General features: G+C 59.2%; 52 protein-coding genes and 2 pseudogenes (1 of these 54 only partly in view). 33 read left to right on the top strand and 21 right to left on the bottom strand.

What is annotated here, in order from left to right; translation table 11 throughout:
* Positions 1-450, bottom strand: the 5' portion of a protein-coding gene (locus tag CTATCC11996_RS23890) for a Bug family tripartite tricarboxylate transporter substrate binding protein (RefSeq protein ID WP_003081496.1). The gene continues 525 nt to the left of window position 1, outside the view; 450 of the gene's 975 nt are visible here — the first part of the coding sequence; the start codon lies at positions 448-450; its stop codon lies off the left edge, out of view.
* A 285-nt stretch (positions 451-735) separates the two neighbouring features.
* On the opposite strand from CTATCC11996_RS23890, the gene CTATCC11996_RS23885 reads away from it, so the two are divergent.
* Positions 736-1218, top strand: coding sequence for a GreA/GreB family elongation factor (locus CTATCC11996_RS23885; protein ID WP_003081493.1), 483 nt, complete (start codon positions 736-738; stop codon positions 1216-1218).
* 430 nt (positions 1219-1648) lie between these two features.
* Here CTATCC11996_RS23885 and CTATCC11996_RS23880 read toward each other — a convergent pair whose 3' ends face one another.
* Complete coding sequence (locus CTATCC11996_RS23880) at positions 1649-2629, bottom strand: helix-turn-helix domain-containing protein (protein ID WP_080569937.1); 981 nt, start codon at positions 2627-2629, stop codon at positions 1649-1651.
* Positions 2630-3220: 591 nt separating this feature from the next.
* Here CTATCC11996_RS23880 and CTATCC11996_RS23875 point away from each other — a divergent pair.
* From CTATCC11996_RS23875 to CTATCC11996_RS23845, 7 genes are all read left to right on the top strand, one after another.
* Positions 3221-3481, top strand: a complete 261-nt coding sequence (locus CTATCC11996_RS23875; RefSeq protein WP_034350286.1) for a TIGR04438 family Trp-rich protein — start codon at positions 3221-3223, stop codon at positions 3479-3481.
* Between the two features lie 229 nt (positions 3482-3710).
* Positions 3711-4127, top strand: coding sequence for a type IV pilin protein (locus CTATCC11996_RS26485; RefSeq protein WP_003081488.1), 417 nt, complete (start codon positions 3711-3713; stop codon positions 4125-4127).
* Complete coding sequence (locus CTATCC11996_RS23865) at positions 4127-4696, top strand: GspH/FimT family pseudopilin (protein WP_003081485.1); 570 nt, start codon at positions 4127-4129, stop codon at positions 4694-4696. The genes CTATCC11996_RS26485 and CTATCC11996_RS23865 overlap by 1 nt, the downstream gene beginning before the upstream one ends.
* Positions 4690-5202: a PilV family protein gene (locus CTATCC11996_RS23860; protein ID WP_003081482.1), complete on the top strand. Its 513-nt coding sequence runs from the start codon at positions 4690-4692 to the stop codon at positions 5200-5202. Before CTATCC11996_RS23865 ends, CTATCC11996_RS23860 begins: the two co-directional genes overlap by 7 nt.
* 48 nt (positions 5203-5250) lie before the next feature.
* Complete coding sequence (locus tag CTATCC11996_RS23855; RefSeq protein WP_003081479.1) at positions 5251-6336, top strand: PilW family protein; 1086 nt, start codon at positions 5251-5253, stop codon at positions 6334-6336.
* 5 nt (positions 6337-6341) lie between these two features.
* A complete protein-coding gene (locus CTATCC11996_RS23850; RefSeq protein ID WP_157999256.1) occupies positions 6342-6911 on the top strand; it encodes a pilus assembly PilX family protein in 570 nt (189 codons plus the stop codon).
* 211 nt (positions 6912-7122) lie between these two features.
* Positions 7123-12951, top strand: coding sequence for a pilus assembly protein (locus CTATCC11996_RS23845; protein ID WP_003081475.1), 5829 nt, complete (start codon positions 7123-7125; stop codon positions 12949-12951).
* 63 nt (positions 12952-13014) lie between these two features.
* Here the strand turns inward: CTATCC11996_RS23845 and CTATCC11996_RS26430 are convergent, their stop codons facing one another.
* On the bottom strand, positions 13015-13221 hold the full coding sequence (locus tag CTATCC11996_RS26430; protein WP_034350279.1) for a hypothetical protein: 207 nt from the start codon (positions 13219-13221) through the stop codon (positions 13015-13017).
* Between the two features lie 123 nt (positions 13222-13344).
* Complete coding sequence (locus CTATCC11996_RS26000; protein WP_172590553.1) at positions 13345-13755, bottom strand: hypothetical protein; 411 nt, start codon at positions 13753-13755, stop codon at positions 13345-13347.
* An 86-nt stretch (positions 13756-13841) separates the two neighbouring features.
* On the opposite strand from CTATCC11996_RS26000, the gene CTATCC11996_RS23825 reads away from it, so the two are divergent.
* Entirely contained in the window at positions 13842-14339 is a 498-nt protein-coding gene (locus CTATCC11996_RS23825) for a hypothetical protein (RefSeq protein WP_003081462.1), read from the top strand.
* A 244-nt stretch (positions 14340-14583) separates the two neighbouring features.
* Here the strand turns inward: CTATCC11996_RS23825 and CTATCC11996_RS23820 are convergent, their stop codons facing one another.
* Positions 14584-15948: an OprD family outer membrane porin gene (locus CTATCC11996_RS23820; protein ID WP_003081459.1), complete on the bottom strand. Its 1365-nt coding sequence runs from the start codon at positions 15946-15948 to the stop codon at positions 14584-14586.
* A 118-nt stretch (positions 15949-16066) separates the two neighbouring features.
* Between CTATCC11996_RS23820 and CTATCC11996_RS23815 the strand changes: the two genes are divergently transcribed.
* On the top strand, positions 16067-17236 hold the full coding sequence (locus CTATCC11996_RS23815; protein ID WP_080569934.1) for an acetyltransferase domain-containing protein: 1170 nt from the start codon (positions 16067-16069) through the stop codon (positions 17234-17236).
* Between the two features lie 68 nt (positions 17237-17304).
* Positions 17305-17697 carry a Fur family transcriptional regulator gene (locus tag CTATCC11996_RS23810; RefSeq protein WP_003081454.1) on the top strand — a complete coding sequence of 131 codons (393 nt, stop codon included), beginning with the start codon at positions 17305-17307 and terminating at the stop codon, positions 17695-17697.
* A gap of 270 nt (positions 17698-17967) precedes the next feature.
* On the opposite strand, the gene CTATCC11996_RS23805 is transcribed toward CTATCC11996_RS23810, so the two are convergent.
* Positions 17968-19047: an SDR family oxidoreductase gene (locus CTATCC11996_RS23805; protein ID WP_003081452.1), complete on the bottom strand. Its 1080-nt coding sequence runs from the start codon at positions 19045-19047 to the stop codon at positions 17968-17970.
* 73 nt (positions 19048-19120) lie between these two features.
* On the opposite strand from CTATCC11996_RS23805, the gene CTATCC11996_RS23800 reads away from it, so the two are divergent.
* Positions 19121-19510 carry a MerR family transcriptional regulator gene (locus CTATCC11996_RS23800; protein WP_003081449.1) on the top strand — a complete coding sequence of 130 codons (390 nt, stop codon included), beginning with the start codon at positions 19121-19123 and terminating at the stop codon, positions 19508-19510.
* A 582-nt stretch (positions 19511-20092) separates the two neighbouring features.
* Here CTATCC11996_RS23800 and CTATCC11996_RS25325 read toward each other — a convergent pair.
* Complete coding sequence (locus tag CTATCC11996_RS25325) at positions 20093-20602, bottom strand: GNAT family N-acetyltransferase (protein WP_003081444.1); 510 nt, start codon at positions 20600-20602, stop codon at positions 20093-20095.
* A 256-nt stretch (positions 20603-20858) separates the two neighbouring features.
* On the opposite strand from CTATCC11996_RS25325, the pseudogene CTATCC11996_RS23795 reads away from it, so the two are divergent.
* Positions 20859-21483: pseudogene (locus CTATCC11996_RS23795) on the top strand (tyrosine-type recombinase/integrase).
* 298 nt (positions 21484-21781) lie between these two features.
* Here CTATCC11996_RS23795 and CTATCC11996_RS23790 read toward each other — a convergent pair.
* Positions 21782-23287: an aminotransferase-like domain-containing protein gene (locus tag CTATCC11996_RS23790; protein WP_236597816.1), complete on the bottom strand. Its 1506-nt coding sequence runs from the start codon at positions 23285-23287 to the stop codon at positions 21782-21784.
* A gap of 70 nt (positions 23288-23357) precedes the next feature.
* Between CTATCC11996_RS23790 and CTATCC11996_RS23785 the strand changes: the two genes are divergently transcribed.
* Entirely contained in the window at positions 23358-24128 is a 771-nt protein-coding gene (locus tag CTATCC11996_RS23785) for an arylamine N-acetyltransferase family protein (RefSeq protein ID WP_003081437.1), read from the top strand.
* A gap of 321 nt (positions 24129-24449) precedes the next feature.
* On the opposite strand, the gene CTATCC11996_RS26425 is transcribed toward CTATCC11996_RS23785, so the two are convergent.
* From CTATCC11996_RS26425 to CTATCC11996_RS23775, 3 genes are all read right to left on the bottom strand, one after another.
* Positions 24450-24806, bottom strand: a complete 357-nt coding sequence (locus CTATCC11996_RS26425) for a hypothetical protein (protein WP_042438337.1) — start codon at positions 24804-24806, stop codon at positions 24450-24452.
* A 13-nt stretch (positions 24807-24819) separates the two neighbouring features.
* Positions 24820-25143: a DUF1010 domain-containing protein gene (locus tag CTATCC11996_RS25655; protein WP_114864938.1), complete on the bottom strand. Its 324-nt coding sequence runs from the start codon at positions 25141-25143 to the stop codon at positions 24820-24822.
* A gap of 304 nt (positions 25144-25447) precedes the next feature.
* Complete coding sequence (locus tag CTATCC11996_RS23775) at positions 25448-26221, bottom strand: AraC family transcriptional regulator (protein WP_003081433.1); 774 nt, start codon at positions 26219-26221, stop codon at positions 25448-25450.
* Positions 26222-26337: 116 nt separating this feature from the next.
* Here CTATCC11996_RS23775 and CTATCC11996_RS23770 point away from each other — a divergent pair, with 116 nt between their 5' ends.
* Complete coding sequence (locus CTATCC11996_RS23770) at positions 26338-27573, top strand: MFS transporter (RefSeq protein WP_042438344.1); 1236 nt, start codon at positions 26338-26340, stop codon at positions 27571-27573.
* 221 nt (positions 27574-27794) lie between these two features.
* Here CTATCC11996_RS23770 and CTATCC11996_RS23765 read toward each other — a convergent pair whose 3' ends face one another.
* The 3 genes from CTATCC11996_RS23765 to CTATCC11996_RS23755 all read right to left on the bottom strand — a co-directional run bounded on the left by CTATCC11996_RS23765 (position 27795) and on the right by CTATCC11996_RS23755 (position 30604).
* A complete protein-coding gene (locus CTATCC11996_RS23765; protein ID WP_003081431.1) occupies positions 27795-28964 on the bottom strand; it encodes an NADH-dependent flavin oxidoreductase in 1170 nt (389 codons plus the stop codon).
* Between the two features lie 72 nt (positions 28965-29036).
* The gene (locus tag CTATCC11996_RS23760) at positions 29037-29672 is read right to left on the bottom strand and encodes an SDR family oxidoreductase (protein WP_003081430.1); all 636 of its coding nucleotides are present in this window, start codon (positions 29670-29672) and stop codon (positions 29037-29039) included.
* A gap of 14 nt (positions 29673-29686) precedes the next feature.
* The gene (locus CTATCC11996_RS23755; RefSeq protein ID WP_003081429.1) at positions 29687-30604 is read right to left on the bottom strand and encodes an alpha/beta hydrolase; all 918 of its coding nucleotides are present in this window, start codon (positions 30602-30604) and stop codon (positions 29687-29689) included.
* Between the two features lie 103 nt (positions 30605-30707).
* On the opposite strand from CTATCC11996_RS23755, the gene CTATCC11996_RS23750 reads away from it, so the two are divergent.
* Together CTATCC11996_RS23750 and CTATCC11996_RS23745 are read left to right on the top strand one after the other, a co-directional pair.
* The gene (locus CTATCC11996_RS23750) at positions 30708-31649 is read left to right on the top strand and encodes a LysR family transcriptional regulator (RefSeq protein ID WP_003081428.1); all 942 of its coding nucleotides are present in this window, start codon (positions 30708-30710) and stop codon (positions 31647-31649) included.
* Positions 31650-32147: 498 nt separating this feature from the next.
* Positions 32148-32609 carry a GNAT family N-acetyltransferase gene (locus CTATCC11996_RS23745; protein WP_003081427.1) on the top strand — a complete coding sequence of 154 codons (462 nt, stop codon included), beginning with the start codon at positions 32148-32150 and terminating at the stop codon, positions 32607-32609.
* A 300-nt stretch (positions 32610-32909) separates the two neighbouring features.
* On the opposite strand, the pseudogene CTATCC11996_RS23740 reads toward CTATCC11996_RS23745, so the two are convergent.
* Positions 32910-33255, bottom strand: a pseudogene (locus CTATCC11996_RS23740) (tyrosine-type recombinase/integrase); the annotation flags it as partial.
* 237 nt (positions 33256-33492) lie between these two features.
* Between CTATCC11996_RS23740 and CTATCC11996_RS25315 the strand changes: the two are divergent.
* The 6 genes from CTATCC11996_RS25315 to arsH all read left to right on the top strand — a co-directional run bounded on the left by CTATCC11996_RS25315 (position 33493) and on the right by arsH (position 37404).
* A complete protein-coding gene (locus CTATCC11996_RS25315) occupies positions 33493-33816 on the top strand; it encodes an ArsR/SmtB family transcription factor (RefSeq protein ID WP_003081424.1) in 324 nt (107 codons plus the stop codon).
* 13 nt (positions 33817-33829) lie between these two features.
* Complete coding sequence (locus CTATCC11996_RS23730) at positions 33830-34315, top strand: ArsI/CadI family heavy metal resistance metalloenzyme (protein WP_003081422.1); 486 nt, start codon at positions 33830-33832, stop codon at positions 34313-34315.
* 6 nt (positions 34316-34321) lie between these two features.
* Entirely contained in the window at positions 34322-34828 is a 507-nt protein-coding gene (locus tag CTATCC11996_RS23725) for an arsenate reductase ArsC (protein ID WP_003081410.1), read from the top strand.
* Between the two features lie 126 nt (positions 34829-34954).
* Positions 34955-36244, top strand: coding sequence for an arsenic transporter (locus tag CTATCC11996_RS23720; protein ID WP_003081409.1), 1290 nt, complete (start codon positions 34955-34957; stop codon positions 36242-36244).
* Positions 36245-36269: 25 nt separating this feature from the next.
* Positions 36270-36701, top strand: coding sequence for an arsenate reductase (glutaredoxin) (gene arsC / locus CTATCC11996_RS23715; protein ID WP_003081408.1), 432 nt, complete (start codon positions 36270-36272; stop codon positions 36699-36701).
* Positions 36688-37404 (top strand): arsenical resistance protein ArsH, encoded by a 717-nt coding sequence (gene arsH, locus CTATCC11996_RS23710; RefSeq protein ID WP_003081407.1) that lies wholly within the window; start codon positions 36688-36690, stop codon positions 37402-37404. The genes arsC and arsH overlap by 14 nt, the downstream gene beginning before the upstream one ends.
* 169 nt (positions 37405-37573) lie before the next feature.
* Here the strand turns inward: arsH and CTATCC11996_RS23705 are convergent, their stop codons facing one another.
* The 5 genes from CTATCC11996_RS23705 to CTATCC11996_RS23685 all read right to left on the bottom strand — a co-directional run bounded on the left by CTATCC11996_RS23705 (position 37574) and on the right by CTATCC11996_RS23685 (position 41510).
* Positions 37574-37885, bottom strand: coding sequence for a hypothetical protein (locus CTATCC11996_RS23705; protein WP_003081406.1), 312 nt, complete (start codon positions 37883-37885; stop codon positions 37574-37576).
* Positions 37886-37955: 70 nt separating this feature from the next.
* A complete protein-coding gene (locus CTATCC11996_RS23700) occupies positions 37956-38738 on the bottom strand; it encodes a molybdopterin-dependent oxidoreductase (RefSeq protein ID WP_003081404.1) in 783 nt (260 codons plus the stop codon).
* Positions 38735-39388: a cytochrome b/b6 domain-containing protein gene (locus CTATCC11996_RS23695; RefSeq protein ID WP_034350267.1), complete on the bottom strand. Its 654-nt coding sequence runs from the start codon at positions 39386-39388 to the stop codon at positions 38735-38737. The genes CTATCC11996_RS23700 and CTATCC11996_RS23695 overlap by 4 nt, the downstream gene beginning before the upstream one ends.
* 378 nt (positions 39389-39766) lie before the next feature.
* Complete coding sequence (locus CTATCC11996_RS23690) at positions 39767-40930, bottom strand: GGDEF domain-containing protein (protein WP_003081398.1); 1164 nt, start codon at positions 40928-40930, stop codon at positions 39767-39769.
* A gap of 304 nt (positions 40931-41234) precedes the next feature.
* Positions 41235-41510, bottom strand: coding sequence for an oxidative damage protection protein (locus tag CTATCC11996_RS23685; RefSeq protein ID WP_003053502.1), 276 nt, complete (start codon positions 41508-41510; stop codon positions 41235-41237).
* Positions 41511-41653: 143 nt separating this feature from the next.
* Between CTATCC11996_RS23685 and CTATCC11996_RS23680 the strand changes: the two genes are divergently transcribed.
* The 9 genes from CTATCC11996_RS23680 to CTATCC11996_RS23640 all read left to right on the top strand — a co-directional run bounded on the left by CTATCC11996_RS23680 (position 41654) and on the right by CTATCC11996_RS23640 (position 50488).
* Positions 41654-42685 (top strand): sulfate ABC transporter substrate-binding protein, encoded by a 1032-nt coding sequence (locus CTATCC11996_RS23680; RefSeq protein WP_003081396.1) that lies wholly within the window; start codon positions 41654-41656, stop codon positions 42683-42685.
* Positions 42686-42753: 68 nt separating this feature from the next.
* Positions 42754-43350 carry an NADPH-dependent FMN reductase gene (ssuE, locus tag CTATCC11996_RS23675; RefSeq protein WP_003081388.1) on the top strand — a complete coding sequence of 199 codons (597 nt, stop codon included), beginning with the start codon at positions 42754-42756 and terminating at the stop codon, positions 43348-43350.
* Between the two features lie 226 nt (positions 43351-43576).
* The gene (locus CTATCC11996_RS23670; RefSeq protein WP_003081385.1) at positions 43577-44599 is read left to right on the top strand and encodes a sulfonate ABC transporter substrate-binding protein; all 1023 of its coding nucleotides are present in this window, start codon (positions 43577-43579) and stop codon (positions 44597-44599) included.
* 20 nt (positions 44600-44619) lie between these two features.
* Positions 44620-45702: an aliphatic sulfonate ABC transporter substrate-binding protein gene (locus CTATCC11996_RS23665; protein WP_034350310.1), complete on the top strand. Its 1083-nt coding sequence runs from the start codon at positions 44620-44622 to the stop codon at positions 45700-45702.
* 23 nt (positions 45703-45725) lie between these two features.
* Positions 45726-46949 carry an FMNH2-dependent alkanesulfonate monooxygenase gene (gene ssuD, locus CTATCC11996_RS23660; protein ID WP_003081382.1) on the top strand — a complete coding sequence of 408 codons (1224 nt, stop codon included), beginning with the start codon at positions 45726-45728 and terminating at the stop codon, positions 46947-46949.
* A gap of 10 nt (positions 46950-46959) precedes the next feature.
* Complete coding sequence (ssuC, locus tag CTATCC11996_RS23655; RefSeq protein WP_003081380.1) at positions 46960-47805, top strand: aliphatic sulfonate ABC transporter permease SsuC; 846 nt, start codon at positions 46960-46962, stop codon at positions 47803-47805.
* A 112-nt stretch (positions 47806-47917) separates the two neighbouring features.
* The gene (locus CTATCC11996_RS23650) at positions 47918-48928 is read left to right on the top strand and encodes an ATP-binding cassette domain-containing protein (RefSeq protein WP_003081379.1); all 1011 of its coding nucleotides are present in this window, start codon (positions 47918-47920) and stop codon (positions 48926-48928) included.
* A gap of 69 nt (positions 48929-48997) precedes the next feature.
* Positions 48998-49930, top strand: coding sequence for a CysB family HTH-type transcriptional regulator (locus CTATCC11996_RS23645; protein WP_003081377.1), 933 nt, complete (start codon positions 48998-49000; stop codon positions 49928-49930).
* A 342-nt stretch (positions 49931-50272) separates the two neighbouring features.
* A complete protein-coding gene (locus CTATCC11996_RS23640) occupies positions 50273-50488 on the top strand; it encodes a TOBE domain-containing protein (protein WP_003053517.1) in 216 nt (71 codons plus the stop codon).
* A 346-nt stretch (positions 50489-50834) separates the two neighbouring features.
* On the opposite strand, the gene putA is transcribed toward CTATCC11996_RS23640, so the two are convergent.
* On the bottom strand, positions 50835-54683 hold the full coding sequence (gene putA / locus CTATCC11996_RS23635) for a trifunctional transcriptional regulator/proline dehydrogenase/L-glutamate gamma-semialdehyde dehydrogenase (protein ID WP_003081375.1): 3849 nt from the start codon (positions 54681-54683) through the stop codon (positions 50835-50837).
* A 115-nt stretch (positions 54684-54798) separates the two neighbouring features.
* On the opposite strand from putA, the gene CTATCC11996_RS23630 reads away from it, so the two are divergent.
* Complete coding sequence (locus CTATCC11996_RS23630) at positions 54799-55275, top strand: Lrp/AsnC ligand binding domain-containing protein (protein ID WP_003081373.1); 477 nt, start codon at positions 54799-54801, stop codon at positions 55273-55275.
* Positions 55276-55557: the final 282 nt, after the last annotated feature.

Genomic DNA, 55557 nt, shown 5'->3' with positions numbered 1-55557 from the left:
CGCTTTGATGTAGGCGATGAGCTCCTGCACGTTGTTTGCCGGGAAGCTCTTGCCCACTTCCAGCACGATGGTGGAGTAGCCCAGCATGGAAACTGCAGTGAAGTCCTTGTGGGGATCAAATGCCATCGATTTGTAGATGTGCGGGTTGAGCGCATTGGTGGAGATGGCTCCGAAACCGATCGTGTAGCCGTCGGGCTTGGACTTGGCCACTGCATCCATGCCGATATTGCCCCCGGCGCCAGGCTTGTTCTCGATCACCACCGGTTGACCCAGCGTGCGTGCCATGTGCTCGCCCACGACTCGTGCCACGAGATCGGTTGTTCCACCAGCCAGATACGGAACGACAAAAGTAATGGGCTTTTGCGGAAAAGCAGTTTCCGCGTGGACGGTTGCCATGGTGGTGAGCGTGCCTACGGCGGCGATGGAAGCAAGTATCTGTCGACGGTTCACGGGGTCTCCTTGGTAGTTCTAGTGGGTAGCATTTGAAGTCGATATCCGGAATCTGCTTGAAGCAAGGCCTTGGAGGCCGTTATCGCCCGAAGCAGGGTGACAAGCAGTGTATTTGTTCAATGCAGTCCGTGGGAGCTCAGTCTGGCAACTGCTGGGTAACTGCCAGGTGCAGATGTGGTGCAGGTGCAGGAAGCCCATTGACCTGTAGCCAATGGAAGCCTCGAAAGGGGGAGGGGGCCCTCATAATCAAGGCCTCCAACTTGTTCGAGATGCCTACCTTTTGTTATGGATAAATTGTTGTTGCAGCAGCAGGTGCTGAAACGGCTGGCCGAGGACCTTCTGCAAGTCGAGCAGGCGGCGAGGGTCGCCCATGAAACGGCGACTCATGAGGAGAATATTGCCGAAAACAAATACGACACATTGGGTCTCGAAGCTGCCTACCTGGCTGCAGGCCAAGCCCGTCGCGCGGAAGCCATCCGCCAAGCGATGGCCAATTGGCGCCAGTTCCGCCCGCAGCCCTACAACGCCAGCCAAGGTATACAGCTCGGCGCACTGATCTGCCTGGTGGATTCAGACGACAAGCAACAACAGATCTTTCTCGGCCCGGATGGGGGGAACATGAAGTTGCTCAACGGCGCTGAACTCATCCAGGTCATCAGCAGCAAAGCCCCCTTGGGCAGGGCTGTGCTGGGTAAGTGTGAAGGCGATGAGGTGTCGGTACAGGTCGCGCCGCTCCGACAGCAGTTCGAGGTGCTGTGGGTTCATTAGGCCCCGAGCAAGTTCACACTGGATGGATCGGAGATCATTCGTTTCAGACCCTTCAGGCCAGCTCATGGCCGAAAGGCTGCGGGCGTCATGAACTCCTGGAGCAGACATTCGATATGAGCGCCAGATCGTCCTGCGCCTGATTTCGGGGTCACAAGTGAATGGACGAAAGAGCAGCTGTCTGCGGCCAAATCGAGCATGGTGGCGGTCATTCGGCGACCGCAGGGCCAATGCCATCCCGGTATTCTTCTGCCCGGAGTCGACGTTCCCCAGGCGTCCCATGTCCTCCTCCCTGCCAGATACAAGCTTCAATATGGGGGCGCAAGACTCTCATGTGCTCTCGCTGATGGTTCCACTCAGGCTGGGAGAACACCGCCGAACCGGAATCTGAAAACTGGCTTGTTCATGGCGAACTCTTTGCTGTCGAGGAGCCCTATTCGATGTCCCTGCGATACTGACCAGGGGTCACCCCCAGTTGCTGTCGGAAGGTGCGATTCATGTGGGTTTGGTCAGAAAACCCACAAGCACTGGCAATCTCGGAGAGCGTCATTTCGCCATTTTTAATGAGCGCCTTGGCCTGTGCAACCCGCAGATTCTGTCGATATTGGTTGGGCGTTAGATGCAAGGTCCGGGTGAATCGCTGGAACAGTACGGTACGGCTCAAGCCGACATATGCGGCCAATTCTCCGAATGTGAAAGGCCGCTCCAAGTGGGAATGCATATATTCGTCCACTTTTCTGAGTTGAGACGCTGACAGCCGTACGTCGGCATGAGGGGGTTCCTTGCCATCAAGTACACAATGCCGCTGGAGGATGTGGCTGCCAATGGCGCGTGCGAGGTACTCGCCGCGCCAGTCCTGATATAGACCCTCCAAAAGCATCTGTTTGGTCGCACGCATCAGTTGCGACAATATGGGGTCGGTGGCGCCGAACGAAGCCTTGTAGTGAAATTCCACCTTTCCTAAGTCCAATATGTCCTCGGCCACTTCTCTGAGCACACTATCCTTCAGGAAGAAATGCAACGTGCGAGGATGGTTGCCTATCGTATCTACAACGGCCTCACCGGGCGGAGTTATGACCAGCGACTGAGGCTCAAGCAAGCCTGCAAATTTTTCCCCCTGTGCATTGCGCTGAATGTCTGCTGGAGTCAGCACCATCGCAATCCATATGCTGGAGATAGGTCGGTGCTCAATGGTGTGCGGGGACTCCTGAGTAATCGCTGCCGCTAAATCGCCCCATCCGCACCCTTCACTGGAATGAAGGATCTTGATGCTATCAATCTGCGGAAGTGAGGTTTCCTCCAGTCTATATTCAAGCGCGGACCATGACTGCGTACGCAGGCGTGAGGCAGAAGTGGATTGCTGCGGAGGATTCCAAACGCCTGAATAGCTGTTTTTCTTACTGCATTTTTCCATGGTTTTTCTGATGGTCGATGGTTGATTTCCCAGAGAGGCTGTTGTGTGGATCTCGTGGATATATAGGGAACTGAGGAAATTTCCTGTTGCTCAGGAGTGATCTCTCCAATGGAGCGCATCGGTTCCATTTTCAGGACGTTCACGAAAATCTGTACGGTAAATCAATAAGCAGGATGCATATACTTTTTTCCTGAAGCTCATCATTGATAATTCCTGGCGGGATCTGAGGTGTAGTGCAGGTGCTAAGCAGGTGATTGAAGCGCAAAGCTGGATCACTATTAGTCATGAGCGGCAAGATTTGCCATTTCAGTAAAAAGCAGGCACTCCTACCTGGTTTTCAGATGCTCAAGACTACTGCAGGGGCATTGATTTCTATGGCTGTTCATCCTTGCAAGAGAGGTGAGTCATTGGCTGATTGTGAGAACTGAATGGGAATGATCTTCTTGGCTTTGGCAATTGCTGTTCGTTTCTGTGCTTTGGCTTGCATGCGCAGCTAACGCAATGGATTGCCGCCGATCAAGAGATTGCATTGAATTGAATGTCATTTGACTGAAATCTGCATATTTCACATGTTCGGCAGGGGGAGGTGGTATGTATTTCTTGATTCTATTGGGTGCAGTTGTTTCCGTATTGAAGTTAATGCGGTTTGAGCCAGTTGTGGATTGGTCGTGGTACTCATTAATTATGGCTTTTGTATTTTTGTTGTTGTGGTTGGTTTTGGCTAGAATTCGCAGAAACCGGAAGAAAATAGAGAAAAACGCCAACGAAAACGATATCGACTCAAATGATGCGGATCAACCGGAAGTAGGCGCTTGGGGAAATATTCATGAATGGGAAAGGAATAGACAATAGAAATCATGATAATGATGGGGTTGTTAATTCCGGCGCCAACAATATTTCCCATGATTAATCCATGGAACTCGGATTGATGAATGCACTTTACGCACAGGACTCCTTGGTTTCTATAAGAATAGTCTTATTTTGAAATTTTGCTGTGGGAGTTTTTCTGGGTTTCCGCCTAAATTCGCGCCCTGAATTAAATAAAAACTGAGTCTGAGTATCAATGCATAAGAGTGAGTGTGTGAGAGGCTTCACACTGATCGAACTTCTGATCGTCATAGCCATGATGGGCATCCTGATGGCAATCGCCGTGCCTAGCTATAGCGACTACCTCAAACGCGGACGCATCGTCGATGGCCTGGTGCCTCTTGCGGACATGGGGGCCAAGCTGGAGCAGTATTTCCAGGATTACCGCAAGTACACCGGTGCCTGCGAGGCGGACTCGATCGCGCCTTTGCCTGCGGAAACCAGCCACTTCAAGTACACCTGCTCCCTGGACGAAACACCCCCCAAGGTCACCGCCACAGGCAAGGGCAGCATGGGTGGTTTTGTCTTCACCCTTGACACCAAGGGCGTGCGCAAGACTGCCGCAACGCCTACTGGCTGGACGAAGCCTGAAGCAAATTGCTGGTCTTCACGCAGGGATGGAAGTTGCTGATGCGCCGCGCCGTACAGGGCTTCACCCTTGTCGAGATGCTCGTGGGCCTGGGTCTCACAGTCTTCTTCATGCTGATGACGCTGCCCAGCGCCAGCGCCTACCTGACCGACGCTCGCATCCGCGCGGCGGCACAGACCTATTACAGCGGCGCACAACTGGCGCGCGCCGAGGCCGTACGTCGCAATGCCGAGGTACGTCTCCTGCTGACCGATGATCCCCGCGCTTCACAGCCCACTGCCAGTGTGAATGGCCTCGGCTGGGTAATGCTGGCTGGTGGTGGCCCGCAGGGAGTCGACTGGAGCACGCTCGAGGGAACGGAATGGGTTGACAGCAAAGATCCGCAGGAGGCACGAACCACGGGACTGCGCGTGGCGGCCAACGAGGCCGTCGTGCAGTTCGATGGCCAGGGTGCGGCCTCCGTCAACCAGATCGTCAAATTCCTGGGCCCCGCAGCGGACACCTGCTATCCCCGGGGTCCCCGCTGCCTGCATGTCGTCATATCGCTTGGCGGACAGGTTCGTTTGTGCGATCCAGGCATTTCAAACAACGGAGATAACCGCAAATGCTGACTTCGCCCGCCAGTACAGGCGCAAGACAGGGTCGCAACCAGCACGGCATTGTGCTGATCGAGTCACTTGTATCCATCGTCATCGTCATGACTGGCATCCTCGGAATTGCCGGGCTGACCATGAAGTCTGCGACCTGGGCCGGCCATGCGCAGTACCGCACGGAGGCGGGCATGTTCGCTGCGCAGATCGTGCGGCTGATCGAACTCAAAGTGAGCCGCAGCTCGCCAGAAAATCTGGCGAGCTCGCTTACAGCGTTCCAGCACCAGCCCGATGGCGAGATGTGCGACTTCAGCGGCAGTAGCGCAGGAGACTCCACGTTCAAAGGCGTGCTCAAAGCCGCACGGGGTGAGCAACCCAACGTGCATGGCCTGCCTGGCGCCACGGCTGCCATGCAGCAAGTCAGGATTGATGCGGCGCACGACAACCGGATCACTGTCACGCTGTGCTGGCAAGGGCCCAATGACCCGGCCGTGCGCAACTACCAGATCCAGGCTTTCGTGCACTAGGGCATGCCAATGTACAAACGCAAGCGCCCATGCGCAAGGCCACCGGCGATGGGTCGATCCCTCGGTTTTTCCCTGATCGAAATCATGGTGGGGTTGGCCATAGGTCTGGCCAGCATGCTGGCCATCTACCAGTTGTATGCCACGTCCGAAGGGCGGCGGCGCACCATCGTCTCGATCAGTGAAGCGCAGACGGCAGGCTCCATGGCATTGTTCGCCATTGAACGCGATATCCGCTCGGCAGGGCTGGGGTTTGCAAGCATCGACGCCCGCTATCTCAACTGCTCAGTGAAAGCGTACAACAGCGGACGCAGTACGGCCGCTTTCGACTTCCCGCTGCTACCTGTGCGCATAGCAGACGGGAGAATCTGGGTGCTGACGGGCTCTTCCAGCAATATGTTTGCTGGCGCCCGCTATGTGGGCAGCAGTGGCGGTGAGTTCAAGATGGAGAGATCGAACGCGGGCTTCCAGGCCGGCGATGTGATCCTGGGCACCAGCGACAGCTTCACCGACAACTGCCTGCTGATGGAAGTGACCGCCGGGGCCGACCCGACATCCGCGACGGCAGCCGCCAACAAAAACAAAGTCCATCGAAAGACCGGCTCCTACCAGGATTTTTACCAAGGCCAGGAGGTCGAGGCCACGCGCAATGATGGCGCTTACACCAGCCTCCTGGATTCGAGCAAAAGCAGTCTGGGCGAAGGCATGCTCTACAGCCTGGGGCCGGAGCCGACCCTTACCGTCTGGAGCGTGGACGAGAAGAAGCAACTGACCCGCTACAACCATCTCGACGAAACCGAGACGGACAAGGTCGCCGTGGCCCATGACATATTGCAACTTCAGGCCGAATACGGCTATGACGCCAACGCCAATGGCGCGATCGATGAAGAAGCCGAATGGACCGCCTCGCTTTCTCCCGATGCAACCAGGTGGGAGCAGATTCTTGCTGTGCGTATCGCCGTATTGATGCGTATTCCGCACTACGAAAAAGACAAAGTCACCAACTCAGCCCCCCGCTGGGCCAACGGCACCAAGCAATTCAGCATGGGAGACGGGGATGAGTGGATGCACTACCGCTACCGGGTGTACGAAAGCATTGTCCCGCTGCGCAACACGCTATGGGGTCAGCAGCTATGAAAGCCGTGCATTCACCCACACATCGCCCCAGGCCCCCCAGGCAGGACCCGCAACGCGGCGTCATCCTTCTGGTCGCATTGATCGTGCTACTGGTGATGACGCTCACCGGCCTGGCCGTGGTGCGCACCTCCACTCAGGGCGCCGGCATGGCAGGCAGCCTTGCGCTCAAGCAAGGAGCCACATCGGGTGCCGACTTGGGGCTGGAGAGAGGCATGGCCCAGCTTGATGCGCTGTATTCCGCTGGCAGTGCGACGCTGGAGGCCGACGCCGACAGTGGCTACTTCGCCAGCCATGACCCCGGGGCGCCGCTGGACTGGAGCCAGGCCAAGCTGGTCACCGAAGACGATGGCCTGGGCAACAAGGTGGAATTTCTCATTCACCGGCTGTGCAGGGACGCTGGCCGCTGGGATGCGGCTGGCCAAAGCTGCGTGCTGCCGCAGGAGCTGGATTGTCCAGGCCCCTCAGAGACGGCAGGCAGTGCTTCCTCTTGCAACGCCCGCCCCATGTACCGCATCACGGCACGGGCCACGGGCCCGCGCAGCACCCTAAGCCTGGTGCAGATGACCGTGTATTGACCGTGGGTGCTCATGGCTGGCGGCAAAACGCAGACCTTGGACAGCTCGGCATGAATGCAGACCAACAGACAGGCCGGCAGACAGACCAACAGAAAGACAGGCTCTCGGGCTACCCGAGATTGGAAAAGGGAGGTTCGAGATGCACCAGAAACTGACATATAGGCTGCGGCCATTCGTAGCGGCGTCGCTGGCAGGGGTCATCAGTTTGGGCATGCTGGTCTTCGCTGGCCGCATGGCCGTGGCCGACGCCCCGGCCCAGGATGTCGTGCAGATATCGGACACGCCGCTGGGCATCATGGCCGATCAGAACAAGCCGAACGTGATGCTGCTTCTGGACACCTCTGACTCCATGCAGTGGACCCACATGCCCGACGACTGGGAGCCAGACGGCACCACCTACTTTCCCGTCGGCTACAAAAGCGCGCTGTGCAATACGCTGTACTACAACCCGCAAACCACTTATGTGCTGCCCAAGAGGCCTGATGGCCGGGATATGGACGCGCCTAGGTTTGAGAACGCCTGGAAGGACGGCTACGACCAGTCTCTGGGCACGGTAGACCTGTCCAGGAACTTTCAGGCCTACGACAACGACACCCGCCGCAGGGCGTATATTGAAGATCCCGCCCAGCCAGCCTATTTCTTTGAATGGCGTAATTACTACGCTGCCGGAACAAGACCGGAGCCTCACTTTGAGGATCCGTCCGAAAAGGTCGGTGTTTGCAACAAGATCAGCAGCAGTTTGGACTATTACTCAATGCGCGTGGATGACGGCACACTGCGCGTCAACGAGGAGAGCATCAACATCTGGGGGCGGGGGAACGGTGGCCCAGACGGATTTTGGACACGCAGAGCCATACCAGCCGCCCAGAGGCAAAATTTCGCCAACTGGTATAGCTATTACCGCACGCGCATCAATATGGCCAAGTCGTCGGTCAGCCTGGCTTTTTCCACACTGAACGACAATTTTCGCATCGGCTTTCTGACCGTGGCCAATCCCGGTGTCGGGCCCCACAGCAAGTTTCTACCGGTCGCTGACTTCAACAAAGACGGCAAACAGCAGTGGCTCGAGGCCATACAGACGATCAAGACCGGCGGCTCCTCACCCGCCCGCGAGGCGCTGGCTCGCGTCGGTCGCTACTATGCAGGCCAAAGCGACAGCATCAATGCCAGCATGACGCCCTTCGTCGACCCCGTGGTGTCGGCCTGCCAGCGCCACTACGCCATTGTTACCACTGATGGGTACTGGAACATCGGGCAAGAGAGCGCAGGGCCTGTGAAGATCGATGGCAAAACCCTGGTAGGCCAGCAGGACGGCCCGCCAGAATCGCTGACCGATGCCGATGGGCTGCGCCCGCGGCCTATTTTCGATGGCTCGGTCAACGGCACCAAAGACGTACACGATGCCAGCGTCAGCTATGGCTCGATGTCGTGCAGCCTGGGCTGGAAGGTGACGACGCCAGGCGGGGGCACCAAGACCGAGACCACCTACAAAAAGATCGTCAAGAAAGACGTTCTCAAGAAAACCTGGCGCACTGCCACTCTTCGCTGGATGAAGAAAAGCACGAGGACGCTGCGAGAGCACTTCAGAAAAATCAGCGACATGACGGAGCAACTGGAATGGCCCAAGCGCGTCCAGTCCTACTGGTATTCGCAAGGTACACACAGCGTCACCCGCAAGCGCTACAGGCAATTGCTTACTTGGGACTATGTCTCCAAGACGCAATACCGCTGGAAGTTGACAAGCACCTGGAGTACGGAAACACAAACGCCCTGGGCTTCGGCCCTGGCCATACAGACCCTGCAAAAGCGCTATTTCTACTGGTACAAGAACCCTGCCGTGGGTGAGCAGGACCTCAAGACCACGGACAAAGCGGTATGCGATCAATTTCCAGGCGGCTGCAGGCTGGAGGGCAGCGACCAGGGGAGCGTGGTCCAGTCCTGCTCTTCCGGTATGGACGGATTCTTCAAGGTCGAGTGCGAAACCTTGTCCGTACCCGTCAGCGCAAAGGATTTTTGTGGCAGAAATGGCCAGTATGTGCCTGGATGGGGGCTCATCCAATGTGAAGGTACTACCTCGGTCGCACCTTATTCCGGGCCTGTTGCCTCTTGCAGGACCATTCACCCGGACCTGCGGGACAAAATCCTGGCTGCATCGCCAGGCCATGGCAGCGATTCTCTTTCAATGGTGCAGTTCTCCAATTGCAATACGGAGCACAAGGAGGAGAAATTCGTCACAGCCGACGAATGCAAATGGGAGTCGCCCAGCAAGGACAATGGATTCAAGACGACCAATTGCGGAAAAGAGCAGTACGCATCGGTCACGGACAATAGCTGCCAGATTACGACGACCCCCGTGCTGGATGCATCCAGCGACAACCTGTATTACGAATGCAAGAAGTCTTCTGGCCAGGAGTGGACTCCACTCTGTACCCCGGGTCCCTTGGGCGATGAACCGGGGCGCATGAATACCCAGTGCGGGAGCCGTGGGGACCCTGAGAGCGAGCCTGTTCCTCCGAAGTCTTGCACATCCGGCGAGAATAAGGACGGATATTTCCATGAATGCACGCCCTTGCCGAGCACTTGGAGCGGTGCGGTTCAGAAGGACTCCTCCGCCTGCCAGACAAGTGATTCTGCAGGTCTGTCCTGTGAGAAAAAAAGCAGTATCTGGTGGCCTGCGCAGACCTGCTCGGATGAGGCTCCCTCGGCAAGCAATGGCTGGGTCGGCCGCGAGTGCGCAGACAAGGGCAAAGTCCCAGACCCGCCATCGTGCAAGCCAGCGCCAGGCAAGGAGGGCATTGAGCCGCCGGCGAGCCGTGCCAAGGAACCTGGCACCTGCACACCACAGGCCGCCACGGCAGAAAATGGCTGTATTGTCAGCTGGTGCACTGTTGATGCCCCCGATCCGGCTGACGTTGCAACGAATCAGTGCGCTGCCAGCGCCGCCTCGGCGGCCAATGGTTGGACGCAGACCATATGCACCACCGAGACCGAGACACGCAAATCCGTGCCTTCCTGCTCGGAATCATCGATAGGCTTCAAGCAAGTTACCGACTGTATAGACAAATCCGAAGCCACGGACATGGCCTACGGCACCTGCGAATCCTCGCTGGATGGGGGCGGGAATCCAACGCAAGCCAATGGCTGGACCACCAGCAGTTGCAGCAAGGTCGATGAAGGGGCAGGCAGCGGACTGAGCTACTTGCAGTCCGAAGCGGACTTTGCGGCTTGCGAGGCCAGCAAGAGCAAGGCTGCCAATGGTGTCGAAATCCAGTGCATCAAGGACGGCCCCCACACCGTCACAGTGCTCCAGGGGGAAGCCTGTATCCCAGGCTACAACGCGAGCACGAAAAAGGTGACGGACTGCTCAGGCGTGGGCCAGTCCACAAGCGAAATCGTGGCCGATGAACCCGTCAATTGCTCTGCGCCGGCCTGCGTGGAAGTCTTGGGCAGGCAGAAGACCTACGCGGGCAGCTATTGGTCCGACAAAAAGGTGATGACCGGCACGGTCGAGACGAAAACGACGGATGGTATCCCAATTGACATCAGCGGTGACCTGGAGTCCCCTCCAAGATGCTATGCACCTGCGGAATGGGCGGCGCTGCTTCCGCTTGAACAACCCCCGGGAGGGCGGCCGCAGCCAGGAACGCCCCCATGGACACAGCTTCCCCCTACCCACACGGCCTGTGGCAAGTTGCCCTGCGAAGAATTGGATATGCAAGCCGCCACAGGAGGAAGCACCAACTCGCTGGCCGACGTGGCCCAGTACTACTATGCGACCGACCTTCGCCCTGACAGCGACAATGTGGTGAAGCCCGCAGGTAACGGAGCGGAGGACGACAAGGCTGCTTGGCAGCACATGAGCACCTATGTGATTGGCATGGGCGTTTCGGGGAACCTCAAGTACGACAAGAACTACAAGAATGGTGGGGGCGATTTTGCCGACCTGCGCACGGGCAAGAAGACCTGGCCGATCTGGCCCATTGAGGGCACGACGAACTACGATCAACGGCAATCCATCGATGATTTCTGGCATACCGCCGTGAATGGCCGGGGCCTGTACTTCAGCGCCAATGATCCCAAAGCCATCGAGGCCGGCCTGAGCGAGGTGTTTACAGACATCCGCGCAGCCACGGGTTCGGGGGCCGGCGTGGCGGTGTCCTCTGCGCTGGTAAGTGCCGACAGCCACTACGCCTACGGCGCCACTTACAAGACCGGCCGATGGTCTGGCGACCTGCTGGCCTACAAGATCGATCCGCAATCGGGCCAGCGCACACAGATTGATGGCTGGTCGGCACGGGCCAGGCTCGATGCCCGTGATCAGGCCAGCGACCCCCGCACGATCTACTTCATGGACGGCAGCAAGACGCGAAAGCTTTTCACATGGAGCGAGTTGGGCAGCCTGCAAAGCAACTTTGACGGCACAAACGCCTCGAGCCGCCTGGCGCAGTACGAGCAGATGTCGAAAGCGCAAAAGGAGGCGGCCGTGGGCCAGAATCTGGTGAACTTCATCCGTGGCGACCAGAGCAAGGAGGGCTTCACCAAGGACCAGAATGGAAGGCTGTACCGTACGCGGGAGAGCAGGCTGGGCGACATCATCGGCTCGCAGCCGCTGTATGTGGGGGAGCCACTGCGCAAGTACCGGGATGCAGGCCATAGCGCCTTTCGGCTGGCCCAGCGCGGCCGCACGCCGATGGTGTATGTGGGCGGTAACGATGGCATGCTGCATGCCTTCTATGCCGAGGTGGACCCGCGTGCTTCCGGCATCGAAGGCAGCAAGCAGGTGCAGACGGCTGCACGCGAGGCCTGGGCCTTTGTGCCGACGACCGTGATGCCGGAGCTGCCCAGACTGGCCAGCGTCAGCTATGAAGGCGGTCACCGCTACTTTGTGGACGGCTCTGCGGTGACGGCCGACATCCAGGCCGGCGGCACCTGGAAAACCATCCTGGTGGGCGGATTCAACAAGGGCGGCAAGGGCTACTATGCGCTGGATATCACCAACCCGCAGGATCCCAAGCCGCTATGGGAAGTCAACAGCACGAGCATCTCCACCATGGGCCATAGCTTTGGGCGGCCACTGGTGTCCAAGCTGCCTGACGGCCGCTGGGCAGTGTTCCTGACCTCGGGCTACAACAATTCGGATAACAAGGGGTATCTCTATGTGCTTGATGCCAACGACGGCAGCATCATCAACACGATTGCCACGGCAGGCAGCGGCCTGAGGGAGATCAACAACTTCGTGCGCAACCCGGCCACCGACAACACTACGCAGCTGCTGTATGGCGGCGATCTGGAAGGCAATGTCTGGCGCTTCGAGTTCAATAAGGACGGCTCAGCCAAGGGCGCGAAGAAGGTCGTTCAACTCGTTGACGAACGCAGCAAGCCTCAGCCCATTACCACGCGTATGGAACTGGTGCCCACGTCTGCGGCGACCGAGAGGCCGCGCATCCTGGTGGGAACCGGCAGGCTGTTTGGTTCATACGATCTTGCAGACAAGAGTACGCAAAGCGTCTATGGCTTCGATGACAGCATGGATGGCATGTCGGGGGAGTCGCTGCGCAGCCGGCTCAATCAGATGCTGCTGGAGCCCAGTACCGGAGCGGGCGGCCAGCGCACGCGCACGATAAGGTGCTTGGGCAGTTCGACGGACTGCAAGGATGATGCCAAGGGCTGGTACGTAGATTTGCCCGACTCAGGTGAGCGCGTGAATATCGACATGCGCTTAGCCAACACAACCCTGGTCATCGCCAGCAATGTGCCTTCACCCGATGTGTGCCTGGCAGGCGGCTATGGCTGGATCAATTACCTGAACTTCAACACTGGCCAGGCCGTGATCCAAGGGCCGGATGGCAAGGGCGATGTATCGATCATTGTGGATGGCTCAACGATCTCGGGACATGCCACCACTACCACCGGCGATGGCAAGGCAACCGATCACATATCGACGACGGGCAACAGGGACAAGCCTTTGGACATTGACATTCCCTACGCTTCACCCAAGCCGCTGGGTAGACGCATTAGCTGGCGTGAACTGGTGAAATAAGCATGAGGGGGCCTCTGCAAAACCTCGTTTTCTGGAAATTCAATCCAATCCAATTCAATGCAATCAATAGGTTGTGATGGATTGGTGCATGAAAACAGGGGGGTGCAGATCCTCCTTAGGGTGGCTGACACCACCGAGCCACGAAATGTGCACAGATAAATGCGCACAGGTAAATGCGCACAGATGACTGGGCTTGAGCCTGAGCAAGTCTTCGAGGTGAACTGCATAGGCCGCAGGCTTCCTGATCTTACTGCCGGGTTCGGTCATCATGGCGGTGCTCTACTCTCAGCAGTCGGATTCCGTGGCCATGCTCCGGGCCGGAGCGCTCGTGGGCCTGTTCGTCAACGGCATGATGGGCGGCTATGGCGCCATGATGCGCGAAGCCTGGCCACTTCAGTCGCCATCGCAGACAAGCTTTCGCGCAGGGGAGCTTGACTGTATGAGTGCGAGGAGCGAAGTGATGGCGTGAAGCACTTCGAGCTTTTCGACTTTGCGCCAGTTTTCAGTCTCGACGCAAACGCTCCCGCCCTGCCAGCCAACGAGAACCAGCCAGGAATCGGGCTTATGCGCGACATCCTGCATTGCTTGCTCAAGCTCGGTGCGAAGGCGATGCAGCTGATACCCTTCGATGACACCGCCACCGTAAAGATCAATCAACTCGCCTTTGTGGCGTTCGAGGTTTGCTGATTCAAAGTAGCGGTAAAGGAACCAGTAGCAGCCGTCGTCATTGAAGGTGACCGGCGATATATCACTGCAAGGCGTCTGGAGGTTGGCATGATCGGCCAGGTACAAGGAGAGGGACATGGAGTGTCTGATGTGCCAGATAAGCCAACTGCAGAATGCGGGTCGGCTTGACTGAAAGGTTACCCTAGGGCGATATGAGAGGCGCAATGAAGCTCAGTTTGATGGCACTTTCAATTGTGGCTGCGCTCCTGCTTGCAACCCGAGGCTGTGCAGGCCTCAACAGCTACTGGTACGAAGGCTACCTGCCTCAGGCGATTGAGGTTGAAGAGCTACTGTTTATAGAAGACAGTGGCGGATTGAGAGAAGGTTGCGGAGCAGCTATCTACAAAATGGATGGGCCATCGCTGGAGCGCATTCGCACGAATGGGCTTGATGCTTTAAGAGACGCCAAGCAGGCCAGGCGGCATAAAGGTCGTGAATACAGTGACTGGAAGGAAACACCCTACATCGAGCCGAAGGACGAAGTGGTTCGAAACGGCTGGCTGACCGGTATGAACGAGGGGTGCTCGGATATTCCCTCCGAAATGGAGCGCGGTATCAATGAGGCGTTGAGAGAACCCGGCTCCTTTTATGCAACTGGGCATGAGTCTGGCCTGATCGTCATTCCCAAGCGTGGGTGGATCATCTTCTCTCATTTCGGATGAAGATCGCTCGCGACCCCTTCGGTTGCATGTCCCTCCTCACTGCCATCCGATACTCGATACCTGTGCTGAGCGTCAGTTTCGCATGCCTTCGGCGACAGCCTGTGGCCGGGGCCTCCATTTCACCCATGCCCCCGAAAGCGGTCGGCCTTGAACTTTCCCCATCGGCCGCTTCATGCCCGGTATCGGAAGAAGACGGGGCCGCCATGAATCACTGATTGCAGCCCATCAGGCAGTTCGTTCAGGTTTACAGGATCTTGAATGGAAGCTCCGCTTGTAGTCGAAGCTGATTCATATTGGCTTCACCTTGCGCTTTATTCGTTCGATGCACTCCGTAGCGCAACTGCAAGCTCAGGTTCTTTGCCGCCCCATGTTGCACCGTGTATCGAACCTGAATGTCTCGCTCCCAGTGTTTGCCGTTGGCTGCCGAATAGCCGAGGTAGCTGGCATACACTGCGTTGAGACGGCTGTTGTCGATACCGGAGCCTCTGGTGTAGGCCACGCCTGCGCTCAATCCAGGGGTTGCAATGGAGCTCAGGTCCACGTCGTACCTGAGCTGCCACGAGGCTTCGCGCGGACCGTTGAAGTCGGACAGCTGCATCGCGTTTTCCAGCCAGATGGAGCCGCGATTCACATAGTCAAACGGGTTGTTCCCGCTGACCTTCTGGTGGCCGAGACCGAATTTGTGGGCACCTATGGCGTAGCTGCTCATCAAGCTCCAGGTGGTGGTGTCGATGACGCCTGACTTTGCCCTGCCGGTGTCGGTGCTGCGATAGATATTCAGATTGAACGACAGTGAACGCTTATCTGGCAGAGGAAGCTTGTAGAAACTTCCCAAATACGCGGTGTTCCAGTTGTCCGCGTATTGCCCGTAGTAGCTGCTGAGCGTGAGGTTGGTGATGGGCGTGACCCATGTACCGCCTATAAAGCTGAAGGAGCTGCCGGTCACGCCCGAGTAGTTGGCCTGCAGATCGGCGCCGTTCTTGCGGGCGTTGCGGTCAGCCCAGCCGGTAAAGCGTCCGGCTTGCAGTGTGAGCGCAGGGATGTCCGTGCTGATGATTTGCCAGCCTCGATTGCTTTCAGGCAGCAATCGAGTATCGGACGAACTGAAGAGCGGGGACCTGGTCCGCATCTCGCCCACCTTCAGCTCGGTGGCTGACATTCGAATTTTCAGCGCAGCGCCGGCGCGCCCAAAACGATCGGCAATCCCTTGTCCATCCCTGGCCACGTAGCGAGGTGTTGCGCGTGCATGGTTCGCTTCGGTGCCTAGATTGAGGGCACCATAGGCATGCGCATCAAGCCCCACTCCAACAAGGCCCCGTGTGTAGCCTGATTCGTAATTGAGCATGAGCCCGTAGGCCGATTCGCGAGCAAGGGTTTGGCCTCTTTGCCCACTTGCGGCGCGAAAGCTGCTGCCATTTTGATAGTCGAGTTGCTCTGAAAGCATGCGGTTTTGCATGATGAGAGAACTGCCCTCGGCAAAGCCTTTGGCCTCTTCCTGTCCAATAGCGAAGGCTTGGCCACCGGCCAGGAGGAGGGCAGCGACGATTGCAGGGCAGCAGAGGGTGGGGCGGGAGGTCACGGTAGATTTTTCAGGGAAGGCAGCGTGCATGTGCTCCTGCGTTCTTGGGCACATGGTTTGCTTGCTTGAAGGGAAGAGCTGGAACCACGTGCGGGTAAGCATAGAATTGATATGATAGTGATAATTCAATATCAATAGAGCAAACAGCTTGTCACCTTCTCCGTCTTCGCTAGCGAGTGCTGGCCGTCTGCAATCGATCGATGCGCTGCGTGGTCTTGTCATGCTGTTCATGCTGCTTGACCATGTCCGTGAAACCTTTTACCTGCATCTGCAAGTACCGGACCCGATGGTGGTGGCGGAGACTCCGCCCGGCCTGTTCTTTCCGCGCATGCTGGCCCATCTGTGTGCGCCAGTGTTTGTGTTTCTGACAGGCTTGGGGGCCTATCTGTATGCCAGCCGCCATGCCGAGGCGGGTCAGGCGAGTGCCGCGTCGGGCTTCCTGTGGCGGCGCGGCCTGTTCTTGGTGCTGCTGGAGGTGACGGTAGTCAACTTCGCCTGGACTTTTCAATTTCCCCCCGCCAGGATCTTCCTGCAAGTGATCTGGGCCATTGGTCTTTCCATGCTGGCGCTGTCGGTGCTGGTGTGGCTGCCACGCAAGGCTTTGCTGCTGTTGGGCCTGGTGCTGGTAGCAGGGCACAACCTGTTCGATAGCCTGCATTTCCCGCCGGATCACGTGATGCATATCCCCTGGGCAATCCTGCATGACCGTGGTTGGCTGGAGCTGGCGGGCTTGCAACTGCGCACGTCCTATCCTGTGCTGCCCTGGATTGGCGTGATCGCCCTGGGCTACGGCATTGGACCGTGGTTTGGCAAAGCCTGTGACGCGACGCAGCGCAGGCACCATCTGCTCGTTGCAGGCGTGAGCTGCCTGCTGGGCTTTGCTCTGCTGCGCACGCTGAACGTGTATGGCGATGCACCTTGGCTGGCCGGTGCGGATGCGCTGCGGACGGTCATGTCCTGGTTCAACGTCACCAAGTATCCGCCTTCACTGTTGTTCCTGCTATTGACGCTCGGCATCGGATTGCTGCTGCTCACAGCGTTCGAGAAAGCCACAGGCCGCCGCTGGCTGCAGCTTCTGGCCACGCTGGGCGCCGCGCCCATGTTCTTTTATGTGCTGCATCTGTACGTGCTCAAGTTCATGTATCTGGGTGCAATGGCGGTCTGGGGGACCAACCAGGGACAACTGTTCGGGCTGAGCAGTTTTCTTTGGCTATGGGTGATCTCGGCGCTGCTGGCCGTGGCCTTGTATCCCGCCGTTCGCTGGTTTGCTGCACTCAAGCAGCGTCGACGCGACATCACCTGGCTCAAGTACCTGTAGGGGCCGGTCAAGAGGCGAGCCAGGGCACAATATTGCCTCCCTCGCTTCCATGACATAGCCTCGCCACAATGACCCCCTCCAAGCAACGATCCACGAAGCAGCGCGCGGCTATTGAGCAGGCCATGACGAAGGCCGGCAGGCCGCTTGCGCCACAGGAGGTGCTGGAGCTGGCGCAGGCAACGCTACCTGGGCTGGGGATTGCGACCGTGTACCGGGCTCTCAAAGCGATGGCTGAAGAGGGTTTTCTTCATGAGGTCCACTTGCCTGAGCGCACGCCCATGTATGAGGTAGCTCACCACGGCCACCACCACCATTTCCAGTGCACCGTCTGTCAGCGGGTTTTCGATGTACATGCTTGTCCCGGCGACCTGGCGGGCTTGGCACCACCTGGTTTTCTGGTCGATAGCCATGAAATTACGCTGTATGGCCGCTGTCGTGAATGTGCATCCACCTTGTCGTGAGTGTGCGTCCCATTTGCCGCGGCGATGACCTCTCTTGCCGGTAGCCGTCTTGTCGGCCGGCCTTGAATACCGATTCCATCCCAGAGCGGCCATGCGATCTGTTGCCATGTCCGACATCCTCTGGATGACTGCTTTTGCGTGTGTCGAAATAGTGCAGCAGACCCTTGCGGACATTTGCAAGCGCACATCTGCGCCATGCCCGAGACCGCGCTGTCCTGCTGCGTACGACCGCCTTGGATCTTGACGTTGTTTGGAGCCCCAAGGAATAAGTCAGGCAGCCCTGTGCTTGGCGACCCAATATGAGTTGACGAACATTGCAGTGTGCTGCAAAGACTGGCGTATATCCGGTTTGGCTATTCCATGCCTGTTGGCAAATTGCTCGACTGCTGCCGTATCAAAGCGAGTGGTCTGGATAAAGTCCAAGGCTTCAGCGTTCGTATTCAAGAGGCGTGCGATGGGAGGAATACTCAGCAGCAACTTCAGCAATCGCAGGGAAATGTGATGCCTGGGAGGCTGCAGGCCCATGGGTTGTGCCACCTGTCCCAGGAGCTCCCGCAAGTTGGGGCTTTGGTCATCAAGCGCCAGCAGTTCCTTGCCCACCATGGCAGGATCGAAAGCACAAGCTGCCACCAACTCGACCAGGTAATCCACGGTGACCAGTGGCAGCCAATGCTCGGCGGTACCGGGCACTGCAGCCAGCTTTCCCTGCGCAAGATTGCGTATCAGCGTCACCAGCGGCTGACCGTCAAGGATATGTCCCGTGCGGCTGTGGCCACAAACCGTTGCGGGGTGAACTACGGTAGCTTCCCCGCCCTTGGCGGACATGAGCTGCAGAGTCGCAAAGTGCGCCTCCAGCTTGCTCGCCTCGTAAGCACCGACGCGCCTGTAGACGGCAGGCCAATTCGTCAGCTCCGGATGGCGAGGATCAATTCCGATGCGCAGCAGATGTTCATGATTCTTCAGCATGTAGCCGCCGATCATCACCAAGCGGCTTTTTTGCCCAGCCGCCAACAGCGCCACGCGCTTTGCCCCTTCTACATTGACCGCACGAGAATGCTCCAATGAAAGCCCCCAAGCGAAGTGGGCACCCAGGTGGAATACGACTCTTGACTGCTTTAGCACTGCCTGGTCGGCAGGGCTCAGCCCGAGGTTGTCCCGCTCCAGGTCGCCAGCAATGGCAAATATCCGGGTTGCAGTCCCTCCCAGATTGTCGACTTGCTCTCGCAGTGCAGCCAGTCGCTCGGGGCGACGCATCAACACCCGGACGGTGTGACCCTTGGCACTCAGGTTCGCCAGCAAATGTTGACCGATGAAGCCGGTCCCTCCCGTGACAAAGCACTCCACGCTCATTCTCCTGCTCCTTGGTTGGGTGAGAAATCAAATGTAGAGTGTCGACCTAACTCTATAGTCAAGCGGTATTTTCATGAGAATCGGCGAACTTGAGACCCGCAGCGGCGCCAGCCGCCATACTTTGCGTTACTACGAGCAAATCGGCCTGATCTCGCCGACGCGACGAACCAACAACTATCGCGTCTACACTGCGCAAACTCTGCAGGATCTGAACTTCATCCAGCGCGCGCAAAGCATGGGTTTTTCGCTGGGGGAAATAGGCCAGATTCTGGATGCACAGCGGAACAAGACGATCGATTGTGCTGACGGCGCCAAGCTCATTGAAAAGAAGATGGCGGAGATCAGACAGAAAATCGCGGACCTCAAAAGCATTTATCGCTATCTGGATGAAGAACGTGCAAACCTCGAAGCCAGCGCTGCCAGACAACTTGAGCTGCAGCAACTGGCCAAGGCTTCGAGCTGAGCTGTCGGTATCCAGGAGCGGCAGCTGCCGCACGCTTCCGGTTTCAAGCCCCGCTCAAGTATTTTCTAGATCCTTGCGGCCAGACCTTGTCTGGTTCAGTGCAGGCTTGTGCGTCCTCTCTGTTAGCAAGTTCTGCCAAGCAGACCTGAGGCGACAGCACGCGAAGGTCTGCGATGGGGCGATCTGCGACTGTCGCAGATTTACCAGAAGCCGTCGGTCGCCACCTTTGCGTAGCGGGCTGCTGCAGGCTGTGAACGGTCTGTCGCCGAATGGCAGACTTAATGGGGCAGCGCCACAAACCTGAGGTACCCGTTAGCGGTCGTTCGCGTCGGCCAGTAGTCGACCCATTGCTGTTGTTCGTGCTTCGTCAACAGGTGTCTGTTGTGCAGCGATTGCTGCTGCTCGTTGCCGCATCGCAACCTTTCGGTTACCGCTCCATAACAGCCATCCGAGCATCGACGCTGGCGACTGTCCAACGACATGTTTCAGGGGAACTGCGGACAGTGACCATCAAGTGCTGGCCGATGGTTGCTGGATGTCCGCTGTCACGTCGTGCGAACAGGAGCTTGCGACCCTAAGCAGTCATGCGCTAGCGCCCAGTTCCAGCACCATGGTTTGTGCCATAAGACCCGAGCCTTCACGTAAAGGCTCAGCATTTCCGACAGAGAGAAAGCCTTGTGACGTATATAACTTAAAGGCTGGGGAGTCAGCGACGGTTACGCCCAATTGAACGTGTCGCGCACCATTCTTTCTTGCCCATGTAAGCGCTTCCGTGAGCAAGGAACGTCCAACACCCAAACCGCGGGCTGCAGGATCGACCCACATCTGGTACAGACAAGCAACATCTGATTCCTTTTCAGAAATCTGAGCCCATATCAATCCGTGAGCCTGTTCGCCACTGACTGCGAAAAACACCTCGTTACTGGGTGATTTTGCAGCCGCAGCAATGCGTATGGACCAGCTTTCGTCGGTCAATAAGATTTCACGCTCCCAAGTACTGCCGAAGGCGTCGGGAGAATCCTTTAAAGCGCGCAGGCGAATATCACGGTACTTCTGCCATTCGTGGGCAGCTATTGGCCGAATAGAAATCAAGGCTTGCTTTCTGACTGTAGCTATCTAACGAGGCCGCATTTACCAATGTTTTCATCAGCCAGTTCGGGCACATGGAAACCGTCGAATCAACAATACTTTAACCTGTCCCAAAGGCTGCTTTTGACCGAGATGTTGAGTTCATGGCTATGCCAGGAAGCTGACAGTCATAAGGCTATGGCAGCCAAGCATCACTAGTCGCTCAGGCGAGTCGAAGCCCGCGCATCCTGTGTGCCCCTCAACTCGATGGGAGACCATCATGGGATCTACAGGTAATACCGCTTATCGCGAGCCGTGGAACAAGGGCAAGATCGTCGGGCAGAAGGCTCCGTTCAAGCTCAAGGACATCTGGGCGCTGCGCGTAAGGCTCCAGATGGAAGGCCGGGTGCGCGAGCTTGCTCTCTTCAACTTAGGCATCGATAGCAAGCTGCGAGGATGCGACCTCGTCGCCCTCAAGGTTTGGGATGTATGCCACGGCGACCAGGTGGCATCGCGCGCGGTCGTCATGCAGCACAAGACTCAGCGTCCAGTGCAGTTTGAGATCACGCAGGCTGCCCGTGACGCCTTGCAAGCCTGGATCAAGCTAGCTGGGCTGAAATCAGAGGACTTCTTGCTTCCGAGCAGACTACACAAACCTCCACATCTAGGGCCACGGCAGTACGCCCGAATCCTCGGTCACTGGGTTGACGAGCTAGGCCTGGACCGCATGGAGTACGGGACACACTGCGATGCGCAGGACCAAGGCGGCACTGATCTACCGCCGCACCAAGAACCTGAGCGCTGTGCAGTTACTGCTCGGCCACTCTAAGCTGGAGTCGACAGTGAGGTACTTGGGCATTGAGGTCGACGATGCCCTCGAGATCTCTGAACAGACGGAGATTTGATGTTGCCGCTGACGGCCACACCGGAAACTGCGGCCGGGTGGCCGTCTTCAACGGCTGCAATGCGGCGCTGGGCCAAACTGGTACTTTCGGCCAGGAGCAGTCGTTTAAATTTGACTCCAAGCTCAAGTACTACTCAAATGTGGAGCGATGTCGCCTGTGCTTGGCTTAAGCCATCAGGAGCTGGAACTCCTTTAGTAGCTCACAAAGCTAGTCTGCATCTGCTGGAGCAAACGCGTTATCCAAATCCTCATGGAGAAAGGCTGTAAACGGTGAGTCATAGAGCTAAGACATCACAGACTCAATCAATGCTTTGAGCCTGCCGCATCAGCTCACAGCATATCTCCCCAATCTGCCCAACAGCCCCCAAAAGCCGAGGTGTGGGATCGTTGGCACAATTTAGACGAAGATAGTTGGGCAGATCAGCCTGCGGCGTAAACAGTTGACCGGGGCTGACGCCTATGCCCAACGCCAACGCACGTCGGTATACCTCCATCGCATGGATCTGGAGCGGCAGCTCCACCCAAAGCAAAAAACCTTGGCTGGGAGTTGTCACTCTGACACCTGCGGGAAAGCTAGCCTCCACCCGCGCCATGACGGCCTGAACCGCGGCATGAATGCGAGATTTCAAGCGCCGTAAATGCCTGTCATAGTCACCACTCGCCAATATCTCGCTCAAAGCCGCCTCCAACAGCGGCACGCCTGCCCAGTCCCCAGCCAGCCGCGCTTTCAGCACTTGTTCGTGAAAACGTCCAGGCGCAATCCAGCCAATGCGCCAGCCCGGTGCCAATGTTTTAGAGACAGAGCTGCAATACAGCACGTTGCCGCTGCTATCGAAGGCTTTACAGGCAGGTGGACGCAAAGATTCTCCTGCGAGATCTCCATATACGTCGTCCTCAATCAAAGGTACGCCGGCTTGCTCCAACAAGGCCACCAGTGCACGTTTGTGCTCTACCGGCATGCAGGCTCCTAGCGGGTTCTGTACAGTGGGCGAAGCCAACACCGCTTTAGGTTTGTGCTTTGCCAGAGCTGCTGCCATCGCATCTGGCACCATGCCATAGTGCGGGTCAGTGGAGATTTCTAGAGCTTTCAGACCCAGGTCTTCCAGCAACAACAATGTGCCGAAATAAGCCGGGCGCTCAATCGCCACTACGTCGCCAGGCTTGCAGACTGCACGCAACGCCAGTCGCACGGCTTGCGTTGCGCCAGCAGTCACCACGACATCTTCCGGGCCAAACTGCCCGCCCCATTGGGAAGCCCGTGCCGCAATCTGGGCACGTAGCTCTGCTCGCCCTGGCGGCATGCTGTAGGTCTGCCCATGCCCCTGCAATCGACGCCCCACAGTCTGCAATGCGCGCTGCAATGTCGTAGTTGGCAGCCAGGTGGGATCAGGTAGCGCAGCGCCCAGTGGCATCAATCGCGTGTCAGCACTACTGAACAAGGAGCGTGCCAAGCCTGCCATAGTCACAGGCAAAGGGCGCGAAGCCGGCCGAGAGTTCGTTCTAGGTAACAGGCACAAGGCGCTATTGCTCACTTGAGGCACAAAGTAGCCAGAACGTGGTCGAGCAACAATCAGCCCCTTCGCCTCAAGGCAACGCAGCGCCTCCAGTGCCGTGGGCAGACTAACCTGCTCCCGCTGCGCCAACTTGCGTGCGGAAATCAAGCGGTCGCCGGGACGTAACGCACCAGATGCCAGTGTTTGGCGCAGCGCCTCGGCAATTCGGAGATAGTGCGGCAATGAAGGGGCGGCGAGAACCACTGCGTTTTGCATGGACGTTTCACTCAATCTGTACAGGTAGATTTTCAATCATTCTGCTTATACAGATAGTGCGATTCATGCTCTATCTTTCTGGATGCAATTTCACCAAGGATTTTTCATGCATGCCAGCAATTTCGATCTGCCCACCTACTTACAACGCATTGGCTACACAGGCAATTTCGCTGGTGACACAACCACCCTGCACTCGTTGATGCGCCAGCAGCTATTTACGGTTCCATTTGAAAATCTGGATGTTCAAGCCGGCAAAGTCGTCTCGTTGATACCTGAAGATATCGCCGACAAAATTCTCCAGCAAGGCCGAGGCGGCTACTGCTATGAGGTCAACGGACTGTTTGCAATGGCGTTACAAGCTCTGGGCATTCCCTACCAGTTCGTCGCCGCGCGGCCCATGTTTTATCCGGCACGCAGACCTAGGACCCACATGGCCGTGATTGCCGAGGTCGAAGGTCGGCGCTGGCTGTGCGATCTGGGTTTCGGCAGCTACGGCATCCGAGCACCAATGGATCTGGAGCTTCTGGATATAAATATTGAGCAGGACAGTGACACCTTTCTGCTCACCCGTGACGAGCGCGGTGAATACCTGCTCAAAGCTCAAGTAGATGGTGAGTGGGCCAACCAATACGGCTTTGATCTTTCACCTCAGGAATGGATCGACTTCGTTCCCGCCAACTATCTCAATTCCACGCACCCTGAAGCGATCTTTGTGCAGAAGCTAGTAGTTGTGCAACATCACAGCAGTGGTCGTAACATTTTGCTGGGCGACATGCTTAAGACGATCACAGATGGACGTGCTGAGAAAAGGCAGCTGGATCCGAAAGAGGTTGAAGAGGTACTGCTCAACCAGTTCAGGCTGCCTTCCATTCATTGAGGACTACTGAAAACGAACCTCCACAATGGGTCGTTCCAAGATGGTCGCAAGCGGCCGGTGAGGATGATCGCCCGGCAGGTAGCTTCAGGCTGGTTGTAGCCTCTGAGATTTGGCAAGCCTGTGACCGCTGCCGCCAATACAAGACGTTGACCTGCTATCTGGCCAGACGTGCGCTGTGCACCTCAAAGCGGAAATTGGCTGGATCGTAGTGCGCCAGACAAGGTGAACGGCAGCTCCCGTAAGCTGCGAACTGGTGGTGACGACCCATTACAGACATTCGCAATTCATTCGATGCCGAAGGCGGTCGGTTGCAATGACTAGTTAGAGCTTGTGCCATGCGAAAGTCAGAATTCCGCCAGACAGCGCCAACAAAACAACAGCCGGGATGAGCGCAAGTAACCCAACCAACCTGGCCCATTGACTACCGACAACGGCCTCAACTTGGACAGACGGTCTTCTCAACGAGGCGTGGAAAACGCGCCAGCAGAGCGCTGAGCACCCTAGCATGGAGATTGGTAGAACCGCAAAGATCGAGAAAAATAAAAGAGGGAGAGCCTTGCCCAACGTGACAATCGTCAGTACAAAACTCAGCACAATAAACCAAAAGCTGAACCCAATCAGCGTCCCGACTAGTCCTTCGCCAGTACTTTCAACGATCGGAGTCAATTCGGGTTCCATGAACTCCGACTGGTCAGGAGGAGTTGGAACTTGCGCCATGCGAGTTATAACGACTGAGGCAAGTCGACTGCCATCGGCGGATCGACAAGACCGATGGGTTAGACCAAAAGGCCAAAAGAGAACCCCCAGACTTGGCGATGGGCGTAACCCACGGAAAAGCACCGCGCCACCGAGGCTCCGCAAAACTACGAAAACCATAGCTACTAGTGCTTACTGTGAAACGACTAGAGCCTAAAAAGGCTTGAAACTGGCAAAACCTACGCAGGCGCAGCACTAACAAACCCCAAAAACCCAGCGAATAAACACTTGAGAAGGTAAATGGTGTTTGAATATTCATAGGCTTAAATGGACAGAAATTAAAGCGGACTAACTAGTTTTAAGAAGACATACAACAAGCATGTTTAGTTCGCCTAATACTGTATGAGCTTGCAGTTCAACAGGCAAATTAGCTGTTGCCGCCTTAAGACAATCCTAAAATTTTTGAACTCAGTCTTTGGTTAGTACAAAAGTTCAATGACCAAATGACCGCTAGTGGCCGAACGGCGACTGTCGCTGTTCGGCACAGAGCCGCCGTTCGCACACATCAATTGCAGTCAGTTAAAAAGGGCGCGCCAAATTGAGGGCTTCGCAGCTTGGCCTTGCTATTGATAGAAGCTGGAGGGCGAGACCCCGAAATGTCGACGGAACATTGCAGCAAACGCGCTGGCACTGCCGTAGCCGCAGTCGAGCGCTACTTCGATGACCTTGTTACCTGCAGCAATCCCGCGCAGCGCGTGAAGCAGCCTAGCCTGCTCACGCCACTGAGCGAACGTCATGCCAGTCTCCTTGGCGAATAGCCGGTGCAATGTTCGCTCTCCCACATGGATTGACGCTGCCCATTCCGCGGCATTCGACGAATCTGAGGGGGTTGCGCTAAGTTGGTCGCAGATGCTGCGAAGCCGCTCATCCTTGGGCATTGGCAGATGAAGCGGAAGGGTCGTTGAGACGCGAATCTCATCAATGAGCAATTCCAGAAGCCGTGCGTCGCGGCCTTTCGGCTCGGTGTGGAACGCAATGCGGACCGCCTCCACGAGCAGTTCGCGCAGCAGGGGTGAGACGTTGATGACGCTGCTCTCATGCGGCAAGGTCGTTACCTTCGCGACATCGATGTACGCCGTGCGCATAAGCACGTCGCCGGCCATCGTGACGGTATGCCGCAGGCCCGTGGTTATCCAGAGCGCGCGATTGGGAGGGACGATCCAAGACCCCGCGTCGGTGTGCACCACCATAACGCCCTCTGTAGCGTAGAGAAGCTGGCCTTTGGGGTGGGAATGCCAACCCGTGGACATACCGACCGGCCACCTGCTCTCCATGACGACGACCGGCCAGGCCAGGCTGTCGTACTGCTTGTGTTTATGGGATGGATGCGTTGCCATGGCAGAAACTCTACAGGTATTGGCAGATGAGCGTGCGACAGCCAATCGGCAAGGACGTAATCTCCAAGTTCAGCCGTCCAACGGCTCAGGTCCAACGCACTTGCCTCTGTAATTCCATGACCGTCAGAACTGCCACTCTCTCCACATCGGAAGCACCTTGCATCGCGGTGCCCGACGCCAAGCCACAGGGATTCCTTCTCCCTATCGTCGGGGGCGCTGCCTTTGCCCACCTTCTCAACGACATGATCCAGGCCATGCTGCCTTCGATCTTTCCCATGCTCAAACAGAGCTTCTCCTTGAGCTTTGGGCAGATCGGAATCATCGCGCTGGTCTATCAAGTCACGGCTTCGCTGCTCCAGCCCTGGATCGGCCTGTACACAGACAAGCATCCCAAGCCATACCTGCTTCCTTCGGGCATGGGGATGACCTTCATCGGAATCGCGCTCCTGGCTGCGGCCAGCAGCTACGAGATGCTGTTGGCTGCGGCAGCGGTGGTGGGCGTCGGCTCTGCTACTTTTCACCCAGAGGCCTCGCGGATTGCAAGGCTGGCGTCGGGTGGCAAGTTTGGAACAGCGCAATCCACTTTTCAGGTAGGTGGTAACACCGGCTCCGCCATCGGCCCCTTGCTGACTGCGGTCATTGTTATCCCGCATGGTCAGCCAGCGGTAGCGTGGTTCATGGTGGTCGCACTGGTAGCGATCTTCGTTCTGTATCGCCTCACAATCTGGGTACGTCATCACGGAAACGCTAAAGCCAAGGTCCTGTCGAAAGGCCATGGCGAGGGGCTGGGCCGCGCTGGCGTGATACGTGCGATTTCCGTTATCTGTGTGCTGATGTTTGCGAAGTTCGTCTACATCGCATCATTCACCAATTACTTCACGTTCTATCTGATCGAGCGCTTTCAGCTCAGCGTGCAGACGAGTCAGCTGTTTCTCTTCATGTTCCTCGCAGCTGTGGCCGCAGGAACCTTCGTAGGCGGACCTGTTGGAGACCGCATTGGCCGCAAGGCTGTCATCTGGATTTCGTTTATTGGCGTCGCCCCGTTCGCTCTTGCGCTGCCTTATGTCGGTCTTGCCGGGACAGCCATCCTCGCCATTGTCATAGGCTTGGTAATGTCATCTGCCTTTGCCGCTCTGGTGGTCTACGCACAGGAGGCCGTACCCGGTCGCGTGGGACTGGTATCTGGACTGATGTTTGGGTTGATGTTCGGCGTCGGTGGAATTGGCGCAGCCGGACTGGGTGAGTTGGCAGACGTACACGGCATTGTGTGGGTCTATGGCGTGACCTCATTTCTGCCGCTCCTTGGCTTCGCCACAGCGTTTCTTCCAGAAACGCAGCGAAAGAAGTTCTAAAACTGCTGCATCGCTATACGCCTATGTCCGCTTCCCGCAAAAGTGCCGAATGGCAGGTTGTGGCCGACAGCTTGAGTTCGGTACGCGCCCTGACAGCAGTCATTCGACCTGTTCTCAGGAAATTGCTCGACAGGCCGCTATCGGCTGCCAGCACGAAATGGTGCTCTCGGCCAGAAGCAGACACCCATATTGTCAAAACGAATGTCTGCTCCAGAGCGAGCTCATGCTTCGGCCAGATCCTCTGCTTTATCGCGTATCGGGAACCAGCCGGGCGTCGCCGAGATCGCAGACCACAGCTTGTCCGGCACCTGAAGGTCTCCAGCCTCTCCTGACATATCCAATGCCGTGTCGATCTCGTGATCACGTCCGGCATTTGCCAGCTCCACCCACTGTGCGTTCATCACCAGTCCCTTGCCCACGGCCACCAAAGGCAGTCCAAGAGCCAATGCGCGGCGCGCTTGGTCAGGTGTGCGGATTTGGCCCGCAGCCAGCAGCGGCACTCGCCCGGCCACGCGCTCGATGAACTGCTCGGCGGTCGTCTTGCCGCTCGCGTCCTCCAAGCCAGTGTTCTGCGGCTTGCCCGTCAGCAGGTCGTAGAGCGAGGCGTGCAGATAGTCGATCCGGCCTTCCTCGATCAATTTGTCTACCAGCGCCAATGCACCGCCGATGCGCAGCGCGCCTTCGCCAGGCTCCTCGGGAGAAATACGGTAGCCCAGCAGGAATGGACGCTTGGCATGGGCGGCGATCACGCGGCGTACCTCGCGAACCACTTCGAGGGGAAAGCGCATGCGGCTCTCCAATGAGCCACCCCATGAGTCCGTGCGTTGATTGAACAGGGGCGAAAGGAAGTTCTGGATCAGAAACCCGTGGGCGCCATGCAGCTCCACGCCGTCGAAGCCCGCCTCGATGGCGCGGCGTGTGGCTTCGCCGAAATCGCGGATCACGGCCAGGATTTCTTCATGGCTCAGGGCCCGGCTGGCGAGCTTGCCGTCATTGAACGGTCCCTTGGGCGCAGCTAGGCTGCTCGCGCTGACCAGCTCACCCTTCGGGATCAGGCTGGGCACGGCCTTGTTGCCGGCATGGAAGATTTGCAGCACGGCTGGCGCACCGCCGCTTTTTGCGGCCTGGGCCAGTTTGCGCAGGCTGGGGATGAAGCGGTCGTCATAGGCCGCGAATTCATCGGTGAAGCCGATGCCGCTGGGCTGCACATGGGTGCAACCCGTGAGCACCAGGCCCACGCCCTGTACGCGGGCGCGGTAATAGGCCAGCTCCTGCTCGGAGATGGTCCCGTCCGGATTGGCCGACCAGGTGGTCATGGGGGCCATCACCACGCGATTGCGCGGCGTGAGGCCATTGGCGAAGGCAAAGGGCTGGAACAGGGTGTCAGTCATCGGTAGAGAGAAATCGGGATGTCTAGGAGTCGACCCTGGCACGGGTGGTGCCAGGCTGAGACCATGGGTGGCTCAAACGAAGGCGGGCTTGTCGCCTTCGGTGTTTGGCTTGCTCACGCCCACATTCGCTCGCACCAGCCGTTCGGGATGCCGCACCAGATCGGCGACCAGTGCGGCTACGCTCTTGCGCGAGACCTCGGTGCCCTTGAAAGGCTCGTTTCTGGCGGTGACCTCGTAGTCCACCTCGTCTTCATCCTGCAACCAAGCAGCGCGCAGGATGGTGTAGTCGGTGTCGGAGGCTTCGATCAGGTCGGCCGACTTGCGATACGGTGGCAGGTACTGGCCGATCTCGCGGCGGTTCCACTCGCCGAACTTGCCCGGCACTTCGTCATAAATGCCCAGAGAGTTCACAAAGATCAGTCGCTTGACGCCCTTGGACTGCATGGCGGCGAGGATGCGCTCGGTCTGCGTGTCCACTTCTCCGGCCAGATTGGCATAGACCACGTCATGACCTTGCATGATCTGAGCCAGGAGTTTCCTGTCCATCACATCGCCGATGACAACCTTGGCGTTGGCCGGCTCGTGGCCGCTCAGCTTCTCGGGGTCGCGCACCAGCAGGGTCTGCTCGACATCCTTTTGTTCGCCCAGCATCTGGACAGCCCATCGGGCAATCTGGCCGCTGGCGCCCAGGATCAGGACTTTGGTCATGGTGTGGCCTCGGATCAGAGATTGGCCTGGAAGAAGGGCACCAGCCTGGCCAACGCCTGGCCCACTGGGCCTGGCTGGTCGTACAACTCATAGTGCGAAGCACCCTCGACGATCACCAGCTCCTTGACCTTCGATGCAGCGCGCGCATAGATCTCCAGACCGTCGCGGTAGGCGCCAAACCCCCCCGGCTTGTCGCCGACCACCACCAGCATTGGCGTTGTCAGCAGGGTCTCGGCCAGATGGAAGGCGTCCCAAGCGGCGGAGGCCGCGCGGCGCGAGAACAGACCGCGCGTGCCGGCGTTGTCGTTGACGCAGCGATTGCGGTAGTAGTCGGTCGCACCGAGCACGTCGATGTCTGTCATGCCCGCCTGGACGGCAACATCCATCGAGGGGGGCACGAACAGATCGACCTTGAGCGCTTCGCCCCGGGCCTCGGCGGTACGCTGCTGGGCCACGGCCTCCATCTGGCCGATAGGGTCAAAACCGCTGAAGCCCTCTCGGCACAGGCGGCCGTAGTTGACGCCTGTGATGCTGGCCAGTGCCTTGATGCGACGCTCGATCATGGTCGCGTTGATGGCATAGCCACCGCCGCCACAGATGCCCAGTGCACCGATGCGGTCGGCATCCACATAGGGCAAGGTGACCAGATAGTCCGTGACGCGGCTGAAGTCCTCGACGGCCATGGCCGGGTCTTCGGTGTAGCGGGGCAGGCCGCCGCTTTGACCCTGCGTGCTGCGATCGAAGGCGATGACGACAAACCCGGCGTCCGCCAGCGCCTTGCCGTAAACGTTTCCGGCGGTCTGCTCCTTGCAGCTGCCGATGGGGTGGGCACTGATGATGGCCGGATATTTCCGGCTTTCATCGAAGTTGGGCGGGAAGTACAGATCTGCTGCGATGTCCCAGTAGGTGGTCTTGATCTTGACGCTTTGCATGAAGCTCTCCGGTGGTGATGAGGGATGGCTTCAATGTTAGGCAGTGGATTGGTCTTAATAAATAGCCTATCAAAGACATGAGTGTTTAGTTAAACTAACCAATATGCCCATTGAGCCCTCGCTTGTCTCCTCTCTGACCTGGTTCGCCCACATCGCCCGCCACCGAAGCTTCACCAAGGCTGCGACGGAGATGGAAGTGACACGCGCGGCCCTGTCCCAGCACTTGAAGGGGCTGGAGCAGCATCTGAACGTGCGGCTGCTCAACCGCACGACGCGGGACATGTCGTTGACCGAGGAGGGACAGCGGCTGCTGGATGTCGTGCAGCCGGCGCTGACGGCCATTGAGCGGGCAGTGGCTGAATTGGGCGAGGCGCACACCGAGCCTTCGGGCCTGATCCGCATGAACTCCTCGCGTGTTGCCGCACGTCTGCTGATCGAGCCGCAGATGGGGGAGTTCCTGGCACGTTATCCCAAGCTGCGGCTGGAGTTGGTGATGGATGATGGGTTTTCCAACATCGTTGCCGAGGGGCTGGATGCCGGCATCCGCTTGGGCGAGAGCCTGGATGAGCACATGGTGGCGGTGCCGATCACGCCGCCCTTGGAGATGGCAATCGTCGGCTCACCAGAGTATTTCGAGCGGTACGGCATGCCCGAAACACCGGCCGACCTGATGAAGCACAACTGCCTTGCCTACCGCTTTACTTCCAGCGGCACGATAGACCGCTGGTCGTTCACCTCTCCCGATGAAGAAAAGCGCACGGTAGTGTTCGAACCTCAGGGCAATGCCGTCTTCAACGATGACGACAGCATGCTGCATGGCGCGTTGCAGGGTGTGGGGCTGGTGCAGCACATCGACCTCTGTGTGCGGCGACATCTTGCCGACGGTTCGCTGGTCAGGGTACTTGCTGCCTGGTGCCCGCCGTTTCCGGGCTTCTATCTATATGTGCCGTCACGGTCGCAGATGCCGGCCAAGACAAGAGCGTTGATGGATTTCCTAGTCGAGCAACGAGAGATTCTTGTGCGGCAGGCTCGCGAAGCTATCTAGGCAGCACAGTGCAAGGCATAGAGAAGATCGTCCAGTGCCGTCGTTCAAGCGCTGTCGGCCTATGTCTGCTCAGGGTCGGCATCGCCAGTTCGCAACCCGTGAGAGCAGCCATTGACCTGCGTGGAACCACGGAGCTTGGTCGCCCTTGCTGAATGGCCGGACTAGGCGGCGCAGCAGTCACTCAGGAGGCGACAAGCCCAATGACAGGAATAGGTGGCAGCGGTCATCGGTCCACAAAAGCGGGATGACGGCAGCCAGCCTGAAGCCGCCGTTCAGGACGATCCAGCGGCAGCCCGCTCGTGGCCGAAGCCGGGCCTGGCTACTGTTGGATACAGCACCGCAAAGCTGACCTTCGGGGCTGCGCCTTGAGCGTCCGGTTTAGGATAGGCATTCAACGGGTGCAGGCCGTCGCTAGTCAGCCAGAAACGGTCTCTCAGCTGAGCATTTCAATTCGAATCGACAGGTCGCTACCATCGAAGAAATATTTCATGGATAGCTATGAACCTACGACCAGCAAACACCGAGGATCTCGCACATCTGTTTGCAATACATCGATCGGTATTCCGCCCACATATTGAGAAGTTATGGGGCTGGGATGAAGCTTGGCAGCGCGAAAACTTCACATCGGAATGCACAACTGCCACTACCTCCGTGATTGAAGTCGATGACCAAATCGCTGGGTACATCCAAGTTCTTGACCGCGGGTGCCAAATCTACTTGCAGAACATTGCAATCGCGCCTGCATTTCAGAGTGCAGGCATTGGCAGCAGACTTTTGAAAGATTTGCAGTTAAGTGCAGCGACTCGGCAGGTGCCACTCCACTTAGGTGTGTTCAAAAGCAATATGCCTGCTCATAGGCTTTATCAGCGTCTTGGATTTCGTGATATCGACGAAACACGTACTCACATCGAGATGTCGTGGATTGCTCCTACTCTTGATAGCCTGAGCGGAAAGTGTTGAGTTAATTCTGACTGGCTGCAAAGGGTCGATTGCACCAGTTTGACCCTGGTAAAAAGCGGTCACTCGAAATACATGTCAGTCCAGTGACTGCTTCGAGGTTTGGAGCGGACCTTCGTGGAGGTCGCGCTCCAATGACTGCCGTGGGCATTAGCAGTCATTGGCAACCTTGAATTGAGCGACTGCAGACAGCCTGACGCAGTCACCGGCGGGAACACCTCCAAGGTCTGCTTCTGGCCGAAAGTACCAGTTTGGCCCAGCGCCACATTGCGGCCGTTTAGGACGGCCACCCTGACGCAGTTTTCAGGGTGGCCGCCTGCGGCAACGTCTAATCTCCGTCTGTTCAGAGATTTCGAGGGCATCGTCGACTTCGGTGTCCAGGTATCTCACTGTTGACTCCAACTTCGAGTGGCCTGGCAGCAACTGGACAGCGCGCAGGTCCCTGGTGCGGCGGTAGATCAGTGTCGCCTTGGTCCTGCGCATCGAGTGCGTCCCGTACTCCATGCGGTCCAGGCCTGGCTCGTCAACCCAGAGACAGAGAATTCGGGCGTACTGCCGTGTCCCCAGATGTGGCGATTGGTGCAGCCTGCGTGATCTCGAACTGCACTGGGCGCTGAGTCTTGTGCTGCAGCACGACAGCGCGCGGTGCCTGGATCCCAGGATGCTCTCCCATCGAGTTGAGGGGTATACAAGATGCGCTGGCTTCGACTCGCCTGAGCGACTAGTGATGCTTGGCTGCCACAGCCTGATGACTGTCAGCTATCAGGCGTAGTCATGAATTCAACATCTCGGGCAAGAGCAGTCATCGATAGTCTGCGTGCGTAAAAGGTGAGCACTTTCTACACATATCTATTCATTAATTCAACAATTGATGTATTATTGATTAATGCAAGAAGCAAACGTCATCCGCTCACTTTCCGCTCTGGCGCATGAGGCCCGATTGCGCGTATTTCGCGCTCTTGTTGTGGCCGGGCCTGAAGGCCTGACACCCAGTGCAATAGCGGAGCAGCTCGGCATCTCTCCAAATGCGTTGTCCTTCCATCTGAAAGAGCTTTTTCATGCTGATCTGGTAAGCCAGGAGCGGCAGGGGCGCAATGTGCTCTATCGAGCTGCGTTTCCCGCCATGAACGATCTGCTGGCGTATCTCACCGAGAACTGCTGCCAAGGTGCGGTTTGCACCTCTGACACAGCAACCTCATGCCATTGCTAAAGGGAGCTTCATCATGAAGCGCTTTCACGTACACCTGCATGTCGACGATCTGGACAAGAACATTGCCTTCTACTCCAAGTTGTTTGGAACTGAGCCTTCTCGAGTGGAGAGTGACTATGCGAAGTGGATGCTGGACGACCCACGCGTGAATTTCGCCATCTCTACGCGCGGGAACCAAGCGACAGGGCTGGACCATTTGGGCTTCCAGGTCGATGAGGCAACCGAGTTGGCTGAACTTAAGCAACGTGCGCAGGCCGGTGAGATAGCACTCCTTGATGAAGGCAGAACCACTTGCTGCTATGCCCACAGTGATAAGCACTGGATTACCGATCCGCAGGGCGTGGCCTGGGAACACTTTCACACGCTGGACAACATCCCGGTCTTCAATGAGCCAAAGCGAGTCGCGGCACAAAGCGCGGCCTGCTGCACGCCTCATGCCGCGCCAGTTCAAGCGCCGTCTTGCTGCACTCCCAATTCTTCATCCAAGTCCTGCTGCTAAGCCATCATGTCTGACAACAAAGCTCTCCTGAATGTCCTGTTCCTGTGCACCCACAACTCGGCGCGCAGTATCCTGGCTGAGGCCTTGCTCAACGATATGGGCCAAGGCCGTTTCAAGGCCTATTCGGCAGGCAGCAGCCCTCGAGCGAACCAGCAACCCAACCCGTTGGGGCTGCAAGTGCTGCAAAAGGCTGGTGTTTCTGTGGAAGGCCTGCGCAGCAAGAACTGGGATGAATTTGCCGTGCCTGGTGCACCCCACATGGATCTGATCATCACGGTCTGCGACAACGCCGCAGGGGAGGTCTGCCCGTTTTGGCCTGGCCACCCCGCCACAGCGCATTGGGGCTACCCGGACCCCTCGGAAGGTGATGCCTCTGATGAAGCCAAGTTGGAAGCCTTCCGCCAGACCATGCACATGATCCGTCGCCGTCTGGAGTTGTTGGTCAATCTTCCCTCGCAAAAGCTGGAGCAGGCCATGCTCCAGTCCACCGCGCGTGAGCTGTCGTCTCACTGAAGCGACGCAGCCCTGGCAACTCCCGGGCATAGGCCTTCATGCCAACGTCTGAGGCCTCAAGCCAGGGGAGAACGCCCACGTCTCGCCCAGATGCCACATCCAAGCTTTTTCTAGGACCCATGCGTCATGTTGACGGCCATTCTGATTTTCATCTTCACGCTGACGCTGGTTATCTGGCAGCCGCGCGGCCTTGGTATTGGCTGGAGCGCCTCTATTGGGGCCGGTATCGCGCTGCTGCTGGGAGTCGTGCACTTAGCTGATATTGCGGTGGTCTGGCATATCGTCTGGAATGCCACGGCGACCTTTGTCGCCATCATCATCACCAGTCTTTTGCTGGATGAGGCCGGGTTCTTCGAATGGGCCGCATTGCACTTTGCCCGATGGGGCGGCGGCAGCGGCGTCAAGCTGTTTGCCTTCATCGTGCTACTGGGTGCCGCCGTGTCGGCTCTGTTTGCCAATGACGGAGCTGCCCTGATTCTCACGCCCATCGTGATGGCCATGCTGGTGGCGTTGGGCTTTTCTCCGGCAGCCACGCTGGCGTTTGTCATGGCTGCCGGGTTTATTGCCGACACTGCGAGCCTGCCGCTGATCGTCTCCAATCTGGTGAATATCGTCTCCGCCGACTTTTTCAAGATCGGCTTCAACGACTACGCATCGGTGATGGTGCCGGTCAACATCGCCTCGGTCCTGGCCAGCCTCGGTGTGCTGCTGCTGTTTTTCCGACGCGATATTCCTGCAACCTACGACGTGGCCCAACTCAAGCAGCCGTCGGCTGCGATCAAAGACCGGGCCACGTTCCGGGCCGGCTGGGTCGTGCTGGTCTTGCTTCTGATTGGCTTTTTTGCTTTGGAGCCTCTGGGCGTGCCCGTCAGTGCCGTGGCGACCGTGGGTGCCGCAATCTTGATGGCTGTGGCGGCTCGTGGCCATGTCATCAGCACCAGGAAGGTACTCCATGGTGCTCCTTGGCAGATCGTGGTGTTCTCGCTGGGAATGTATCTGGTGGTCTACGGGCTGCGCAACGCGGGCCTCACGGATTACATCGCCGTGTTGCTGAATCAGTTTGCAGCCGGTGGCGTGTGGACCGCATCACTGGGAACGGGCGTGCTGTCTGCGATGCTGTCCTCCATCATGAACAACATGCCCACGGTCTTGATCGGGGCCTTGTCCATCGATGCGTCCACCGCCAGCGGTGCTGTCAAGGAGGCCATGGTGTACGCCAATGTGATCGGCTGCGATCTGGGTCCCAAGATCACGCCGATTGGCAGCTTGGCCACCTTGCTGTGGCTGCATGTGCTGGGCAAGAAAGGCACAACGATTGGCTGGGGCTACTACCTCAAAGTCGGCGCGGTACTGACCCTGCCCGTGCTGCTCATCACCCTTTCCGCCCTGGCCTTGCGGCTCAGCGTGGCGTCATGAATCTTTGCAACGGAAATCTTGCGCCATGAGCGACATCACGATTTACCACAACCCTGCTTGCGGCACCTCCCGCAATGTCCTGGCCCTGATCCGCAACAGCGGGGTGGAGCCAACTGTCATCGAATATCTCAAGACACCGCCTGATCGCGCCACGCTGGTGGGCCTGATCCAGGCCATGGACATGCCAGTGCACGATCTGTTGCGGCAAAAAGGTACGCCCTATGACGAACTTGGCTTGGGCGAGGCCAAATGGACGGACGAGCAATTGATTGATTTCATGCTCCAGCATCCCATCCTGATCAATCGTCCGATAGTGGTCACCCCTGTGGGAACCCGCTTGTGTCGTCCCTCGGAGGCCGTGCTGGACATCCTGCCACAGCCTCAACAGGCCGCATTCTCCAAAGAAGACGGGGAAGCCGTCATTGACTCGAAAGGAAATCGCATTGGCAAGCTCTGATCTACCGAACCTCGACGAACAAGTCTTTGAAAAGCCCAGCCTGGACGGCCTGTTGCCGGCACAACGTGCTGCGCACGCGCCGCGCATTCTGCTGCTGTATGGCTCGGTTCGCGACCGCTCCTATAGCCGACTGCTGACCGAAGAGGCGGCGCGACTGCTGCGAAAGATGGGGGCAGAGACCAGGATTTTCGATCCGCGTGGCCTGCCGCAACCCGATGGTGCCCCTGACGATCACCCGAAGGTCAAGGAACTGCGTGAGCTGGCTGTATGGGCCGAGGGCATGGTCTGGACGTCTCCTGAGCGTCATGGTGCGATGAGCAGCATCCTCAAGGCGCAGATTGACTGGATTCCATTGTCCGCTGGTGCCGTGCGACCGACGCAAGGCAAGACATTGGCGGTGATGCAAGTCTCGGGAGGCTCGCAGTCCTTCAATGCGGTCAACCAGATGCGTGTGCTGGGCCGGTGGATGCGCATGATCACCATCCCGAATCAGTCGTCCGTTGCCAAGGCATTTGCCGAATTCGATGAGGCTGGGCGGATGAAGCCTTCTTCATACTACGAGAGAGTGGTGGATGTGATGGAAGAACTGGTCAAGTTCACGCTGCTGACGCGTGACTGTTCGGACTATCTGGTGGATCGCTACAGCGAGCGCCGTGAAAGTGCTGAAGAACTGTCCAAACGGGTCAACCAGCGAAGTATCTAAGTGATGCGGGCAGATGAGCTCTGCATTCCAGAACAAGTTCAGTGACCGCTTCTTCGCTACTTGAGCGGCTGCAATGGGTCGTTAGCAGTCATCGGTGGCTGGCTGCTACCGGCCAGAAGCAGACGCTCGAGTGGCGAGCACAAAGACAGGGCTCGCCACTCGATATTGCTTACTTGCTCATCCCATCCTTAGACATGGAGTCTTTCGACATCCCGTCCTTGTTCATGGCCCCCTTGGACATCTTGTCCTTCCCCATGTGATCCACGGCGGACTTGTCGCTCTTGCTCATAGCGCCTTTGCCCATTCCTTTGTCCATGCCCATGGCATCTTTGTGCTTGGAGTCCTTGCCCATGCCCGGCTTCTCCATCGCCATTTGATCTTTGCCCATGGAATCCTTGCTCATAGCATCGGCTGCAAAAACCGAAGTAGCGCTCAGTGCCAGACACATGGAGAGCGCGGTGGTGGTGAATGCGTGTTTCATGATGGTACTTTCTTAGCTCAGGTGGAATAGACGGCATACGCCGCGGTGGAGATCGGAGAGGGAAGCGTCTTCAGCTGCCGCCGAACCAGTTGTAGCCCTGGTCTTCCCAGTAGCCTCGGTTGTAGGTATTGCTCACGAAGATGGCCTGTATGTGTTTGGGGTTCTTGTAGCCAAGCTTGGTGGGCATGCGCAGCTTCATTGGAAAGCCGTACTTGGGTGGCAGAGGCTGCCCATCCCAGTCGAGCGCGAGCAGGGTCTGGGGATGCAAGGCCGTCGCCATGTCGATGCTGGTGTAGTAGTCGTCGGCACATTGAAAGCCCACATAGCGAGCGCTGAGGTCCGCCCCCACGGCGCGTAGAAAGTCGCCAAAACGTGGCCCACTCCATTTGCCGATGGCGCTCCAGCCCTCCACACAGATGTGGCGCGTAATCTGCGCGTACTGTGGCAAGGCACGCAGCTCATCCAGCTTCCAACGGCGCTTGTTGGCGACAAGGCCCGTGACCTCCAAAAGAAAGTTGGACGCATCGACCTCTGGTACCTTGCTTTCGTCGTAAAACGCATTGAAGGGAAACGGCCGGGTGATCATGGAGTCGGGGTAAGTGGGAGCAAGGCGTGAGGAGTCGAACAACCAACCCTGAACCCGATCGTTGAAATGCGAGATCCGCGTCAACGCTGCTTCGGCAGTGGGGCTGTCGTCGATGCTGCACCCGCTGAGCAACCCCAAGCCGCCCAAAGTAAGTCCGCGAGCTAGAAACTGTCTGCGCGATGCTTGCGGCAATTGCTTGTTGATCAGATTGCGAGCTTCCGCGACGACGGCTTCTGCGTTGTCCCTGTGCCAGATAGATGTGCTCATGATGTACTTTCTTTGTCGGTGCGGCGGAATGTCGCGCGCCCCAGCAGCATGGCCAGCAGTGAGCGAGGAACCAGCACGACCATCAGGAGGTGCACGGCGACAAAGCAGACGATGGCCGACATGCAATAGAAATGAATGCGTCGGGCCATGTCGTAGCCGCCCAGAAGCTCACGCAACAGCGGGAACTGCACCGATTTCCAGATCACGAGACCACTGAGCACCAGAAATATCAGATCCACAACTGCAAAGAGGTAGGCGGCACGTTGCACCTGGTTGTAATGACCCAGGTCCGCATGGGACAAGCGAGCCGTCAGCGCGAGCCAAGCGTCCCGCAATATGCCTCGTGGAGAGACGGGCAGCATGCGGCGACCAAACCTGCCGGTGACCAGGTTCAGCAACAGATAAGCAAGCCCGTTGAGCACAAACAACCACATACCTGCGAAATGCCATTGCAGCGCGCCGCCCAACCAGCCACCCAAGGTGATGCTGTTTGGGAAGGTGAAGTCAAAAATAGGCGATGCGTTATAGATGCGCCAACCGCTCATCACCATGATCAGCACAGCCACGGCATTCAGCCAGTGGGTGATGCGCAACCACAGCGGTTGCACAGAAGCACTGCGTTTGGGCGGTTGATGTGTGAGGGATGACATGGGTGCATTCTTCAGCGCACCTGGTCTCGAAGTCCTCACAGAAATCTCAAATATTTGTGATACTTGAGTAACTGAGGTCGAAGGTCTGAGTCGACCAGCTATGTGGGGAAGGGGTCAGCAGTCGTTCGTCTTGTCAGCAAGGCTAATGAGCATCGCCACGCGTCTGCAATGTGCGTCATAACGCCAATTACCCCCAACACCTCAACGCCCGCAACGGGTCGAATGGCGACAGCTACAACCGCCAGAAGCAGACATACCTAAGGCTCTGGGGTAGCACCCGCTTCGTGCGCATCACGGTGACGACCATGGGGTCAGGGCACCGCCGAAGGTGAAGTGCATCCGGGCCGCTGCACTGGCTTCAGTCGAGGCGAGGGGGCATCATTGCGGCCGCCCCAGCGGAAGCGGGGCGAGCTCCATCCGGTTCCGTCCCTTGCGCTTCGATGCGTATAGGGCTTCGTCGGCCCGCTTGAGCCAATGTGACAGCTCGGTCTCGGGCTGGTCGAACAAGGTTGCACCGATGCTCAGGGACACTGGCTCCGGCGTTGCGAACATGGCGCGCGCGTGCTGCGCGAACGACTCGCGCAGGTTCTGTCCCAGCGCCTGCGCGTCGGCGCCGGAGACACAGCGCAGCAGAATCACGAACTCGTCCCCGCCCAGTCGCGCTGCCAGCGCGTCATGGGGTAGCAAGCCGCGGATGAGGTCGCTCAGGGTCACCAGCAGGCGATCGCCGGCATCGTGACCGTGCAGGTCGTTGACCTGCTTGAAGTGGTCAATGTCGATCAGCAGCAGGGCACCGGGGCTGGCCGGCGAGGACTGCCGTAGCAGCTCAGGTGCGCGCAGATAGAGTGCTCGGCGGTTGTCCAGGGCGGTCAGTGGGTCGCGGGCGGCGATCTGCGCGATACGCTCTTCACGGCGATGGCGCTCGGTGCCGGTCATGGACATCGCAAGCAGCATGATCGCCATCACGCCTTCCACCAGGGAAACCAGTATCACAGCGCCTCGGAAACTGGCCAGGTTGACGAAAGCGTCCGGTGCCACGGCCGAGCCGGCCTTGGCCAGGTAGAACAGGCCGTGTGCCAGCAGGACGAAGCGCAACTGCGCCGCACCCACGCTCAGCGCTCGACCATGGGGGCGCAGCAGCAGGCCGGCGCGCAAGGTGATGACGGCAATCATCAGCGACTGGATGCCCAGCATCGTCTTGGACCACCAGGGCCCGTCGGGGAGAAACAGCATTGCCAGCCAGACGACGGCCAGCAGCCACCAGGTGCGCGGCAGCCGGGTGCGCGTGAATCCGGCAACGCCGGCCAGGAACAGCCAGTGGGCGACGATCAGCAAGCCGTTCGGGAACCAGATGCCGAACAGTACATAGCCGCTGGAGCGCAGCAGGGCCAGCACGCTGCCCACGGCGATGATTGTGAACCCCGCGCTCCAGAGCAGCAGCGAGCGTTCGCGAACGCTGCTCCATTCTGCAGCCAGGTACAGCGCCGAGGCGGCGGCCATGGCCGCGGAGAGGACGAGCAGGGTGAAGGGATCGAGAGCCATGGACGATGGATGTGTCAGCGCGGGTGGGGTTCGCGCGAGAGCCGCCCGGCCAGGAGCAATGCGCAGGAGTCGATCAGCTGCTCGGTGGCGACGGTTGAGGCCATGGCATTGAAATGGAGCGGGTCGCAAGCGAGGCGAATTGTCGCAGCATGCGGATTTTCAGGTGTCTCTTGTGGGCTGGGCCGTCTTCGTTGACCGGCCGCATGTGGAGCGGCCGTGCAACCTCGTCGCTACGGCTGCGAATTCACACATGAAAAAGCCCCGGGGCAGGGGCCACGGGGCTTGGTGTCCGAGTCAGAAGAACTTACTCGGCGCTGGGAGGCACATAGCCGGCTGCGGCATCGGCACCGCCGCCAAAGAAATGGTTTTCCATCTGGCGAGCCAGATACTGGCGGGCGCGGGCGTCGGCCAGGTTCAGACGGTTTTCATTGATCAGCATGGTCTGGTGCTTGAGCCAGTCGGCCCAGGCCTGCTTGCTCACGCTTTCATAGATACGCTTGCCCAGTTCGCCCGGGGCAGGAGGGAAATCCAGGCCTTCAGCGTCTTGACCAAGCTTGATGCAGTGAACGGTACGTGCCATGTGTAGGGTCCTCTTGGTTGATTTCAGATGTTTGGGTAATAACAAACTGAAATCTTAGTAGTTTGAGTTTTAAGAATGCGGCTCAAGAATGCATAGCAACGGGGCAGAAGCCCGTTAACCATTCACTCCAAGAACACAGTCCAATGAAAAATCGTCGCAACTTTATCAAGTTTCCTCTGGCTGCCGGTCTGATTGCTGGCTTGACCCTCTCGGCTCTGCCCACATTGCCCGCTTTTGCGCAAACCGGCGTTCAACTGCTCAACGTTTCCTACGACCCCACACGCGAGCTGTATGTGAACTACAACCAGGCGTTCGCCAAGCACTGGAAGGCCACGCAGAACCAGGATGTGACCATCAAGCAGTCGCATGGCGGCTCGGGCAAGCAGGCACGCTCCATCATCGACGGCATCGAAGCTGATGTGGCCACGCTGGCCCTGGCCGGCGATATCGACGCCCTGGTCAAGAACGGCAATGTCAAGGCCGACTGGCAAAAGCGCCTGCCGCACAACAGCGCGCCGTATAGCTCCACCATCGTGTTCCTGGTCAAGAAGGGCAATCCCAAGGGCATCAAGGATTGGGACGATCTGGTCAAGCCCGGCATCCAGGTGATCACGCCCAACCCCAAGACTTCGGGTGGTGCGCGCTGGAACTATCTGGCGGCCTGGGAATTTGCCAAGCGCAAGTACGGCGGCGATGCGCAGGCCAAGGATTTCATCACCAAGCTCTACAAGAACGTGCCCGTGCTGGACACCGGCGCGCGCGGCTCCACCGTGACCTTTGTGCAGCGCGGTCTGGGTGATGTGCTGCTGGCCTGGGAGAACGAGGCCTATCTGGCGCTCAAGGAGTTCGGTCCCGAGAAGTTCCAGATCGTCGCGCCTTCGCTGTCCATTCTGGCCGAGCCTTCGGTGGCCGTGGTCGACAAGGTGGTCGATAAAAAGGGCACGCGCACGGTAGCCGAGGCCTATCTGAAGTATCTGTACTCCGAAGAGGCACAGCGCATCGCTGGCAAGAACTTCTACCGTCCGACCGATGCCAAGGTGGCTGCCGAGTTTGCCGGCCAGTTCCCCAAGCTGGAGCTGTTCACCATCGACAAGGCTTTTGGCGGCTGGGCAGCGGCAGACAAGGCCCACTTTGCCGACGGCGGCAGCTTCGACCAGATCTACACCAAGAAATAAGTGAAACGCAGGGCGGGAGCGCGATCAGTGCTCCTGTCTTTGCAATAACAAAAAGATAGAGCCAAGCCATGTCGATTTTGCTGATTGCCGGTAGTCCCTCGCAGCCTTCGCGCTCCAGTGCCCTGCTCAATGCCGTGGCTGCCCGCCTGCAGGCACAGGGCCTGAGCACCGAGCCCGTGCTGCAGCTCAACCAGCTGGACCCTGCAGCCCTGTTGCATGCCCGCTTCGATCACCCCGAGATTCGTGCCGTGACCGATAGAGTGGCCCAGGCCGACGCGGTGGTAGTGGCCACACCCGTTTACAAGGCGGCCTATAGCGGCCTGCTCAAGGTCTTTCTCGATGTGTTGCCGCAGACGGCGCTCAAGGGCAAGCTGGTACTGCCTCTGGCCACTGGCGGCAGCCCTCACCATATGCTGGCGCTGGACTATGCGCTGCGCCCCGTGCTGCAGTCGCTTGGCGCACGCCACATACTGCCCGGCATTTATGCCACCGACCAGGGTGTGCCCCTGCTGCCTGAAGGTGGTTATGGCCTGGCCCCCGAGATCGCCGGGCGCGTCGAGGATGCCGCCCAGTTGCTGGTCACCGATCTGCGCCGCAGTGCCCAATGGGCCGCAGCCAATGACTTTGAAAGCATCGCGTTCTCCGACGTGCGATGTAGCGTTTAAGTAGGTCCCCCTGAGCGGCTTTGCCGCTTCCCCCAGGGGACGACGACCTTTGCTGCGGGGCGGCGGGGCCGCCTAGGCCCTTGCTGGCCGTCCTTTCTCGCAGCGTTGACGCATTTACCATTTTTTTGATAGCAGTTCCCGCACTGCGAAGGCCGAGTTGCGTCTGAAATCAGGCTGAAGGTGCGCCTGAAGTGTGTGGACTGCAAGCTCCAAGGATTGATTTCTCATGACCGATCGCAACAACACTTCTGTCGTCATTTCGTCGCATTTGCTGAGCACCACACGCCGTCAGTGGCTGGCGGGTACGGCAGCCTCGGCGCTGGCCCTGGCTTCGGGCGGACTGCATGCGCAGCAGGGCAATGGCACGGCAGGGGGGCAGCGCGTGCTGCGCGTGGGCCATCAAAAAGGCTGGCTGTCGATTCTCAAGAATCGCGGCACCCTGGAAAAGCGCCTGACCCCGCTGGGCGTGGCCGTGCGCTGGGTTGAGTTCAATGCCGGACCTGTGCAACTGGAAGCGCTCAATGTCGGCTCGATTGACTTTGGCGATGTGGGCGAGGCCCCGCCCATCTTTGCCCAGGCCGCCGGTGCACCCCTGGTCTATGCGGGTGCCACGGTGGCGCGTCCCGGTCTGGAAGCGGTGATCGTGCCCAAGGGCTCGGCGATCCGCAGCGTGGCCGACCTCAAGGGCAAGCGCATTGCCTACAACAAGGGCTCCAACGTTCATTACTTCCTGGTCAAGCTGCTGGAAAAGCATGGCCTCAAGTACGGTGATGTGCAGTCGGTCTTTCTGGCGCCTCCCGATGCGCGTGCCGCGTTCGAGAAAGGCTCGGTCGATGCCTGGGTGATCTGGGACCCGTTCCTGGCCTCGGCCCAGAAGGCTCTGGATGCACGCCTGCTGGCCGATGCCAAGGGCGTGGTCAACAACCGCGCCTACTACTTCACCTCGCGTGACTATGCGAGCCGCAATGCCGACGTGCTGCGCATCGCGATCGAGGAAATTGCCGCCATCGATGCCTGGGCCAGCAAGAACAAGAGCGCAGCAGCGGCAGAGCTGTCGCAGATCCTGGGCCTGGATACCGCCGTGACCGAGCTGTACCTGAGCCGTACCGAGTTCGGCACCAAGGCCGTGAATGCCGAAATCCTGGGCGAGCAGCAAAAGATTGCCGACACCTTCTTCGATCTCAAGCTGATCCCCAAGAAGCTCAATTTGCTGCATGCCGCGCCCGTGGACTTGCTGGCCAGCCGTTGATTCATGAAAAGGTCATTGCCATGAGTTCAGCATCCTCTTCACCCCGTTTCCATCGCGGCCGTCGCCAGGCTCTGCAACTGCTGGGCACCACGGCTTTCAGCTGGACCCTGGCCGCCTATTACGCCAACGATGCACTGGCCCAGCCTGTGCCGGTTGTTGCGGCTCCGGCCCAGTTGCGCATCGGCTATCAGAAGTCGGCAGTCAATCTGGTCGTGCTCAAGCAGCATGGCGTTCTGGAAAAGCGCTTTCCAGGCACCAAGATCAGCTGGCTGGAGTTTCCAGCCGGGCCGCAGTTGCTGGAGGCGCTGTCGGCCGGAAGCCTGGACTTCGGCTTGACCGGCGATTCTCCGCCTGTGTTTGCCCAGGCTGCGGGCAAGGACCTGCGCTATGTAGGGGCCGAGCCGCCCAAGCCCGAAAGCTCGGCCATTCTGGTGCTCGCCGATTCGCCGCTGAAGACCCTGGCCGACCTCAAAGGCAGGCGCGTGGCGCTGCAAAAAGGCTCAAGCGCCCATTACCTGCTGGTGCGTGCGCTGGACAAGGCCGGTATTGCCTGGGCCGATATTCAGCCTGTGTATCTGGCCCCGGCCGATGCGCGTGCAGCGTTCGAGCGCGCAAGCGTCGATGCCTGGGCCATCTGGGACCCGTTCTATGCGGCCACCGAGCTGAGCATCCGAACACGCGCGCTCAGCAGCGGCGAGGGCCTGACGGGCAACAACTCGTTCTATCTGGCCTCGCGCGGCCTGGTCGAGCACCATCCCCAGCTCATCAAGGCTTTGTTCGACGAGCTCACGCGTGCCGACCAGCTGGTGCAGGCCTCGCGCAAGGAGGCCGTGCAACTGCTGGCCGCTTTCAGCGGGCTGGATGCGAATGTGGTCAGCCGCTTCATCGGCCGCAGGCCCAGCTCGCCGACCACGCTGCTCAATCCCGCCATCGTGGTCGAGCAGCAGCGCGTGGCCGATGCCTTTTTTCGACTGGGCGTGATTCCACGCCAGGTGAAGGTGGCCGAGATCGTCTGGCAGCCCACAGCGGCTGAATACGCAGGCTATGGCCAGGCGAGCCCCGCCGCTTCATCCATCACGCCCGCCGTGGCATCCAGGTTCTAAATCAGGTTCAAGGAGATTTCGTCATGCAAGTGTTCTGGTTCATTCCCACCCATGGTGATGCCCGCTACCTGGGCAGCAGCGAAGGCGCACGCCAGCTGAACCATGACTATGTCAAGCAGGTGGCCGTGGCAGCCGACAGCCTGGGTTACGAAGGCGTGCTGATTCCCACGGGCCGCTCCTGCGAAGATCCCTGGGTAGTGGCGTCCAGTCTGCTGCCCGTCACCAAGCGCCTGAAGTTTCTGGTGGCCGTGCGTCCAGGACTGCATCAGCCCAGCCTGGCTGCGCGCATGGCGGCCAGCTTTGACCGCCTCTCGGGTGGACGTCTGCTGATCAATCTGGTCACCGGCGGCGATCAGGCCGAGCTGGAGGGTGATGGCGTGTTACTCGATCATGCGACGCGCTATGAACAATCGGCCGAGTTCATCGAGATCTGGCGCGAGATTCTGGCACGCAGCCATGAGGGAAAGTCGCTGGATTTCGAAGGTCGGCATCTGCAGGTCAAGGGGGCCAAGCTGCTGTTCCCGCCGCTGCAAAAACCCTATCCGCCAGTGTATTTCGGCGGCTCTTCGCCTGCCGCCCATGAGCTGGCGGCAGAGCAGGTCGATGCCTATCTGACCTGGGGCGAGCCGCCGGCCGAAGTCGCCAAAAAGATTGCCGACGTGCGCGAGAAGGCCGAGCGCCGTGGCCGCAAGGTCAAGTTCGGCATCCGCCTGCATGTGATTGTGCGCGAGACCGATGAGGAGGCATGGGCCGACGCCGAGCGCTTGATCAGCCGCCTCAAGGACGAGACCGTGGTACAGGCCCAGGCCGCGTTTGCGCGCATGGACTCCGAAGGCCAGCGCCGCATGGCCCAGCTGCATGCGGGTGGCACCAAGCGTAGCCGCAAGGACCTGGAGATCAGCCCCAATCTATGGGCTGGCGTGGGTCTGGTGCGTGGCGGCGCGGGCACGGCACTGGTGGGAAGCGCCCAGACTGTGGCCGACCGTATCAAGGAATATGCCGATCTGGGCATAGACACCTTTGTGCTCTCGGGCTACCCGCATCTCGAGGAAGCCTATCGCTTTGCCGAGCTGGTCTTCCCGCTGTTGCCGGTCAACGTGCAGGAAAAGCTGGGCGGCGGCAATCCGGGCGGCCCGTTTGGAGAAACCGTGGCCAATCTGTACTCGCCGGGAGCCGCTGCTCCGGCAGCCACTGCTTCGGCAGCCGCTGCTGCGGAGCGCGAGCAGATCCGAGTGTCCCAAAGCTGAAGGAGAGGGTATGAGTGATGTTCAAACGCTGACGTTGCAATCTGCGGCTCAGCCTGCAAGTCCGCCGGTGCCGCGCCTGGAGTTGCTGGCGCGTCAGTTCGCTTTGCGGCTGCTGCCCTGGCTGTTGCCGGTCGCGCTGATCGCTGCCTGGCAGGCCGCATCGGCCTGGGGCTGGCTGTCCACGCGGGTGCTGCCCGCACCGCTGGATGTGTTGCGTGCCGCCTGGGCTCTGGCAGAGTCGGGCGAGTTATGGACGCATGTCAAGGTCAGTGCCGGGCGTGCGCTGGCGGGGCTGGCCATTGGCGGCAGCCTGGGCTTGCTGCTGGGTTTGCTCACAGGCTCGCTGCGCTGGGCCGAGACGCTGCTCGATTCCACGATCCAGATGGTGCGCAACATCCCTGCGCTGGCGCTGATTCCGCTGGTCATTCTGTGGTTCGGCATCGACGAATCGGCCAAGCTGTTTCTGATCAGCGTCTCGGTGTTCTTTCCCATCTATCTGAACACCTTTCACGGCATTCGCAACGTGGACCCGGGCCTGATCGAGATGGGCCGCAGCTACGGTCTCACGCGGTGGCAGTTGTATCGCGACATCGTCTTGCCGGGAGCGCTGTCTTCCATCCTAGTGGGCTTGCGTTTTTCGCTCGGGCTGATGTGGGTGATTCTGATCGTGGCCGAGACCATCTCTGCCCAGGCTGGCATCGGCTACCTGACCATGAATGCGCGTGAGTTCCTGCAGACCGATGTGGTGTTGGTGGGCATCTTGCTCTACGCAATCCTGGGCAAGCTGGCCGATGTGTTTGCCCGTTCGCTGGAGCGCTGGTGGCTGCGCTGGCATCCGAGTTATGGAGCCCCCTGAGCCGCATTGCGGCTTCCCCCAGGGGACGACAGCCTCGCTGCGCGGCGGCGCTTGCTCGCTGTCACGCGCATGTGCTGCGCCAGTTTTGAACAGACAAAGACGGGAGTTGGTGATGAGCAGTTTGTGGGATCGTTTGACGCAGTCGCTGGTGGGTGCCGGTGCCTTGAATGCGCGTCAGCCGCTGGTGGCATGGGAGGCATCCTGGGACGAGGCCGAGGCCTTGCAGGCTAGCGGCAAGCTGTGGCACAGGGCCGAGGATGCGGAAGAGGAAAAAAAAGACAGCAGCCAGCAGCCCGATGCGCAGCAGAAAGAGCAGACCGAGGGCACGCAGGGCGTGCATTTGCAGACTCGGCAGCTGACCAAGCGCTATGGCGAGCGTGAAGTGCTCAGGCAGGTACAGCTCGATGTTCAGCCTGGCGAGTTCATCGCCATCGTTGGGCGCAGCGGCTGCGGCAAGTCCACCTTGCTGCGCCTTGTGGCAGGGCTGGAAGAGGCCAGTGCGGGGCAACTGCTGATCGATGCGGGCGATGCGCGCGAGCAGCGCCGGCAAAACAGGGATACGCGCATCATGTTTCAGGACGCGCGTCTGCTGCCCTGGAAGCGGGTACTGGACAACGTGATTCTGGGTCTGCCTGATTCGGCGCGCGAGCGCGGCCGCAAGGTGCTGGCGCAGGTGGGACTGGCTGACCGCGAAAATGAATGGCCGGCGCGGCTGTCGGGCGGCCAGCGCCAGCGCGTCGCCCTGGCCCGTGCCCTGGTTCACCAGCCGCGACTGCTGCTGCTCGACGAGCCGCTGGGCGCTCTCGATGCGCTGACTCGCATCGAAATGCACCGTCTCATCGAAGGTCTGTGGCGCAGTCATGGCTTCACGGCCTTGCTGGTCACTCACGATGTACAGGAGGCCGTGGCCCTGGCAGACCGCGTGGTGCTGATCGAGGATGGGCGCATTGCGCTCGACGAGCGCATCGATTTGCCGCGCCCGCGTGTGCATGGCGATGCCCGCTTTGCCGCGCTGGAGACACGCATTCTGGATCGCGTGCTGCAAAAGCCCGAGTCGGAACAGGCCGCCGGATTGCCGAGCTGGCCTGGCGTGCCGGCTACTGGCCTGCGCTGGGCGATTTGAGCATCCAACGAAAACAAAGAGAAACAGGCGGCTGGCGCAGCCGCAAGCTGTGCCGCCTGCCATCAAGATATGAATTTTCAGCAACTGCGTTCGGTCCGGGAAACGGCAAGGTGTGGCTTCAATCTGACCGAAGTGGCGGCCATGCTCCACACTTCGCAGCCCGGCGTGAGCCGGCAGATTCGCGAGCTCGAGGAGGAGTTGGGTATCGATATCTTTGTGCGCGCCGGCAAGCGCCTGACGGGGCTGACGCCGCCAGGCACGGCCTTGCTGCCGATTGTCGAGCGCATGCTGCTCGAAGCCGACAATCTGCGTCGCGCGGGCGAGGATTTCCACGCCAGCGAGCGCGGCGGCCTGTCGATTGCTGCCACGCATTCCCAGGCACGCTATGCCTTGCCCCAGGTGGTGCGTGATTTCCGCAGGCTCTACCCCCAGGTTTCGCTGCATCTGCATCAGGGCTCGCCACGCCAGGTGGCCGAGATGCTGCTCTCGGGCGAGGCCGATATCGGCGTGGCCACCGAGGCGCTGGGAAGCTATGAGAACCTGGTGACCCTGCCTTGCTATCGCTGGTCGCACAGCGTGGTCGTTCCGCCCGGCCATGAACTGCTCGATACAGAAGGAGCCCTGACGCTGCAAGCGCTGGCGCGCCACCCCATCATCACCTACGAACAGGGCTACACCGGGCGTGCCCATATCGACAAGGCGTTTGCGGCGACCGGGCTGGTGCCCGATGTGGTGCTCACCGCCATGGATGCCGATGTAATCAAGACCTATGCGGAGCTGGGTATGGGCGTGGGCATCATTGCCTCCATCGCTTTCGATGCCGAGCGTGACCGCCATCTGCGCGCCATCGATGCCCGCCATCTGTTCGAGGTCAATCTCACGCGCCTGGCTCTGCGCCGCGATGCCTGGCTGCGCGGCTACGCCTATGCCTTCATCGAGAGCTTTGTGCCTACGCTGACGCCCGAGGTGGTGCGTGCGGCACTGCAATCTGCCGAAGGCTGAATTTCAACTCGAATCTCCTGAAAGAGCTTCAAGCCCCGGTATGGCACTACATGGGCGACTGCGCAGCAGGGACTGGCACAGGTGGTGCTCAATGTCTCGCGCTTTTTGCGCAGCCATATCGTGGTGATGGGCGTCTTTGTCTCCGCTCGATCGCGCTGCCGCTCGATGCCTGGCCGCGCGGGCTCGTGCCACGCTATGGTCACTGATTTTCATAAGATGTTTTGGGTATAAAAATTTTTGTTTTTATTCTTTTGAGTTTTTTGGAGAAGGTTTCAGAATCGTTTTCATGCAGTGCAGCAAGCGCTGTTTTCAAAACCTTCACGCTTTCTCAGGAGAATCTACATGTCTATTCAAGCCATCAACGTACGCAACCAGTTCAAGGGCAAGGTCAAGGAAATCATCCGTGGTGATGTGGTCTCGGAGGTGGATGTCGAGACGCCCTGGGGCATCGTCACGTCGGTGATCACCACGCGCTCGGTCAATGACCTGGGTTTGGCGGTGGGTTCGGAGGTTGTAGCTCTGGTCAAGTCCACCGAGGTGTCCATCGCCAAGCTGTAAATCTCATTGACTCTCAAAGAGCACCCAGCGCAGGTACTGCTTGCGCTGGGTGCTTTCTTTTTTGGACCCGCTAATACCCACCCTTGATATGTCGTTGCCTCGTCTTGCCGTACTTTTGTACTGTCTGCAGCTTCGCGCCTGGTCTCAATAGCAGACCTGGGGCTTGCTGGGTGGTGTTGGCGGCTCTGAGGGGCGTGGTGAGTATCGGGCGCACAGCGCCGAATGGGCATGGCCTATGAGCAGTGGACAGCAAGCAAGGGCCTTGGCGGCCCCGCCACCCTGCAGCGAGGCTGTCGTCCCCCTTCGCGAAGCTGAGAGGGGGAAGGCGCAAAGCGCCTCAGGGCGGCTATTCCAGCGTCATCAATGCCGCATTGCCGCCCGCTGCCGCCGTGTTGTGCGACAGAGCTCGTTCATGCCAGAGCCGTTCCAGCCGAACGGGCTGGCCTGCCACACAGCGTGTGGGCAGTATCAGCGGGCCGGGGCGCCTTGCCAGGGCCTGCGCCCAGCGTAGAAATTGGGGGGCGTCGCATTCCAGCAGGGCTGAATCCATGGGCTCGGTTTCCGCAATTTCCTCGATGCTGAGATCTGCAGGCAACAGCAGCACCTGACGGCGCAGTGGCTCTGGCAGCTTGCCGTGAACCGCGGTGCCTAGCGGGCCGGGCACCCACAATGCTTGCGAGCCGCAGGCCAGTGCAGCCGCCAGTTGCTGCAGCAGCATGGTTCTTTCCTGCGCCAGGCACAGTGTGCGCGGCTTGCCAAGCAACTGGTAGAGATTGCGCTCGCCTGTGGGGCCGGGCAGCAGGCGCGCGGCATGCAGATCGGGCAGGGCCGATTGCAGGCGCTCGCAATCATGGCTGACGATGGCCTCACCATGCTGCCTGGCCCAGTGGCCCAGCTGCCGCAAGGCGGTCGCCGCTGCTGCCGTGACGGGCGTGGCACTGGCCTGTGCCTCTCCGGATTGATGCAGCAGCAGACTGAGCAAACGCAGGGGCGAGCCGGGTGTCTGCTGCAGGCGTGGCAGATACAGCGGGCCGCCGGCCTTGGGACCGGTGCCCGACAGCCCTTCGCCGCCAAAGGGCTGAACACCGACCACGGCCCCCACCATATTGCGATTCACATACAGGTTGCCGACATGTGCCGCCTGAGCGACCTGCTGCACGGTTTCGTCGATGCGCGTGTGCAATCCCATGGTCAGGCCGTAGCCCAGGGCGTTGATGCGCTCCAGCAATTGCGGCAACTCGCGCCGTTGATAGCGCAGTACATGGAGTACGGGGCCGAAGACTTCGCGCTTGAGCTGATGCAGGTCGGGCAGCTCGATCAGCGTAGGCGCCACAAAATGCCCTTGTGCGGCAGTTTCCGGGCCCAGCGGTGATTGATGGATGCGCAGACCCAGAGCTCTGAGTCTGGCGATATGCCGCTCGATACCAGTCTTGGCATCGGCATCGATCACGGGCCCCACATCGGTGGCCAGTTCGGCCGGGTTGCCGCAATGCAGCTCTTGCATGGCACCGCGCAGCATGACCAGCAGCCGGTCGGCGCAGTCGTTTTGCACGCACAGCAGGCGCAGAGCCGAGCAGCGCTGGCCCGCGCTGTCAAAGGCGGATGCAGCAATGTCCTGCACGGCTTGCTCGACCAGGGCGGACGAGTCCACCAGCATGGCGTTCTGGCCGCCGGTTTCGGCCACCAGCACCACAGGCTGGCCGTCGGGGCGCAGCCGTGCGGCGGTCTGCAGAGCCAGCAGTCGCGCCACCTCGGTGGAGCCGGTGAACAGCACGCCTGCCACGCGCGCATCGGCCACCAGCGCGGCGCCTACGGTCTCGCCCCGGCCGGGCAGCAATTGCAGAACGTCTGGCGCAATGCCGGCCTGATGCAGCAGGCGCACGGCTTCAAGGGCGATCAGCGGGGTCTGCTCGGCGGGCTTGGCCAGCACCACATTGCCAGCGCCCAGGGCGGCTGCGACCTGGCCGGTGAAGATGGCCAGTGGAAAATTCCAGGGGCTGATGCAGACCACAGGGCCGATGCCGGGGGCGAGCAGATCCGCATCGGCCTGCCGCCGGATCTGAGCCGCGTAATAGCGCAGAAAGTCCACGGCCTCGCGCACCTCGGACACGGCATTGGCCGCAGTCTTGCCAGCTTCGCGCATCAGCAGGCTCATCAGTGGATGCATCTGCGCTTCAAAGAGCTCTGCTGCGGTCTGCAGCAGACTGGCACGCAGCTCGGCCGGGCTGGCTTGCCAGGCGGTCTGGGCCTGTGCGGCTGCGTGCAGCGCCTGCTGGATCTGCACGGGCCCTGCATCGCTGACATAGCCCAGCAGCTCCTGATGGCTGGCCGGGTTGGTTATGGCTGTGCCGATGGTGTCGGCGGCATGCACGGCATGGACACCCTGGCGAAGTGGTGCGGGCCGGCTTTGCGCAAGCGCTTGAGACAGAGCGCTCAACACACCGTCATCGCTCAGGTCCAGGCCTGAGGAGTTGCTGCGCTGTTCGCCCAGCAGATCGCGCGGCAGCACTATGCGGGGATGGGGCAGGCCTATGGCATCGACCGCAATCAAAGTCTCCACCCCGGCTCGGTTTTGGGGATCCGGTTGGCCCTCAGCCCAGACTTGGTCTGCAGGGGCAGCTATCAAATCAGAGATGGGCCAGTCGGGGTTGGCGATGCGGTGCACGAATGAGCTGTTGGCGCCGTTTTCCAGCAGGCGGCGAACCAGATAGGCCAGCAGTGTCTCGTGCGTACCCACGGGAGCATAGATGCGGCATGGGCGGCGTGCGGCCTTGTCTTCGGCCTCGACCACATGCAGGTAGAGCTGCTCGCCCATGCCGTGCAGGCATTGAAACTCGTAACGTCCGGCGCTGTAGGGTTGGGCACCGGCCAATGATTCGATGCTGGCCACGGTCTGGGCGTTATGGGTGGCGAATTGCGGGTAGATGGCGCTGGGTGCGGCCAGCAGCTTGCGAGCACAGGCGATATAGGCCACATCGGTGTGGTGCTTGCGGGTGTAGACCGGGTAGTCGTTCAGACCGTCGATCTGGGCGCGCTTGATTTCGCTGTCCCAGTAGGCGCCTTTGACCAGGCGCACCATCAGACGGCGCTCGCTGCGACGGGCCAGATCGATCAGATAGTCGATCACATAGGGACAACGTTTCTGATAGGCCTGAATCACAAAGCCCAGGCCGTTCCAGCCTGCCAGGCCAGGGGCGTGGGCCAGTTGCTCCAGTAGGTCCAGCGACAGCTCCAGGCGGTCGGCTTCTTCTGCGTCGATATTGAGCCCTATGTCGTAGCTGCGTGCCAGCTCGCACAGTTGCAGCACGCGCGGCAGCAGCTCGCTCATCACGCGCTGCCATTGCGCGCGGCTGTAGCGCGGGTGCAGGGCGCTGAGCTTGATGGAAATGCCAGGCCGTTCATAGACGCCCTTGCCGTCAGCGGCCTTGCCGATTGCATGAATCGCATTCACATAGGACTGCATGTAGCGCTGCGCGTCCTCAGCGGAGAGGGCGGCCTCGCCGAGCATGTCGTAGGAATAGCGAAAGCCTCTGGCCTGCAGCTCGCGTGCACGCTCCAGAGCCTGGGAAATGGTCTCGCCCATCACAAACTGCTCACCCATCAAGCGCATGGCCATGTCCACGCCCTTGCGCACCAGCGGCTCGCCGCCCCTGGCTGTGATGCGTTTGAGTGCCGCGAGCAGGCCTGACTCGCTATGCGTATCGACCAGCTTTCCGGTGACCACCAGTCCCCAGGCGGCAGCATTGACAAAGAGCGAGGGGCTCTTGCCCAGATGAGCCTGCCAGTCGCCGCCGCGCAGCTTGTCGCGGATCAGTGCATCACGGGTGGCTGCATCGGGGATGCGCAGCAAGGCTTCGGCCAGGCACATCAGCGCCACACCTTCCTGCGAGGACAGCGAAAACTCCTGCAGCAGACCTTGCACCAGCCCCTGGCGCCCGGCGCTGGCGGGTTGGGCGCGCAACTGCTCGACCAGCTTTTGCGCATGGGCAGCGACCTGGGCAGCCTCGGCGGGCGGCAGCGTGGCTGCCGGTAGCAGCCGGGCCACGGCATCGGACTCGGCCATGCGGGTGGCGCAACTGATGGCTTGACGCAGTTCATCGGCAGGGCGGCTGGAATCTGGCAGCGCAGTGAAAGTCGGCATGTCTGTGCAGGTGTCGTTGAGCCTGGACGCGAGCGGGTGCGCGGCCTTCACCATGTTCACAGCTGCATTGCATGCGGCCCGGGCGCAGCTGTCTACATAGGGAAAATCATTGCTGGATTGTCGAAAAATTAATCACTATATTTAGTGAGTTAAAAAGAGGAATTCACCAATGATCGATGCTTCAGAAGTGGATATCGACAGGATTGATCGAAAAATACTGGCAATTCTGCAAACCGATGGACGCATCTCCAATCTGCGCCTGGCAGAGCAGGTGGCGCTGTCGCCCACAGCCGTACAGGCCCGCGTGGCCCGGCTTACGCGCGATGGTTACATCCTGGGCTACGAGGCGCGGCTGAACCCGCAGAAGCTGGGTGTGGGCATGACGGTGTTTGTTGAGGTGCTTCTGGACCGGACCACGCCCCATGTGTTTGACGAGTTCAAATCTGCAGTGCTTGCCTATCCGGCCATCATGGAGTGCCATATGGTGGCGGGCGGTTTTGACTATCTGCTCAAGACCCGCATGGCTGATATGGCTGCTTACCGCGACTTTGCGGGGCGGGTGCTGTGGCAGCTTCCCGGCGTGCGCGAGACCAGAACCTATGCGGTGATGGAGGAGATCAAGGACGATGCGAGGCTGCCTCTGTAGGAAAAAGGCGCTTTTGAATGAAGGACTCAGGGAGCTATATCTGCGTTGACGCGGGCTAGCAACAACTGCGTTTTCAGGAATGGGAGGGTCGCCAAAAACATGTAAATAATTGATACACACAGAGGTGGTCGTCGCAGTCCAGGCTGCGGCACAAAGCTGTGCAGTTTTTCTCGATTAATGACCAAAAAGTGGCATCTATGAGAGTCAATGCACCGGTAACCCAGCGGGAGTACAGCTTTGATGAGCATGCAACTCTGATGTCCACCACGGACACCGAGAGCT

Origin of the sequence: Comamonas testosteroni ATCC 11996 (assembly GCF_000241525.1) — a bacterium.
Classification (GTDB): Bacteria; Pseudomonadota; Gammaproteobacteria; order Burkholderiales; family Burkholderiaceae_C; genus Comamonas; species Comamonas testosteroni.
The sequence above is the reverse complement of the archived record's forward strand: the minus strand, read 5'-3'. Positions and strand labels throughout refer to the sequence as shown.

Bases quoted from the DNA above. Each gene is read 5' to 3' on its own strand.
- CTATCC11996_RS23820 (WP_003081459.1), bottom strand. From the start codon at position 15,948: ATGCACGCTGCCTTCCCTGAAAAATCTACCGTGACCTCCCGCCCCACC.
- CTATCC11996_RS23725 (WP_003081410.1), top strand. From the start codon at position 34,322: ATGTCTGACAACAAAGCTCTCCTGAATGTCCTGTTCCTGTGCACCCAC.
- CTATCC11996_RS26000 (WP_172590553.1), bottom strand. From the start codon at position 13,755: ATGTCCCTCTCCTTGTACCTGGCCGATCATGCCAACCTCCAGACGCCT.
- CTATCC11996_RS23705 (WP_003081406.1), bottom strand. From the start codon at position 37,885: ATGAAACACGCATTCACCACCACCGCGCTCTCCATGTGTCTGGCACTG.
- CTATCC11996_RS23785 (WP_003081437.1), top strand. From the start codon at position 23,358: ATGCATGCCAGCAATTTCGATCTGCCCACCTACTTACAACGCATTGGC.
- CTATCC11996_RS23775 (WP_003081433.1), bottom strand. From the start codon at position 26,221: ATGGCAACGCATCCATCCCATAAACACAAGCAGTACGACAGCCTGGCC.
- CTATCC11996_RS26425 (WP_042438337.1), bottom strand. From the start codon at position 24,806: ATGGAACCCGAATTGACTCCGATCGTTGAAAGTACTGGCGAAGGACTA.
- CTATCC11996_RS23645 (WP_003081377.1), top strand. From the start codon at position 48,998: ATGAATTTTCAGCAACTGCGTTCGGTCCGGGAAACGGCAAGGTGTGGC.
- ssuE (WP_003081388.1), top strand. From the start codon at position 42,754: ATGTCGATTTTGCTGATTGCCGGTAGTCCCTCGCAGCCTTCGCGCTCC.
- arsC (WP_003081408.1), top strand. From the start codon at position 36,270: ATGAGCGACATCACGATTTACCACAACCCTGCTTGCGGCACCTCCCGC.
- CTATCC11996_RS23770 (WP_042438344.1), top strand. From the start codon at position 26,338: ATGACCGTCAGAACTGCCACTCTCTCCACATCGGAAGCACCTTGCATC.
- CTATCC11996_RS23885 (WP_003081493.1), top strand. From the start codon at position 736: ATGGATAAATTGTTGTTGCAGCAGCAGGTGCTGAAACGGCTGGCCGAG.
- CTATCC11996_RS23880 (WP_080569937.1), bottom strand. From the start codon at position 2,629: ATGGAAAAATGCAGTAAGAAAAACAGCTATTCAGGCGTTTGGAATCCT.
- CTATCC11996_RS23750 (WP_003081428.1), top strand. From the start codon at position 30,708: ATGCCCATTGAGCCCTCGCTTGTCTCCTCTCTGACCTGGTTCGCCCAC.
- CTATCC11996_RS23650 (WP_003081379.1), top strand. From the start codon at position 47,918: ATGAGCAGTTTGTGGGATCGTTTGACGCAGTCGCTGGTGGGTGCCGGT.
- CTATCC11996_RS23680 (WP_003081396.1), top strand. From the start codon at position 41,654: ATGAAAAATCGTCGCAACTTTATCAAGTTTCCTCTGGCTGCCGGTCTG.
- CTATCC11996_RS23745 (WP_003081427.1), top strand. From the start codon at position 32,148: ATGAACCTACGACCAGCAAACACCGAGGATCTCGCACATCTGTTTGCA.
- CTATCC11996_RS23755 (WP_003081429.1), bottom strand. From the start codon at position 30,604: ATGCAAAGCGTCAAGATCAAGACCACCTACTGGGACATCGCAGCAGAT.
- CTATCC11996_RS23640 (WP_003053517.1), top strand. From the start codon at position 50,273: ATGTCTATTCAAGCCATCAACGTACGCAACCAGTTCAAGGGCAAGGTC.
- CTATCC11996_RS23700 (WP_003081404.1), bottom strand. From the start codon at position 38,738: ATGAGCACATCTATCTGGCACAGGGACAACGCAGAAGCCGTCGTCGCG.
- CTATCC11996_RS23630 (WP_003081373.1), top strand. From the start codon at position 54,799: ATGATCGATGCTTCAGAAGTGGATATCGACAGGATTGATCGAAAAATA.
- CTATCC11996_RS23875 (WP_034350286.1), top strand. From the start codon at position 3,221: ATGTATTTCTTGATTCTATTGGGTGCAGTTGTTTCCGTATTGAAGTTA.
- CTATCC11996_RS23855 (WP_003081479.1), top strand. From the start codon at position 5,251: ATGGGTCGATCCCTCGGTTTTTCCCTGATCGAAATCATGGTGGGGTTG.
- CTATCC11996_RS23720 (WP_003081409.1), top strand. From the start codon at position 34,955: ATGTTGACGGCCATTCTGATTTTCATCTTCACGCTGACGCTGGTTATC.
- CTATCC11996_RS23670 (WP_003081385.1), top strand. From the start codon at position 43,577: ATGACCGATCGCAACAACACTTCTGTCGTCATTTCGTCGCATTTGCTG.
- CTATCC11996_RS23760 (WP_003081430.1), bottom strand. From the start codon at position 29,672: ATGACCAAAGTCCTGATCCTGGGCGCCAGCGGCCAGATTGCCCGATGG.
- CTATCC11996_RS23860 (WP_003081482.1), top strand. From the start codon at position 4,690: ATGCTGACTTCGCCCGCCAGTACAGGCGCAAGACAGGGTCGCAACCAG.
- CTATCC11996_RS23730 (WP_003081422.1), top strand. From the start codon at position 33,830: ATGAAGCGCTTTCACGTACACCTGCATGTCGACGATCTGGACAAGAAC.
- CTATCC11996_RS23865 (WP_003081485.1), top strand. From the start codon at position 4,127: ATGCGCCGCGCCGTACAGGGCTTCACCCTTGTCGAGATGCTCGTGGGC.
- CTATCC11996_RS23805 (WP_003081452.1), bottom strand. From the start codon at position 19,047: ATGAGCGTGGAGTGCTTTGTCACGGGAGGGACCGGCTTCATCGGTCAA.
- CTATCC11996_RS23695 (WP_034350267.1), bottom strand. From the start codon at position 39,388: ATGTCATCCCTCACACATCAACCGCCCAAACGCAGTGCTTCTGTGCAA.
- CTATCC11996_RS23765 (WP_003081431.1), bottom strand. From the start codon at position 28,964: ATGACTGACACCCTGTTCCAGCCCTTTGCCTTCGCCAATGGCCTCACG.
- ssuD (WP_003081382.1), top strand. From the start codon at position 45,726: ATGCAAGTGTTCTGGTTCATTCCCACCCATGGTGATGCCCGCTACCTG.
- CTATCC11996_RS23810 (WP_003081454.1), top strand. From the start codon at position 17,305: ATGACCCCCTCCAAGCAACGATCCACGAAGCAGCGCGCGGCTATTGAG.
- CTATCC11996_RS23825 (WP_003081462.1), top strand. From the start codon at position 13,842: ATGAAGCTCAGTTTGATGGCACTTTCAATTGTGGCTGCGCTCCTGCTT.
- CTATCC11996_RS23665 (WP_034350310.1), top strand. From the start codon at position 44,620: ATGAGTTCAGCATCCTCTTCACCCCGTTTCCATCGCGGCCGTCGCCAG.
- putA (WP_003081375.1), bottom strand. From the start codon at position 54,683: ATGGTGAAGGCCGCGCACCCGCTCGCGTCCAGGCTCAACGACACCTGC.
- CTATCC11996_RS23800 (WP_003081449.1), top strand. From the start codon at position 19,121: ATGAGAATCGGCGAACTTGAGACCCGCAGCGGCGCCAGCCGCCATACT.
- CTATCC11996_RS23690 (WP_003081398.1), bottom strand. From the start codon at position 40,930: ATGGCTCTCGATCCCTTCACCCTGCTCGTCCTCTCCGCGGCCATGGCC.
- CTATCC11996_RS26430 (WP_034350279.1), bottom strand. From the start codon at position 13,221: ATGATGACCGAACCCGGCAGTAAGATCAGGAAGCCTGCGGCCTATGCA.
- CTATCC11996_RS23845 (WP_003081475.1), top strand. From the start codon at position 7,123: ATGCTGGTCTTCGCTGGCCGCATGGCCGTGGCCGACGCCCCGGCCCAG.
- CTATCC11996_RS25315 (WP_003081424.1), top strand. From the start codon at position 33,493: ATGCAAGAAGCAAACGTCATCCGCTCACTTTCCGCTCTGGCGCATGAG.
- CTATCC11996_RS23685 (WP_003053502.1), bottom strand. From the start codon at position 41,510: ATGGCACGTACCGTTCACTGCATCAAGCTTGGTCAAGACGCTGAAGGC.
- ssuC (WP_003081380.1), top strand. From the start codon at position 46,960: ATGAGTGATGTTCAAACGCTGACGTTGCAATCTGCGGCTCAGCCTGCA.
- CTATCC11996_RS25655 (WP_114864938.1), bottom strand. From the start codon at position 25,143: ATGAATATTCAAACACCATTTACCTTCTCAAGTGTTTATTCGCTGGGT.